Here is a 57,671-nt window from a genome sequence, read left to right as displayed (position 1 = left end):
GGGCAATAGCCGGGTGTCGTTACTGATCGAATTATTTGCTATTGTTCTATACTGTGTTTACATATACCTCGTATTAGATAAATTCTTCTTATCAATCACCTATGGCTGGATGAGTGAGTGGTTGTATTGGGTGTGTTTGTTCTTACCGTCGTTTTTGTATATGAGAAGCGGGAAATGGAAGAACAAAGTAATTTGATAATTCGATAATGTGATAATGAAATACAGGTTAATTAGCTAATGTGCTAATGTGCTGATGTGCTAATGAATACAGGTAATTGGATAAATAAGGTGTTGCCGGCATATAGTTAATTGCGATAATGAACTAATTAGCTAATTATCACATTTGTTATTTGTATTCTTCCAAAAGTTTCTTCCCCTTTGCTTTTATGTGTCCATCGTCGCCGATCTTATTGGGCATTTTAAGCATGGTTTCGAGCAGTTCCACCGCTTTTTTGTCGTTGTTCTTCCGGTGATAGGCTTTGGCCAGTTCGAGGTAATTCAATAAAAAGGAAGGATTGAGTGAACGGCTTTTCTCATATAATCTGATGGCATCATCCAGACTTGCTTTTGGCAGCGCCTCATAGGCTACTTTCACCAGCCATTTTTCCACCGTATTCAGGTCGCTCACCTCGTAATGCCATTTGGCCAGCACATGGTACCCTTTAAAGTTGGCAGGATCGAGCTGAATGCTTTTTTCAGAATAGGATTTTACATCCTTTACCGCTTTGATCTTTTCTTCGCCCGAAGAAATAAGCGCCATACGGCCCATGGCCAGCGACATTACCACATTGGCATCGGAGCTGTTGGGATTCACCTGCAATGCTTTTTGAGCATATACCCGGGCGTTACGGTAATATTCTTTCTGCTTTTCCTTGGTACCCTGGTGTTTTCCTAAAATGCTGTATAATTCGCTTGTTTTAATGAGCGCGGTCAAATTCGTAGGCTGGTGGCGGGTGATGGCGAGGTATTTCTGTAAGGCTTCCGGTTCTTTAAATGCATTTTCGAGCTGTTGCGCTTCCTTCAACAGCGTATTGATATCCTGTGCATTGTTTTCGAATGGCAGGATTAACAAAAAAAGCAACAGCCCTATTGTACTTCCTATTTTACCCATCAAACTTCTTATGCAATGTAACGCCTATTTTCCCCTGAAAATTTTCAACAGGGGCCTCTAATTTATAGATCGAAAAACTTATTTCCCTGGTGAATGGATACTGGTGCCTGATCTTGTTTATTACATCATAGGCCACCTTTTCTAAAAGACCGGCCGGCATCCGCATTCGTTGCTTTACTATGTCGAGAACTTCAACGTAATTGATCGTATTTTTTAAATCGTCAAATGTACTGTCGCCTTCTTCATAAGCCACCCGTACATTGATCTCGTAGGCACTTCCGGTAAGCTTCTCACCCTCGTAAACGCCGTGAAATGCATGCAGCTTAACCTGATTTAACTCAATAACAACCATAACTCTATTTTGTTTTGCTAAAATAATGCCATAAAAGACACTGAACGCTTAACGCTGAAAAAGCTAAATGCCGAACGCTGAACGCTTAAGGCCAGCCTCCGAAATGGTAAGCTCGCGTCAAACATTCAGCGTTCAGATTATACTTCCCGCAGCGCCTTAGCGCTGCTCTCCTGTATTTGCGTTTTGCCTTTAGCCTTATTGCATTTTGCCTTCAGCTTTCAGCCTTGAGCCTTTAGCCTTATTGCGTTTGCCTTCAGCCTTTAGCGTTCCGCGTTAAGCGTCCGGCGTTAAGCGTTCCGCGTTAAGCGTTGAGCCTAAACGATGCCTTTGGCCGAAAGATAGCGTTCGGCATCCAGAGCGGCCATACAGCCGCTACCGGCTGCTGTAACAGCCTGGCGGTAGATCTTATCCTGTACATCACCGGCGGCAAAAACACCTTCAATATTTGTTTTGCTGGTGCCGGGGATGGTTTTCAGGTAACCGGCTTCATCCATTTCGAGCCAGCCTTTGAAAATCTCGGAGTTTGGCTGGTGGCCGATGGCTACAAAAAATCCGTTGATGGGAATGGTTTGCAATTCACCGGTCTTTGTATTCTTGATGCGCACTGATTCTACTTTGTTCTCACCCAGGATCTCATCGGTAGTGGTATTCCAGTACACCTTGATATTGGGTGTGCGTTGAACCCTTTCCTGCATCACCTTGGAAGCACGCATTTCATTACGACGAATGAACATATGTACGGTCGTGCATAATTTAGACAGGTACAGGGCTTCTTCGGCAGCTGTATCACCGGCGCCTACGATAGCCACTTCCTTGCCGCGGAAAAAGAAACCATCACAAACGGCACAGGCGCTTACGCCAAAGCCATTCAGGCGTTGTTCGCTTTCCAACCCAAGCCATTTGGCCGATGCACCGGTTGCAATAATAACCGAATCTGCTTCCACCAGTTTCTCCTCATCTATCCACACTTTAAAAGGGGGCGCTGAAAAATCGACCTTAGTAGCGAGTCCATAACGAATATCGGCACCCATGCGGGCAGCCTGCTTTTCAAAATGAACCATCATTTCGGGTCCCTGTACACCATCGGGGTAACCAGGGTAATTTTCCACTTCTGTCGTAATAGTTAACTGACCTCCGGGCTGGATCCCCTGGTATAATACCGGTTTCATGTTAGCTCTCGCTGCATAAATAGCGGCGGTATATCCTGCGGGCCCGCTTCCAATAATCAGGCAATGTATTTTTTCGCTTTCCATAATGCTGTTATTCTCCTTATTCTAAAGAAAAGTTGACAAATTTACCTGAAAATGAGTTACGAAAATGATAAAGGCAGGATACCTGCATTGAGTGTGAATAACGGGGCCTCCCCTGCCGCCCCTCGAAGGGGCAAAGAAATACATACCGCTGAAAGTATTTTATTTCGGTATTACAATTGTTTTGTACTGCGCTGCATAACCGCCAAAATACCCCAGGCCGCCGCCTTCAATATTACTAAGCACCTTATTAGGTGCGGCAAACGGGTTGCCGATATTGGCGTAGCTGTATTCCATCGTGCGCCAGAAGTCGAAAGTGGCCTTATCGATATTACAGAACTTCACTACCACTGAATCGCCGTGATCGAAAAAAGCATATTCCTCGAGGTTGATGCCGTTGTTGCGGTCAACCCCTTTTTCTATCTGCAGGTTGTAAGTAACGCCATCAGTCAACTGGTCATCAAATACCGAGTTAAAACCGGGGTAAAACTGCAAGCCGTCGACCTGCGTGTAATAGCGGGTATAATTGCCGAGCCCGGGCGGATCTATAAAGCGTCCCATCACTATTACTTTAACCGGATCCGGTTCATTGGGCGCATCCTCCCACCATAAGGAGTCGATCTTTTTGGTAAGCGTGGGAATGGTAGTAGTGGCCGTGTATTCCCGCTCGTCGATCTTTATACTTAATGAATAGGTTTTGCCAAACTCCCCTACAAAAGCCGTGTTCCGATTGGTGGTGGAATCGTTTGAATAATAATAAATGGAATAGCCGTTAGCCACCACCTGCCGGTATTCTTTTAAAGTATGGGTTAACGTACCGTTGGAGACGGTAATGACTGCATTGCGGATAAAGGAATTGGCCAGCGTCTCGGCGCTGATCTGGTTAAAGTAGTTGAAGCTTTGGGACAAGATCACTACGGGCGCCTGACCGTTCTCAATAGAAGCTTCCACAACTACGACGGGCGCTGAGTCATCAGGCCTGAACGTAATTGTTTTTTCGCAGGAAGCCAATATCATCCCCATGACTATTGCTGCTAATCGGAAATGCTTAAACATTGTAGACCTTCCACAGCATTCAAATAACGAACCAGATATATGAAGGTTCGAATATTTATGCGTATTTGTAACAAAAAACCCCGGAAGGCGGTAAGCCAACCGGGGTTCGTTTCTTTATAGTACTGTACTAACCTAAATACGCTTTCAATGCATTGCTGTAGCGTGCTTTCTGCAAACGCTTGATGGCTCTTTCCTTGATCTGGCGAATACGTTCTTTGGTAAGATCGTATTTCTGACCGATCTGCTCGATCGTAACGCCATTCTCACCGTCGAGGCCAAAGTAAGCATTTACGATCTCTGCTTCGCGCGGGCTGAGTGATTTCAACACCCGGCGGATCTCGTTACGCAATGAATCTTTCATTACATCATCATCGGTATCGTCTCCACCTTCCAGCAGATCACCCATGGCCACGTCTTCTGCTTCGTGTACCGGAGCATCGAGCGAGGTATGACGGGTATTGCTTTGAAAAATATTATTGATCTCGGTTTCACTCATTTCGAGTAACTCGGCCAGCTCTTCAGTACTTGGCTCACGCTCATGTTCCTGTTCAAAAGCCATGTAGGCTTTATTAGCCTTGTTGTAGGTGCCAATTTTGTTTTGAGGCAGGCGGACTAATCTACCCTGCTCTGCCAACGCCTGTAAAATGGACTGGCGGATCCACCATACGGCGTATGAAATGAATTTAAAACCCTTGGTTTCATCGAAACGCTGGGCTGCTTTTATCAAACCGAGGTTACCCTCGTTGATCAGATCGCTAAGAGAAAGACCCTGGTGCTGGTACTGCTTAGCAACAGATACCACGAAACGCAAGTTGGCCTGCACTAACTTATCCAATGCCTTCTGATCACCCATCTTGATCCGCTGGGCCAGTACTGTCTCCTCTTCAGGAGTGATCATCGGAATTTTGGAAATTTCCTGAAGATACTTTTCTACCGCCTGCGAATCTCGATTCGTGATCTGGGTCGCAATTTTGAGCTGTCTCATATTACTTTATAAAAAATGACTTTAATCGTCGATTATAAATCGCCTTTCTATGTTGTAAGGGTACTATACTAACATTTGCAAGACTAACTATGTTCGGGGGAGGTTGCAAATCAGGTGCTAATAACCTGTTAATCCATCCGGTACTGTCTGCAAAAGTAACACTCAATCTCCAAACCTCATAGCTTTTGTGGATAAAATCGACGCTATAACAGACAATAATTGATTAATAATTAGTCACGAATACATAAATTCTACTATCGTTCAACCTTCCTCCGGCTTTTCAGCGCCCAAAAACGCCCGTACATAGGGCAAACACCTACTTATTAGTACCATTTATCATACCATCGTAACCTTTTTCAAAAATATTTTGAAAAAAATCAAGCAGAATGGCGGCAACTAAAAAATTAGTTATACATTTGATCACACAACTAAATAATTAGTTATAGTAAACCAATAAAAATGCTGCAATGAAATCCCTTACAAAAGCCGAAGAACAGGTAATGCAGATCCTCTGGGAATTGAAACAGGGTTTTTTAAAAGACATCATGGATAAAATGCCCGAGCCCAAACCGCATTCCAACACGGTGGCCACCATTCTTAAAATACTGATCGAGAAAGGCTTTGTAACATTCGAAGTACAGGGTCGCAACAACCAGTACAAGCCGGCGGTGAGCAAAGCCGAGTACGGTAAGAAAAGTATCAACCAGCTGGTAAAAGGATATTTTGAAGGTTCGCCCGCCAAATTGTTATCCCACTTCGTGAGCGAGAACAAACTGAGCGAGGAAGAGCTGGAAGCCTTATTGGAACAAATCAAAAACGCCAAAAACCAACAACAATGACCTTTTTGCTGTACCTGGGAAAAGTTATGCTGTGCTCCGGCATACTGCTGGGCTATTACTGGCTCTTTTTACGCAACAAACGGTTCCACCATTACAACCGGTTTTACCTGCAGGCGACCCTCCTGTTCTCGGTGACGCTGCCCCTCATCAGGATCCCGGTATGGAACAAACCGCAAAACGGGGTGAACCAGGTCATGTACCAGACCCTGGAAGTGCTAACGGTGAATTATGGCGAGGACGACGGGTTGCAATCCGCACCAGGTACGCTGGCAAAACTGTTTACTTTGGAAAATATGCTGTACCTGATATACAGCGCAGGCATTATGCTATTGCTTTGGACACTGGCAAGGTCCCTTATGTACATCAGAAAGATCTCAACCAGGTATCCGTTCGAACGCATTGGAGAACTGAAGTTCTACACCACCCGGGAACCCAATACACCCTTCTCCTTTTTCCGGTCAATTTTCTGGAATAACGACCTATCCTTCAATAGCCGCGAAGGGCAGCAGATCTTCCGTCACGAGCTGTTCCATGTACAGCAAAAGCATTCTGCTGATATCGTTCTCGCAGAGATCATCACCGCCTTTTTCTGGTTCAACCCATTCTTTCATTTGCTTAAAAAAGAATTGAAGGCTATTCACGAATTCCTGGCCGATCAATACGCCATCTCGGACAGCGACCGCTATGCCTATGCAGAATTACTGGTGCTGCAAACACTGAAAACCAAAAACGGCTCCATTACCAACCACTTTTTTCAAAACCATATAAAAAGACGTATAGCCATGATTACCAACAACCAGTCAACCCGTTACAGCTATCGCAGCCGCCTCATGGCGCTGCCCGTATTGGCCCTTGTATTCTGCACCGTTGCCTTATATGCGCAACGGTCGGCCAATGCCTTAAAGAACATTTACTATACCGGACCTAACAAAACGCCCATCACCGTAATTATAGACGCCGGTCACGGCGGCTCAGATGCCGGCGCTTACAGTAAAGACGGAAAGGTCGCCGAGAAAGACCTCACTTTACAGATAAGCCAGAAGATTCAGCAGCTCGCTCCTTCGTATAATGTGAACGTGGTAATGACCCGCACCGATAATAATCTGCCGACCGGTACAACAGACAAAAACGATGGGTTAAGAGCCCGTACGGCACTTGCTGAAAAGATCAAACCCGACATGTACATCTCAATCCATATATCACATAGTGACAAACCGAATGGCGATGCCGGCAGTGGTTTTGAGGTATGGGTATCGAACAAGGAAAATGAACGTACGAACCAATCGAAACAACTGGGCACTGCCCTGGCACAGGAGCTGAGTAAGATATACACTACCGATATGACCTTAAAGCAACGGACAAAGAACATCTGGGTGCTTGAACAAACCCCCTGTCCTGCTGTTCTGATAGAATGTGGTTTTATCGACAATGAAAAAGACCTGGCCTTTATCAGCAACACCAGCAATCAGGAAGCTGTTGCCAAAAAGATACTGGAAGGTATTGTGAACAGCAGGCAAAAAACCACCGCTGCCGTTAGTGAGCCGGCACCTTCACCATCGGCCTACCCTGTTCCCAAAGCTACGCCGGCTGCAACACGACAGCCAGCCGGTAATGCAACACAACCATTGCAAGTGAGCAGACACCTCACGGCAAACACTGGCAAAGATTCAAAACATATTGATGAAGATTCTATTCTTTTCAAAATTGCATGGCATTACCGCCGCAGTGCCCGGTACCCCAAAAAAGCTATGGACAACCATGTAGAAGGCGTTGTGTATTTTTCATTGGCAGTAAATAAGAACGGTGAGGTGAATAATATAAAATTTTATGATCAGGCGCCGCCTGAAATAAAGGCCATAACGAGTTTGACTTCTGTAGGACTGGAAGCAGACACACATCCCGCCATTAGTGAACCGCTTACCCGGAGGGAAATGCAAAAATTACTGGAAGATGAAGTGAAACGGGTTTTTGATAACAAACTGAAATTGTCAGCCGACGAGCTGCCACCGGCTCAATACTATTTCGAAGTCAACTTCCGGATCCAAAAAAAGAAACAGCCTGCCGTTTAAATAACGAATAAAGCATATAAGAGGAAGGGCCATTTTCATTCAGGGAATGGCCTTTTGTTTTGCATTCAGCGCTCATACGCAAGGCGAAGACTTGACAGTTTCAGCGAAATTTTTGCAAATTTTATACAGGATTTTCTATAGCTTTCCCATTTTAACCGTCACTGGAATTATACCCTTCAACGAACATGTTAAAGAAAGAACGACAAGCTTACATATTGCACCAGGTGAACCTGCACAATAAAGTAATGTCATCGAATCTCAGCAGGGATATGAATGTATCGGAAGACACGATCCGGCGCGACCTGCAGGAACTGGCCGAAGAGGGGAAGATCATTAAAGTACATGGCGGCGCGCTGTCACACTCTTTCAGCCAGGTGCATTATACCGGCTCGCATATTTATTCCCACGATCATAAAAAGACGATTGCGCGCAAAGCCGCGTCGTTGATACATGACGGCATGTTCGTGCTTACCACCGGGGGCACCACCATTATTGAAATGGCCAGGGCTTTACCGCCCCGGTTAAAAGCTACGTTCGTGTCTGGCAGCATACCGGCCATTCTTGAATATATGCAGCACCCGTCGGTTGATGTGATCGCTATTGGCGACAAGGTTTCCAAGAATTCGAAGATCACAACGGGCGGCGAGGCTATTACCCAGATCAAAAGGATACGGGCCGATCTGTGTTTTTTAGGCGTTAACGCCATCAGTCTGAAAGACGGCATTACCGATAGCGACTGGGATGTTGTTCAGTTGAAAAAAGCCATGATCGAATCTTCCCAAAAAGTGGTTTGCCTGAGCATTGCGGAAAAGATCAACAGCCTGCAGCCCATACACATCTGCGAGATCGGCAAAATTCATATGCTTATTACGGAGTTACCGCCGGAGGATCCGATATTAAAACCCTACCGGGATGCGGGTATACAAGTTATTTAGTTCAAAGTTCATTCACAGTTCACAGTTCAAAGTTCAAAGTTTAAAGTTTAAAGTTCATAGTTCACGAGTTATTCAGTTCCTGAGTTATTCAGTTCCTGAGTTATTGAGTTCCTGAGTTATTGAGTTGTTCAGTTATTGAGTTGTTCAGTTCATAAGTGTTTTTATTTTAGGGGTAGTCGCGAGGCTGAATACTGAACAACCATAAACTATAAACCATAAACCATAAACTCCAAACTAGTAAACCGTATCAATAAACTATTTCTTCTCCTGCCACCTTCAAGATCAGTTCTTTTTTATCACTTGCTTCTACGCGGCCTACGATCTGCGCTTCTATGCCGAGCTTTTTAGCGGCTTCCATGAATAACGGTGCAGAAGCGGCATCGGTAAACAGTTCCAGCCGATGGCCCATGTTGAACACCTGGTACATTTCGCGGTTGTTTGAGCCGGAGGCTTTTTGTATAAGCTGGAAGATGATGGGCGGCTCGAACAAATTATCTTTTACAACCCGGAAATTGCCGGGCAGGTATTTCATACATTTCGTTTGTCCGCCGCCGCTGCAATGAATAAGGCCGTGAATGGCCTCAAAATAATTATCAAAGAATACGTTCAGCAAAGGCGCATAGGTGCGGGTGGGCGATAACAGCAGTTTACCTACCTGGTGTTTGTCAGCGCCCACCGTATCTGTCATGCGATGGGGCCCGATATACACCACTTCATCGGCGAGGCTGTTCTCGTATGATTCTTTGAATGTTTCCGCGTAAAACTTGCTTAACACATCGTGACGGGCGCTGGTAAGCCCGTTGCTGCCAATGCCACTGTTGTATTCCGTTTCATACACGGTTTGTCCAAAACTGCTGAAGCCGACGATCACATCGCCGGCCTGGATCTTTTCGTTGGTCACCAGCCGGTTTTTGGGCCAGCGGGCCGTCATGGTGCCATTTACCGCAATGGTGCGCACCACATCGCCCACGTCGGCCGTTTCGCCGCCCAGGTAATGGATGTTCACGCCAAACTGTTTCAGCGAATCGAACAGCTCCTGGGTGCCATTGATCACGGTTTCCAGCACTTCGCCGGTCACCAGCTTTTTATTGCGGTCGATGGTTGAAGAAAATAACAGGTTATCAGTTATACCCACACATAGCAGGTCGTCGAGGTTCATCACTACTGCATCCTGTGCAATGCCTTTCCAAACCGACAGGTCACCGGTCTCTTTCCAGTATAAATAAGCCAGGATGCTTTTGGTTCCGGCGCCATCGGCATGCATTACATTCACCCAATCGGAGCTACCGGTCAGGTAATCAGGATATATTTTGCAGAAAGCATGGGGATACAATCCTTTATCCAGTTTTTCCGTAGCCTTGTGAACTTCCTCTTTCTGGGCAGAAACACCGCGTTGTGAATATAAACTCATTACTGATTTTGATTATCTTATGAATCGCCAAAGGTAAGACGGAAATTTCTGATTTCTGATTTCGGGATTTCGGGATTTGCTGATTTCACGAAATGCGAATCTCAAAATCTCGAAATCTTAAAATCTCGAAATCTCGAAATCTCAAAATCTCGAAATCCCGAAATCTCTAAATCAGGCCTCCGGCTTCCGACTTCCGATTTCAGATTGTATTTTCGCACCGCATTTATGAAAGTTTACTTTTCAACCGATACTATTCCCGCCTTTAACAGGGCTGTAGTCACCATAGGTACGTTCGATGGAGTGCATACCGGCCACAAGAGCATCCTGGAGCAATTGAAACGGGAGGCAGCGCGCATCGGCGGCGAAACGGTCATTATCACCTTCCATCCGCATCCGCGCAAAGTGATCGTTAGCGGCCAGCCGGGTATTCAGCTGATCAATACGATCGACGAAAAGATTGAACTGCTGCATAAAAACGGCATCGATCACCTGGTAGTAGTGCCCTTTACCGATGCTTTTTCGCAACAGAGCCCCGAAGCCTACATTGAACAGTTCCTGGTTGAAAAGTTCCATCCGCACACGGTTATCATCGGCTACGACCATCGTTTTGGCAAGGATCGACAGGGCGACTACAAATTACTGGAAAAATACAGCGACCGGCTTGGTTTCAAGCTAATGGAAATTCCGGCCCATGTGATCAATGACAATACCGTTAGCTCAACCCGTATCCGCGAAGCCATTTTACAGGGTAATACCGAACGAGCCAACACCTTGCTGGGATACGATTTCTTTTTTGAAGGCACAGTGGTCGACGGCAATAAGCTCGGCCGAACGCTGGGCTACCCCACTGCCAACCTGCGTGTTGAAAATGAAGAAAAGCTCATCCCCGGAAATGGGATTTACGCGGTGAAAGCCGAAATCAGAAATCCGGGGCCGGAAGCCGGAAGTCAGGCTTCAGACCTCAGACCTCAGACCTCAGACCTGCTTTCCGGCATGATGAGCATAGGCATAAGACCTACCATTGGCGGCACCGACCGGGTGATTGAAGTAAATATCTTTGATTTCAATGAAGATATTTATGGCAAAACATTACGTGTATATGTAAAACAATACCTGCGCCCCGAAGTTAAGTTCAACGGGCTTGAAGCTTTAGTTGAACAACTTGAGAAGGATAAAGAAGATACATTACGTGTACTTGGGCAGTAATTTGATAATGTGATGATGTGATGATGTGATAATGAAATACAGGCATTATCACATTTGCTAATTATCAGATCATCACATTAGTTTACCATCTTCACCACCATTTCCTTTAACAGCGAAGCATCGGATGATCCTGTATCATTTACACCAACACTGCGGAGGTTGTAATGATGTAACAGCAACAGCGCTTTTTCAACACCGTTATATCCATAATTACGCGCTACGAGTAAATAATCTTTGACGAACCAGGCATTCACACCGATGTTGGCGGCTATGGTCTTTTCATCCTTGGCCGTTTGTCCGAAAATCATATAGGTCTTACTGAACAGGTTGTATAGTGTAGGTAATACCAATTGTATGGGCGCTGCTTTCGGGTTAGCCTCAAAATATTGTATAATGCGCATGGCTTTGGGCAGGTCTTTGGCAGCCATGGCCGATTGTAATTCGAATGGGTTGTATTCTTTACTTACGCCAACATATTTTTCAATATCGTCTTCGGTGATGTTGGTCCTGGTACCCAGGTTCACCAGCATTTTATCTACCTCATTATCTATGCGGCTGAGGTCATTACCAATATGATCAACCAGTAACAACACTGCTTTTTGCGAGATAGTGTACCCCTTGCCTTTAACCAGTTCGTTCGTCCATTCGGGTAGCTGGCTATCGTACATTTTCTTGGTAGTAAACAACTCGGCCTTCGATTTAAGCAGCTTGGCGAGTTGTGTGCGGCCATCTACTTTCTTTTCTTTGTATGAAACTACAAAAACAGTTGATGATAAGGGTTGGGAAATATACGATTCCAGTTTGTCGATATCACGCATATGTTGCGCTTCCTTCAGTAAAACTACCTGCCGCTCGGCAAACATGGGATATCTTTTACAGGCGTTGATCACCTGGGTCCAGTCTGCATCCCTTCCATAGAACACCGTCAAATTAAAACCAGCCTCAGCCTCCGTTAAAATATTATGCTCGGCGTAATGCACAATTTTATCGATAAAATAGTCTTCTTCCCCTTCTAACCAGTAAACCGGTTTAAAGAGCTTTTTTTTCCAATCGGATATAATTTTTTCTGCAGACATGACTGTAATCGTGGTTTAAACTTTGCAATATTACCACAAAAAAAGCGGTGACATATAATGAATTATACACAACTGTAACACAATACAATACTACGTTTCATCGTTTTTCCCCGACCTGTGGAATGGGTAAATGTCAAATTCTGGCATGGTTTTGGTCAAACCCTTATGCGAAACCCAATCACTAAGTATAACTAACCCGTTAATACTCGAATACTGAACCCGATTTTATAACCTTTCAAAATAAACATACACTTATTATGAGTACAACCAATTATCCATCCGCTAGTCCACAAGGCACACCCCCAAAACGCGATTCAAAGAACCTGATCATCGGTTTGCTGGCCGTAGGTATTCTTGGAACTTGGGGATACTTTTTATGGGACAAAAACAAATCTGATCAAAAGATCACACAACTGCAAACACAATACGTGGCAGTAGATTCATCTAAGAATGAATTACAAAAAAGCTTCGATGCTGCTTTAACCCGCCTGGATTCATTAACCGGTTACAACAATGAACTGGAAGGTAAAGTGAATGACAAAACCAGCGAAATTCAAAAGCTGAAAGGTCAGATCGGAAGCATCCTGAAAAAACAACGTCTGTCTGAAAGCGAAAAGAAGAAAGCCCAGTCTTTAATCGGTGAGCTGAATGACAAGATCGCTAACCTTGAAGCTGAAGTTGCCCGTTTAACTCAGGAAAATCAAACCCTGACTACCGAAAAAACGCAGTTAACAGCTGACAAAGAAAAACTCACAACTGACCTGCAAACTACTACTCAACAAAAAGATGAGTTAGCTGCAAAAGTTGATGTAGCTTCTACACTGAACGCAACTAACATCTCTGTTACACCGGTTAACGAGAAAAAAGGTGGCAAAGAATCAGAAACAACCTCTGCAAAGAAAGTTGACAAACTGGTAATTGCCATGGACGTTAGTAACCGTATCGCCCAAACAGGTTCTACTGATGTTTATGTTTGCATCACTGGTCCTGATGGCCAGCCAGTAGCTGTTGAAGCTTTAGGTTCTGGTAAATTCACTACTCGTGAAGAAGGTGAAAAATTATTCACTGCTAAAGTTCCTGTGGATTTCGAACAAGGCAAAAACAAACACGTTGAATTTGCCTGGAAACAAAACAGCCCTTTCAAACAAGGTAACTACAAGATCGAAGTATACCACAATGGTTTCAAGATCGGCGAAGCTACCCGTTCACTGAAGAAAGGCGGCATCTTCGGATAATCTTTCACTATACTATATTCGAAAAGGGACTGACCGAAAAGGTTGGTCCCTTTTTCTTTTTAGATTGCCTGATGTTGTGAGTGGGTCAATGGTGAATGGTCAATGGTCAATGGTCAATGGTGAGTGCCTTCCGCCTTATAAGAGCGCCCGGATAGAAGCCCGTCCGATATGAACAATACGGGAAGTACCAGGTTTACGCCCCTCATACTGCATGCTGAACTCAAGATTGTTCGAAAGACGTTTGGTAAGATCGAGCGTCCATAAAAAGTTCTTGCCCGGCATTAATCCTTCCAGAATGATATAGCCAGATGAAGAGTTTACATTAGGCACACTATCGAGCGAAGAGAAGCTTATACCGGTGTAAGTGAATTTCGCCATTATGGATGTGTTCTGCAATATGTTATACTTCACATCGGTGTTCAGCGAATTCGCTATTGATCTTTCCTGGCTGCCCTGGGTATTTTCTTTATCGCTGTACTTATAACCTACCCCCATCCTGAAATTGGTTCCCTTCGTAAAAGTGAGCCGGGGTTCTGCCGAATACTGGTTGATCCTGTAATTGCGGTTATCGAATTTCGGATTGGAAGAAATGAGCTGGTTGATGCCTGTGCGGCCCGCCATCTCGATGGCAAACATCCTGGTGATATTCAAGCGGCCGCGCACCGTCCAGTCATCGAGTTTATGACTTTCGTACCCGTACGTAAGCAATGATTTCGATTCATTACGGGCATTGGTCACATCGAACCCCCATTTTGTACTGAAGCGGTTAAAGGAAAATGTATTTACCAGATTGGAAGTAAGGGTGATCAGGGAAGTATCATTCAACGGCGACCTGAACGGATTGAACTGAACGATCTTATCGGCCACTTCTTTTTTGCTGATCTGTAACGAGGATTGCAGGTTCACCCTCGAAATGAACTTACGCAGGTTCTTAGCCTTCGCTACATCGATCACGGCGCGGGGATTAAGATTAATGCTATAGTTGAACGTATTGTAATTGGCCTTCACGTATACATTGGTAGGCGTAAAGATGCGAATGAACTTGGCCTGGTCCTGGAACAGGGCCACTTCAAATTCATTCAACTGCTGAATGCGGTCATTGTTGTAATCGATCCAGGTAAACTCCCCCTGCCCTGCCGGCACTTCGAGGTAAGAATAATCTCTTTTTTGCTCCTGCCCCGCTCCTACTTCATACAGCAGGTTGCCGCTCAGTAAGCCTTTTAAAATATTCACCTGGTATTCAGCCCGGCCCAACAGACTTTCTTCCGGTAGCTGCCGGTTCAGGGTGCTGTCGAGGATCTGCAGCTTGCGGTAGGTACTGGTAAACCGTACCTGGTGGCGGGGATCTTTCGCCAGTTCACCACTTACTGTTACGTTCTGACTTTTGTCGGCCTTTACCAAAGCTGTTCCCTGGGGATAAGAATTGGTTCGGGTGAACCAGTTAATACCCCAGCGGTTGGGTATGTTCTGGTCTGACTTCAAAAAGGCCGAGGTCTGGCTGAAGGAAAAACTTTGTATAGCCATGCTATCGGTGAACTTATTGCGAATGGCATTATGTTCCACCGCATAGGCACCGCCAATCGTGTAATTTTTCAGCTTCTTGAACTGCCGGGAGATGTTTATGGTCGGCCGCCAGAAATACCCTTTATCATTGGTAGCATCTATATTCGACAGCGTCAACTGGTTATTCAGCTGCCATTGCCGGATACTTTGAATATGGGTAACGCTATGGCGGAAACCGGTAAAACTGGTTCCGCGGTTGTATTCTGTGAACTGATACCGCAGCGAGTTATTTTTTGCGTCCGATACCTGCAAACCGGCTGTTACAATATTTTCATGTTCGGGTACATTCAACAGCAAGGGGAGCCCCCAATCGCGGGTAAATTCAATATTCCGTAACCGTTCCAGCGGCTTAAAGCGGGCATCTACATATTCATACCCAAGATCAGTCGTCAGCTTCAGGCCCTTTTTAGATCTGTTAAAAGGAAGGACATTTTTAAAATCTACTTTGGCCGCATAGCCGCGATCATCGGCTTTGTCAAGATCCGAAAACGTATTTACATTATAATTACTCATGGCCACCTCGGTGTTCAATACAGTATTCTTCCCAATATTATACTCCACCCCCAGGTTGGCTACCTGTTGTTTTTTTGGCGTTACCAGGAAGACAGCCGGTTCAAAAGAACCCTGCGGTACGCCGCCAACAGGTTCAATCCAGCGATATACTTTACCATTGGCCCCGTTGAGATCAGGAACGTAATTGCCGTTATTAACGCCCACGTCGATAAACGACAGGGAATACAGCGCTTCGTCGGGATTGGTTGAATACACAAAGATGGAATCACGGGCTCCGCCATTATATACTGTATCGATCTTTTTGTACAGGATGGCGCCGGTTGAAAAGGTATCGAGGGTTGAATAGGGATAATAAGCCCTGCTTATACTATCACCGAGGTTGCGCAAAAATGTTTTTTGATCGGCATCGAGGCTTTGATTGATGGGCGAGCTTTTAGCATCAGCATTACTGAAATATCCCAGCCGCAGTTTTACTTTCCGGTTGAAATCGGTTTCGTTGGTAATGTAAATATTCGAGTTCAGGTAATTGCGGTCGGCATATTCAAACTCCACCACAATGCGTTTGTCTTTGGTGACCATCTGCCGGGGCGTAAAGGAAATTTCCGCCGTATTGTAATTGATCACATAATCGCGGTCTTCGCCCCGCTGCATCAACACCCCATCGATATATACCCTTTCGGTATTGGCCAGCACCACAAAGTAAAATTCATTATTGGCGCCCTGTAAGCGATAAGGTCCCTGGTTGCCTTCCTGCGGCGTCAATATATTACGGGTGAATTTACCCTTGGCAATGGAACCGCTGAGCAGGGTTTTGTTGGATATGCTGTCGGTAATGGCTGTGGTTGTTTCGAAGGCAATACCCTGCAGGCGTTTATAAAAGTTGAGGAAATAGCTTTGCTGCTGCTGGCGGATATCAATATCGCCCAGGCTTAGCTGCCAGGTCTTTTTTTTGAACTGTAAAAAGATGCGGTCAAATTCGTTTAATTGCTGGGTAGTACCATCTGGCTGAATGGGTATATTGTTATCGGTAATGGCGGCCACGATCTCGATGCTATCTGCCAGGTAACCGCTTAACTGTAGGTTCAGGTTGCTGCTAAATACGGCATCCTGGCTGTTGCCAAAGGAAATGCCCCGGCCAAAGCTGCCGTTATAATTAATGTTACCGAAATTGAAAAAGTTATCGCCTGCCCCAACGCCTACATAATTGGGGGCAAAAGGCGCACCCATGAAATTATTCATGATGCTGTCGTACTGCATGCGATTAACCACGGCGTTCAGACGCGTTCTGAATACGCGGTAACGAACAAGAATACTATCCAGGGCGGGTAGCTGCTTCCAGGTGAGGCGGGCGTTTACAAAGTCAATGTCGTACAAGCTGTCGGGAATACCCGCTACAGAAACGGTACCGGGAACAATACTGAAGGTATCGAGCTGTACGACCTGTTGTTGGGCAGGAACCATTTTTTTGCGCAGGTTAGAGCCAGACGCCATGGGGCGCGGAGTTTGGGCAGCGGCCAGCAGCCAGCCTACGGAAAAACAAAAGCACAGTATCAGGTACTTCCCGATCAACAACCTTTAGTTTGATTTTTATGCGTCTTTTCAAAAGAGGATACTTACGGCATCTTCTGAAAAGAAGTTGGTTTGGGTAGCCCCGCTGATCTTCACTTTACAGTAAGCGATATCAGTCATACAGGTAAATAGCGCTTAAAGTTAGCATTTATTGCATGAAATGACAGTTTATGCACCTGTAACAGGCTTAAACCGACGATTTTACGGAGGAATGACGCAATACGTAATTTGACCGCGATCGCTGCAGGGTGAGCCCCATCACTTTTTCGCAGGACAGCTCCTGGCGTTTGGCCATGTCGCGGATAGCCTGTTCCGAAACGTGGAGCAGCTTATTCTGTTTCGAGATGGTACGGTAATCGGAAAACAACAGGTACGAGATAAAACCGACAAAAGCCCCTATTCTACCCTTTCTGATACAATGCAGGAAAAGGGAAAATGCATCTTTGATGGAAGAAGTGTTCTCATCAAGCACATCGGCTATGATCATGGTGCCCTGCGGCTGCAGAAAGCGGCTAAGCAAACGGATGATCTCTTCAAGGTCCTTTTCGTGTGGCAGGTACTGTACGATGCTGAGGACGAGGATATAATCGAACTTCCGGCGCTGCAACTGTTCTTCCAGGATCTTTTTATTGGTGGCCACATCGGTTGTAATAAGGAAGAATAAAGCGCCGGGATGGTTGCTGCGGCACTGTTGTATAAAAAATTCGTTGATATCGGCGCCGGTTATCTGAATATGTTTACCGGCCAGGGCATCGGCCACAAAGCCGGGTCCACATCCATAGTCGAAGATCTGGTCGGTTGGTTGTAGCTGGTATTTTTTTTCCAATTGGGTTACAAAATAGCCGGTAGCCATTTTCATAACCGCGTAAAACGATTGCCGTTGATCTTTCCAGAAATTATCCCAGCCTTTTGTGCTCATGGTTGAACGTTGATAGGTGTCTGATCCTGCTGTGAAGCCAAGGGTGATAAAGATAAATATTTATTGCTACTGCCAAATAAAAACCCCGCCCTGGTAAAACCTAGGACGGGGCTAACATATCACCTATTATCGAGTTATGCCAATTGTAATTTGTTGGCCTGCTTTTTTTCAAGGTATTCGTCAAAGCTCATCAGCTTATCGATGGCGCCGTTCGGTGTTAGCTCGATGATGCGGTTGGCTACCGTTTGCATGAAGGTATGGTCATGCGAAGAAAGCAGGACGATGCCGGTAAAGTTGGTCATGCTTTCGTTGAACGACTGAATGGACTCCAGGTCGAGGTGGTTGGTAGGCTCATCGAGGATCACCACATTGGGGTCCTGCAACATCATACGGCTCACCATACAACGTACTTTTTCACCTCCGCTCAATACACCTGTTTTCTTCATGATCTCATCGCCGGTAAACAGCATTTTACCAAGGAAACCACGCAGGAAAGGCTCATCTACATCAGTAACATGCGGCGGCACGTATTGACGCAGCCAGTCCATCAGGTTCAGGTTGCCCTGTTCTGCAAAATATTTTGAGTTATCGTTGGGCAGGTAGGCTTTTGTTACGGTGCCACCCCATTCATATTTACCGCTGTCGGCAGCCATTTCGCCATTGATGATCTCGAAGAAAGCGGTGATGGCCAGATGGTCATCGGCTACGATGGCAATTTTATCGCCTTTATTTACGGTAAAGCTGACGTTGGCGAAAAGGGTTTTCCCTTCAACCGACTTCGATAATTTTTCAACGTTCAGGATCTGGTTACCCACTTCGCGCTGTTGCTTGAAGATGATACCCGGATATTTTCTGTTGGAAGGCGTAATGTCCTCAATAACGAGTTTTTCCAGGGCTTTCTTCCGTGAAGTAGCCTGTTTCGATTTGGAGGCATTGGCGCTGAAGCGGGCGATAAATTCCATAAGGTCTTTCCGCTTCTCTTCCATTTTCTTGTTCTTATCGCTCAGCTGGCGGGCAGCCAGCTGGCTACTTTCGTACCAGAAGGTATAGTTACCGGTGTAGATCTTGATCTTTTGACGGTCAACGTCGGCCACATGGGTACATACGGAATCCAGGAAGTGACGGTCGTGCGACACAACGATCACGATGTTCTCGTAGTCGGCCAGGAAGTTTTCCAGCCAGGAAATGGTCACCACGTCGAGGTTGTTGGTAGGCTCGTCGAGGATCAGGATATCGGGATTGCCGAACAATGCCTGTGCCAGCAGCACCCGCACTTTCATAGCCCCGCTGATATCTTTCATCAACAAAGAGTGAACATCTTCCTTAACGCCCAGCTCGCTCAGCAAGGTAGCGGCATCACTTTCAGCGGTATAACCGCCCATTTCGCCAAACTCGCCTTCCAGTTCACCGGCGCGAATACCGTCTTCTTCGGTAAAATCGGCTTTGGCATAAATGGCATCGCGTTCGTGCATCACTTTCCACAGCTTACTATGCCCCATCAATACCGTATTCAGTACAGTACACTCATCAAATTCAAAATGGTTCTGCTTTAACACAGCCATACGTTCGCCGGGCGTTATGTCAACACTTCCCTTGTTAGGTTCAATTTCTCCCGATAAAATCTTCAAAAAAGTAGATTTCCCGGCTCCATTGGCGCCAATAACGCCATAGCAATTGCCTTTACTGAAGGAAAGGTTTACTTCATCGAATAATACCCGTTTTCCGAACGATAGGGTCACATTATTCACTGTTATCATACTTGCGCAAAAATTTTGAAGCGGCAAAGGTACGAATCAAAGGGCAATGGGCAAATTAGCAAATGGGCAAATGGGAAAATGGGCAAATTAAATACACCTCGGCGGCGGCAACCATGGCGGATCTTCCAGCGTCAGGGCATCATTGTGCGAATGTATTCATAACGTCCTCTACGTCAACCAGTAAGATCGTTTTATCGAGTTTCTCGCCCGAGCGGGTGTAGGCTTCTTTACTGCCCCATTGCTTTACCACCAGCCGGGCGGCCTGCTGCCTGCTGCCGGTTTGTTCATAAACCAGCTGTTTAACCAGGGGCTCAGGCGTCCAGTCGAAGTGGCTGGAGGCCACGCCAAATTCGTCCATCGACCTGTACACACGGTATTTGTCAGCTATATAGGTTTCCGATGGCCTGATAAAATGAATGGTCTGAATATCCTTGTGGTAATGCTGCCGGATATACTTCTTAAGGGCCGCCGTTTCATCGACCTGGGGCCGCACAAATGCCTCGCTGAAATTATAGCGGGCGCAGAAAATGAAGAACAACAGGGCGGCTACTCCTATTGCCTGCAGTAGCCGTTTGTTCTTTATGAAATACAATACCATTTCAAGGCAAACGATGAACACACACATATTCAGCGCCATGAGCGTTCTGTTGGAGGCAAAACTTTCCTTGATCAGCAGGGCCGGTAAATAGGAAAGCACCCAAACACCTCCTATTACAACCAGGTATTTAACGGCCTGTAACCGTTTGTCGCGGCCGAACCGTACGAAAGCCAGCACCGCCAGTATTACCAGCATCAGGGCATAATACACCTTTGAAACGGAACTATCCTCATGGGTCAACAGCGTAAAGCGGAAGCTTCTTTCCAAAGGCCGTGCCAGGAAGAACGACATTTTTTCGATGGGGTGTATATACAGGGAATTCCGCGGGTCGGGTACAATATTTTCGAAAAAATGAAAGCTCAGTTTATAGACTATAAAGTACACGGCATTCACTAAAAAGTAAACCAGCATGCCTGTCATCAGCGCCCGGTCTTTTCGATGGTTCATGGGATTTATAAAGTGCAGCAACACCGGCAGCAGGAAACAGGCCCATGATCCCTGGTACAGAAAAAGAGCAGGGATGCCTAAAAGCAGAGGCAAAAAAACTGCCCTGAAGGCCATTCGTAATTTACCGTCGCCGGAACGGATACTTTGCATAACAAGCGAGCCTGCGAGTAAACTCGCAGTGGCTGAAATAAAGAACTGCAAACAGGTGGCCCATTGTACCGCTACTATAAAGGGCAGGCTGGTGATAAGGTATAAACAGGTAAAGAACGGCAGGTATTCATAGCGGGCTACATTGGCCACTTCGCGTTTAATGACAACATACCATATAGGCAAACACAGCAACCAGCCAAACAGGGAGATCAGCCGCATGTAGATGACCTCGTGTATGGTATCGATCATATTGAATAACCACCGTTGCAGCACTTCCGTTAAATACCGCCCTTCATCTATGAACATATAAAATCCGGGGACGGCTCTATACCCCCAAAGCTGAAAAGCTTCATCCATGAAAATATAATCACTGTAAAAAAGAGGCAGGAAAATAAACAAAGCGCAAAGCCATAAAAATCCCAATAGGTAGAAGTCTTTTCGTTGCATATATGGCAGCCCTATGGCAATAAAAGCCCATTGATTAAATGCAGCATTTAACCAAAGCGCTTTCTGGTTTACAAAATTGATTCCTTATTAAAACCAGAAAACGGCGATAACCCCTATGTCAGGATACATTTCTTTCTGGGCAGGCAGGAAAACCAATGATTCGTTATTCACCTACCAAAGCAGTTGGCGCCGGGCTGGGGTCGCGTATATCAAACAGCTTTGCTTTATCCCTGATCTTCAGGTACCAGATAGCGCCCGATAATAATCCGGCGGTGTTGCCGATCGACAGTTCCATACAGGTAGCCCATTGAATGGTAACGGCAAAGGGCAAACTGGTTACCAGATACAGGCAGGTAAAGAAAGGCAGGTATTCATAACCTGGTCCATCGCTACGATTCGTTTCATGGTAACATACCAAACCGGTATACAGGCAAGCCATAACAGCAGGGCCCAGATCCTGATATAGGTAATTCCTTTAACGGAATCGATAGCCGCATAAGCCTGTGACAGGATCAGCTCGGGGATCCACCGGCCCTGGGAGCCATACATTTCGAAACCGCTGCCGGGCCTGTAGTTCCACAGCTGAATGACCTCGTCGGTATATATATATTCTGCAAAACAAACGGGATAAAAGATAAGAATGACTACCAGGAATAAAAGGGCCAGGAAGTAAACATCTTTCCGTTGAATGCCGGTCATAAGGTTAAAGTATTACAGGATGGTTTACATTAGGTACCATGTTCAGAGGAGGCTTAACAGCTCATTCGTATTGAGGGCTTCGGTCACCATTTGCAGGTTACCTTCGGCATCAAAAGGCCATAACTCGCGGGGCCTGTCGAAATACAGCTCAACACCATTGCCGTCGGGATCGTTTAAATAAATGGCTTCCGATACTCCGTGATCGGCGGTACCGGTTAAAGGATAATTGGCATCGATCAGGCGTTTCAATACTACTGCCAGGTCGCGCCGTGTGGGATATAATATAGCCGTATGGAACAAGCCGCAGGCGCGTTGCGGCGCCGGAGGCGCATTCTTACTGTACCAGGTATTCAACCCGATGTGGTGATGATAACCACCGGCTGAAATAAATACGGCCTGCGTGCCATAACGTTGCATGATCTCAAAACCCAGCAACCCCTGGTAAAACGCAAGCGCTTTGTCCAGGTCGGACACTTTCAGGTGTACATGGCCGATACGTGTTCCGGATGGTACAGTGTAGTCCATAATTGGCGGTTAATTTAAGGAATATAGTTATATAAGTTGACGAGTTCACTAGTTAACGAGTAACTGATCAAATAAATAACAAGGTAGTTAAATAAGCTGAAGAGTTGACAAGTTGACTAGTTAACGAGTAACCGATCAACTAAATAACAAGGTATGACAAAAAAATAAGGTTGATAAGTTGAAGCGTCAATAGTCCTATTAACCTTTCAACTTGTCAACCTTATGTATATTCAACTAAAAAACTACTTGTCGACGGTCATGCCGGCAGCAAGATATTCCTTGTTGAGGCGCGAAATATTCGTTACAGAGATCTCTTTCGGACAAACGGCTTCACAGGCTTCTGTAAAGGTGCAGGAACCAAATCCTTCCTTATCCATTTGCTGAACCATGTTCAGCACACGGCTCTTGCGCTCCGGTTCGCCCTGTGGCAGTAATGCCAGGTGCGATACCTTGGCCGACAGGAACAACATGGCCGAGCTGTTCTTACAGGCCGCCACGCAGGCGCCGCAGCCTATACAGGCAGCAGCAGCGAAAGCGGCGTCGGCCTTATCTTTTTCGATGGGCATGGCGTTGGCGTCAACGGCATTCCCGGTATTTGCTGAGATATATCCACCAGCCTGTATTATGCGATCGAATGCTGTACGGTCAACTACCAGGTCTTTTAAGACGGGGAAAGAATTGGCGCGCCAGGGCTCCACTACGATGGTATCGCCATCTTTGTAAGCACGCATGTGCAACTGGCAGGTTGTATTGGCATGCCAGGGACCATGAGGACGGCCATTAATATACATGGAGCACATACCGCAAATACCTTCGCGGCAATCGTGGTCAAATGCAATTGGGTCTTTTCCTTCTTTGATCAGTCGCTCATTCAACACATCAAACATTTCCAAAAATGACATTTCAGAGGAGATATCACTTACCTGATAAGTCTCAAACCGGCCCTTATCGTTGCTGTTCTTTTGTCTCCAGACTTTCAGCGTAAGATTCATTGTATAATGCTCCATTATAATCGTGTTAATTTGAAAATTTGTGAATTTATTTATAGCTGCGCTGAGTTGGTTTTGCTACTTCAAAGATCAACTCTTCCTTGTGTAACTGCCATTCGCTTTCGCCTTTGAACTCCCAGGCAGCTACATAACTGTATAAGGCATCTTTACGATCTGCTTCCCCTTCTTCGGTTTGCGATTCTTCGCGGAAGTGACCGCCGCAGCTTTCATTACGGTTCAGGGCATCTTTACACATCAGTTCGCCCAGCTCAATGAAATCAGCTACCCGGTTGGCTTTGTCAAGCTCAGGGTTCATTTCATTGATGCCGCCGGGAATGCGCAGATCGCTCCAGAACTCTTTTTTCAGTTGTTGTATTTCTTTGATGGCTTCCTGCAAACCCTGCTCGTTACGGGCCATTCCGCATTTATCCCACATGATCTTGCCCAGGCGTTTATGGAAGCTTTCCACTGATTGCGTTCCTTTAATGCTCATCAGCTTTTCAATACGGTCGCGTACATCTTTCTCGGCCTGTACGAAGGCAGGATGATCGGTAGAGATCGCCGAGGTGCGGATTTCATCGGCCAGGTAGTTACCAATGGTGTAAGGAATTACAAAGTATCCATCGGCCAAACCCTGCATGAGGGCTGAAGCTCCGAGGCGGTTAGCGCCGTGGTCGCTGAAGTTGGCCTCACCCAGTGCATACAAACCGGGCACCGTGGTCATCAGTTCATAGTCGACCCACAAACCACCCATGGTATAGTGCACGGCGGGGTAAATACGCATGGGCACTTCATAAGGGTTCTCACCGGTAATCTTTTCGTACATATCGAACAGGTTACCGTATTTCTCTTTTACTACATCTACGCCATGCTGGCGGATCACTTCTTTGGAAGGGTTGGTAATGCCCAGCTTGCCGCATTCTATTTTGCCATAACGTTCGATGGCGGCAGCATAGTCGAGGTACACCGCCTGTTTGGATGAACCTACGCCATAACCGGCATCGCAACGCTCTTTGGCAGCGCGGCTGGCCACGTCGCGTGGTACCAGGTTACCGAATGCGGGGTATCTTCTTTCGAGGTAATAATCTCTTTCTTCTTCAGGAATTTCGCTGGGTTTGCGGTTATCGCCCTTCTTTTTGGGTACCCAGATGCGGCCGTCGTTACGCAGCGACTCCGACATCAGGGTCAGTTTCGACTGGTGATCACCGCTCACGGGAATACAGGTGGGGTGGATCTGCGTAAAGCACGGGTTTCCGAAATAAGCGCCTTTGCGGTGTGCTTTCCAGGCAGCAGTTACATTGCTACCCATGGCATTGGTACTTAAATAGAAGACGTTGCCATAACCGCCGGAACATAACAATACGGCATGGCCGAAATGTCTTTCCAGTTCACCGGTAATGAGGTTACGCACGATGACACCGCGGCATTTTTCTTCGCCGGTCTTTTCATCTTTGATCTTTACGATCTCGAGCATCTCATGGCGGGTATACATGGCTACGTTACCGAGGGCAACCTGGCGTTCGAGGGCCTGGTATGCACCAATCAGTAACTGCTGGCCTGTTTGGCCGGCCGCATAGAATGTACGTTGTACCTGTGTTCCACCGAATGAACGGTTGCTGAGCAGGCCACCATATTCACGGGCGAAAGGCACGCCCTGCGCCACACACTGGTCAATGATATTGGCGCTCACTTCGGCCAGGCGGTGTACATTGGCCTCACGGGCGCGATAGTCACCACCTTTGATCGTATCGTAGAACAAACGGAAAACGGAGTCACCGTCGTTTTGATAGTTCTTTGCAGCGTTAATACCACCCTGTGCAGCGATGGAGTGTGCACGGCGGGGTGAGTCCTGAAAACAAAATGCTTTTACTTTATATCCCAGTTCGCCTAATGAAGCGGCAGCAGAAGCGCCGGCCAGCCCGGTTCCAATGATGATCACTTCCAGCTTGCGTTTATTGGCGGGGTTTACCAGTTTGCAATGTCCCTTATACTCTGTCCACTTATGCTCTAACTGCCCGGCGGGAATTTTTGAATTAAGCATATCTCGAAAGTTTCTTATTTTTTTAATGTCGTGAATGTGGAAAATGCCAGTTCCGCCCGTGTGTGCAGGCGGTGTTGTTGATGTTATTTGGTCACCCAGTCAAAATAAAAGCTAATAGGCATCAATGCAAAGATGGTGGGAACGATGATTGAAAAACCCACGCCCACACTTTTTATCAGCGCCATCCATTTTTTATTGTGCACACCCACGCTTCTGAAAGAGCTCTGGAAACCATGCAGCAGGTGCCATGCCAGGGAAAAACAACCCAGCAGGTATAAAACCACCACAATAGGGTTATGAAACACATCTACCATCTTGCTGAACACGTCGTGCATCTCACGGCCATTATAAGATACTTGATTCAATGTTGTTTCGTATGTTATACGGGAAGGAACCCAGAAGTGAGAGATATGAACGATGAGGAAGAGTAAGATCAACGTACCCAGTAAGCCCATTGATTTTTTGTACCAGGCGCTTCCTTTGCTGCCCATGCTTACGGCGTAGCCCTGTTTGCGGCGGGCCCTGTTTTGTGCTTCGAGCATATAACCCTGTACGATGTGAGCGAGAATTCCAATGAAGAGACCGATCTCCATTAAACGGATCACATAGGATGCACCCATAAAATGAGCGGCTTTGTTGAACATTTCACCGTTGTCGGTATCATCATAAATGTCTGCAAAAACACAGGCGTTGATCCCAACGTGTACGATCAGAAAGGAGATCAGGAACAATCCGGTAAATGCCATTACTAACTTTTTACCTACCGAAGACGTGAAGAACTCAGACCATTTCATGCGAAAATGAATTAAATGCGATTTTAAGGCCACACTGTAAGCCTGCCAGCAAACAGTGATCGCGCCCGGCAAAAATTTCATTGCCCTTTATCTATAATGAAATTTGCCATGGACGATTCATCTTAAAAAATGTTAAGGGCACAGGTAATTATTTATTCCACCAAGGACGATAAATAGGCACCTGTATTGAATAAGATAGGTTAAAGAACAAAGAGCTTTTTAAAATTCTTCGCTGAATACAGCCATCAAATTTGCCGCAAATTTAACGCAGCAAGGTTAAAAATCAACATCCTGTTAAAATTTTCCTGTAAAAGGCGGCAAAGTTTAACAGCCCTTAAATAACGGAAGAAATGATTTTTTATCGTATATACTACTTATGTGCTTTGTACGTTCTGGTGATGTAAAAGCTTGAGTTTCGGGACTCATTTTGTTAAAATCCCTATCTTAGCCCCTTTAAATCTAGTTAATGAAACAGGAAGAGGATTTTGAAGCCAACTTAGCAGGTGAAGATGGTCAGGGTGAAGAGGCCAAAAGAAGCTGGTTCAAACGCATTAAGAAAGGCATCCTTACCAGTACTGCTGAAAAAAAAGAAACACCGGAAGGTTTATGGAGCAAATGCCCTGAATGCGGTTATATATGTACTATGACCGAACTTCGGGAGAACTTATTTGTTTGCCCCAAATGCAATCACCACCACCGCATCGGCAGCGCCGAATATTTTGAAATCATTTTCGACGACAATAAGTACGACGTACTGTTCGAGAACATACGATCGAAAGATTTCCTGCACTTTACCGACCTGAAGTCGTATGGAAAAAGGCTTGAGGAGATCTGGTCGAAAACCGATATCACCGATTCCATTCGGATTGGCAAAGGCACTGTCAAAGGCCTGCACCTGATGATGGGTTGTATGGACTTTGAATTCATCGGCGGGTCACTCGGCAGTGTAATGGGCGAACGCATCGCCCGCGCCATTGATGTTTGCCTCGAGGAAAACATACCCCTGATGATCATTTGTAAATCAGGAGGCGCGCGCATGATGGAGAGCGCATTCTCCCTGATGCAGCTGGCCAAGGTATCGGGCAAACTGTCGCAGTTAACAGATGCAAAAATTCCTTATATCTCTTTACAGACCGATCCTTCATTTGGTGGTATTTCGGCATCGTTTGGGATGCTCGGTGATCTGAATATTGCCGAACCAGGCGCCCTCATCGGCTTTGCCGGTCCGCGGGTAATTAAGGAAACCATCAAAAAAGACCTGCCGGAAGGTTTTCAGCGAAGCGAATTCTTACTGGAGCATGGCTTCCTGGATTTCATTGTTCCGCGCAAGGAATTGAAAGAGAAATTAGCTACTGTGCTGTCTTTGTTTAAAAACTAATAAACGAATATTTCTGATTTCGGGATCTTGAGAGCTGCCTGCTGTGCCTTCGCGAAGCTACGGCGAAGCAAGACCGGCAGGCAGTTTTTCGGGATTTTCTTACATTTGAACTTTCCGACAGATCTCAAAATCTCAAAATCACTAAATCCCGCAATTTCTTCATGTCGGAGATCAGGAACCGCTCGGCTTACCACGATTATTTCATCGAAGATAAATACGATGCGGGCATGGTATTGCTTGGAACGGAAGTGAAATCACTGCGCGACGGACGCGCCAGCTTTAACGACAGCTACTGCTATTTTCATAAAGGCGAGTTGTGGATCAAAAGCCTGCATATTGCCGAATACTCGCACGGCACGGTAAACAACCATGACCCGGTGCGGGAAAGAAAATTGCTGCTTACAAAAAGAGAATTGCGAAAACTGGAGTCGAAGATCAGGGAAAAAGGCTTTTCTATCGTTCCACTGCGCATCTTCTTCAGCAGCAAAGGACTTGTAAAAATGGAGATCGGCCTCGGAAAGGGTAAAAAGCAATACGACAAACGCGAAACGATCAAACAACGGGATACGGAACGGGAAATGAAACGATACCTGAAATAATGTGATAATGAGATAATGTGATAATGTGATAATGTGATAATGTGATAATGTGATAATGTGATAATGTGATAATGTGATAATGTGATAATGTGATAATGTGATAATGAATACAGGCAGGGAAAGCTTCGCTTGAATTTCGGATTAAAAAGGACTTCCCCGAATTAGGGCATTATCAAATTATCGAATTATCACATCATCAAATTACTTGACCGTGTAAAAGTAAGCCCTACGCCTTGATTTTTACCCTTTTACCATTCGCCTTACCTATTAAAGAAATTTATTTTCCACAGAGTCTGCCAATTACTCTGAGATATGGAAACTGCGATATATTTTTGTGCCTGCCGTACCTCCATCCCTTGAAAAACACCCACCCGGAAACAAGCCATAGGCCGTTAAGAAAATCGTTAAGTACTCCCTACTGGTTAACTTAACGGATCGTATGTATTAGGAAATTTGCTATTTATTGCTTGGCTTGATTTTTCTACTTAAATTAACATATGCTACGTTTTATTTTAGTTCTCTCATTATTAGTTATCGGAAGGTTTGCATTTTCCCAATCCATATCGGGTTCCTGGTTTGGTAAGGCAGACGTAGTGGTGCAGGGCGTGTACAATAACTATCTCACCGAACTGGTCTTAAAACAAAAAGGCAATCAAGTAGAAGGTGTTTTTGGCTACTATTTCAAAGATACATACCAAAGCTTTTTTGTTCGCGGCACATACAACAAGGAAACCCGGGCTGTAAAGATCAAGAATTTGCCCATGATCTTCTATGGCAGCAAATCTACCGTAAACGGAGCGGAATGTTTGATGGATTTTGAAGGCACGTTGCGGGTAAGTAAGGTCAAAAGCTCCATGAACGGGTCGTTTGTTACTATTGACAGATACAAGTACACCTGCCCTGAAATGCGGGTGAGCTTTAACCTCGATGTAGCCACCAAAAACCTTGACAGTCTGCTGGGCAGCACCATTGTTGGCAAACGCTTCTGGATGCCGCAGCGCGAAGATGTGGTTGTAAAGGCCAGTACCCCCACGGTGAACGGCAGTCCTACCGCAACGACCATTGCGCCGGCTAAGATCACCGACAGCGCCCTTGAATACAACGAGCGCAACCTGTTAGCGCAGTTCACCCGCAGACAGATCGTTTATATAAAAGACCTCGAAATAGCCAGTGATTCCATTCGCGTAAGCCTGTATGACAATGGTGAAATTGATGGCGATACCGTTACCGTTTTCCTGAATGGCAAGCCGGTTATAACTCACCAGGAGCTCACCGCCCGGGCCACGAATATTTACCTTACGCTCGACAATAGCAAGGATGTAAATGAAGTGAGCCTGTTTGCCGAGAACCTGGGCCGCATTCCACCCAATACTGCATTAATGGTGGTTACCGATGGTATTTCCCGGTTCGAAGTGTTCCTTTCAAGTACTTACACGCAGAATGCCACGGTACGCATCAAAAAACGAATATCGCGACACTAGGAATACACAATTAGCTAATGTGATAATCAGCTGATGCGAGAATTGAATACAAAAGCCCCGATGGTAACCGTCGGGGCTTTTGCTTTTAAAAGTGTGCCACACCCGGGAGGTGCGGCACACTTAGATCTTATCAGAACAATTCCGGTTGCTCCGGATCTTCTTTCTGCTCTTTCATGACCCATTCAAATTCGGTGCTCTTGCTGAAATCGGCCAGTTTGGTACCTACCGCCTTCCAGCCCATTACCTCTACCATATCGGCGATCTTGATCTTCTGGGTGCGAACCTGCGCCCCCCTGCCCGTTTTTATTTGAACGATAGGCTCGGGATGTGTGGTCACGGCTTCCAGGTAATTGCCATCACCTTCCTTAATAAGCATAAACTTGTTGCGCAAGGTAGTGGTCTCGATCTTGAACCGTTTTACGTTGAACTGTTGTTTGTCATTATCCAGGTAAATGGCGGTCAGGACCTTTTCAGGATCGAATTTTTCGATCTCGATCACTTTCTCGATATCGAATTTCTGGGTCAGTTCCTGGTCGGTGATCTCGTAGTTACCGTCGCTGTACACCACCAGGATCTTATCTTCCGGCTGGAAGCTGCCCAGGTACTCCCCTTTCGATTCTGTATTCAAACGGCCGAACTGATCGTCGAACCACAACTTTTTACCGCCGAGCGTTGACTTACCGGCTTCTTTGAATTTAACCGATTTAACCCTGAACTTGGTTACCTGGTTACCCAGGCTTTGGCGGCTCTTGATCTCCAGTTCTTCGAAATAGAAATCAAACTCTTTCTTCCGGGCTGTACTGTTAGGATCCAATGTCACTCTTACTACTTCCGCTTCGCCATTGGGGTTGGCACTGAAGTAATGTACTTTAGACTTTTCAGATCCTTTATTGGTAAGGTCGTATTCTTTATCGCGGGTAATACCGGTTACATTAAAGCGTTTGGCGTAAGTGATGCCGGTCTTGGAATCTACATACATCATATTGTATGTAGTACGCTCATCGTTCTTCTGAAAAACAGCAACGTGAATGATATCCTTGCCGATAAAGGCTTTTTCAGACACCTTCACGATCTTCATCTTACCCGACTTCGTAAAAGCAATGATATCATCGAGTGAAGAACAATCCACCACAAACTCATCCTTCTTTAAACCGCTTCCTACGAAACCATCGGCCCTGTTCACATACAGTTTGGTATTGGCGATGGCTACCTGCTTGGCCTGAATGGCTTCAAACAGTTTGATCTCTGTTTTGCGCTCGCGGCCTTTGCCATACTTTTGCAATAAGCCTTCGTAATAAGCTACGGCAAAATCAACCAGGTTGTTCAGGTCGTGTTTTACCTGCTTAATGTCTTTATCAAGTCCTTTGATCTGCTCGTTCAGTTCCTCTATATCGAGCTTGTAAATGCGGCGTACCGGCTTTTCCGTAAGCTTTACGATATCTTCGCGGGTAATATCACGGCGAAGCTGTTTGCGATACGGTTTGAAGGCTTCGGTAATACCATCCAATACCTTTTCCCAGGTTGAATAGCGCTTTTCCAGCTCCTTATAGATCTTCTCTTCGAAGAATATTTTTTCCAGTGAGGTGTAATGCCATTTTTCCTGCAGTTCGGCCAGTTTGATCTCCAGCTCGCGTTTCAGCAGGTCCTTGGTCTTTTCGGTTGAAATGCGCAGCAGTTCATGTACACTGATGAAGGTTGGCTTTTGGTCAACGATCACACAGGCGTTCGGCGAAATGCTTACTTCACAATCGGTGAACGCATACAGCGCATCGATGGTAATATCGGGTGAGATACCGGGCGCCAGATCGATCAGCACCTCCACCTCGGCGGCGGTGTTATCGGTTACCTTTTTGATCTTGATCTTGCCCTGCTCATTGGCCTTAACGATGGAATCCATCAACTGGGTGGTGGTAACCCCGTATGGAACGTCGCGAATGGCCAGCGTTTTCTTATCAACTTCTTCAATATGGGCCCGCACCCGCACTTTACCGCCGCGTTTACCTTCATTGTAGTTGGTAACGTCGATCATACCTGCTGTTTGAAAATCGGGATACAACTCGAATTTCTTTCCCCGCAGGTATTTGATGGCGGCTTCTATCAGTTCACAAAAGTTGTGTGGCAATATTTTGGTAGCCAAACCCACTGCGATGCCTTCGGCGCCATGCGCCAGCAGTAAGGGAAATTTCATGGGCAGTGTTACCGGTTCGTTCTTACGACCGTCGTAGCTTACCGCCCAGTCGGTGGTTTTGGCATTAAAGGCAACTTCCAACGCAAAGCGGCTGAGGCGGGCTTCGATGTAACGCGGGGCAGCTGCTTCGTCGCCCGTACGCACGTCGCCCCAGTTACCCTGGGTTTCAATCAGCAGGTCTTTTTGCCCCATGTTCACCAGTGCATCGCCGATACTGGCGTCGCCATGCGGGTGGTATTGCATACTCTGCCCAATGATGTTGGCCACTTTGTTGAAACGGCCATCATCCATTTCTTTCATAGCGTAGAGGATCCGGCGTTGCACGGGTTTCAATCCGTCTTCAACAGCCGGCACGGCTCTTTCAAGGATCACATACGAAGCATAATCCAGGAACCAGTTCTTATACTGGCCGGTTACCCCGGAATCGTTGTGTTGCTGTAAAAAACTATTGTCTTTGCTTTTTGCCATAATATGTTCGCTGATACAGTTGTTTCAAATTCTTGCTAAACGATATAATCCCCTTCTTCCCTATCATTGCGGCGCTTCTTCCGTTACCGCTGCCGGCTGGGCCGACTTGGCTTTCACCTCAAAATCCTTCATGCCTTTCAACTCGCCCTGTACGTCATAATTTCCACTTGCCAGCAATTGTTTCAGGCGCCATAGAATATAGGCGTCGCCGGTAGTATGTTTACTCTTGTTCAGGAAATTATGAATGATCTTACTCGCTTTCTGCCAATCGTTGGTAATGAACTTCTTCAGGTCCTCGTCGTAAAAATCGTAATCCTTTTGGGCCAGTTTCTTTCCGCCTTCCAGCAAACGAACGCCTTTGTCTTCGTTTTGTAAACGCGTCCACTCATCGGGATCTACTTCAAACTCACTCAGCGTTATGGGACGGGCCAGTTTTTTGGCCTTCAGGAATTCTTTGGGCGGGATCTGGCTCAGCCATTCGGGATAAAAGATCAATCCCTTTTCATTGATAAAGGGCAGGTTGTTCAAATAAAGGATGAACAATCTTCCCTGAAAATCCTTTAGCTGGCTCATCAGCCAGTAGTAACCGCTTACATCGTGTTTGTTCTGGGCTGCCCAGATGTACACTTTCTCATCGGGCGTGCGGGCCAGTTCCACAATGAGATCAACAACGGTTTTCATATCATCTACCTCACCTGCATCTGCTTTACCGTCGTAATCGCCACCGGCCAGCACTTCACGCCACCATTGTTTACGGGCTTCAATGCCTTCTTCGGTGTATATATCTTTTATGGGACCAACCGCATAATCGTCCTTTATCTGGATCACCTCGCCCTGTAATGTTTCATCGAGCTCGATCGCTTTCTTCAGGACTTCTACGTCTGGTTCATTAAAAACTATATGGATCATTTACATATAACTTTATTCTTTCTATAAAAAAATGGCCTGGTTAACTGTTTTTGCGTTGCAAGTTCCATGATGCAGGGTCACCGGTTGCCAGTTACCGGTTGCCGGGCCTTGAATGTCGATTATTGTACCAATAATCGGGCTCTCTTTAACGGGGTAACCGGGACCTGGTAACCGGTAACTTTATTTCTTCTCCTCGGTTTCTTCCACCAGGTCAAGCTCAACCCGCAGGTTATCGATGATAAACTCCTGGCGCTCCTGGGTGTTCTTACCCATATAGTATTCCAGCAATTGCTGAACGTGTTCTCCCTGCTCGATGATCACCGGCTGCTTACGCATTTCCGGACCAATAAAACGGGCAAATTCTTCCGGCGAAATTTCACCCAATCCTTTAAAACGGGTGATCTCTGGTTTACCGCCCAGCTTTTTTATAGCCGCCTGTTTTTCCGCTTCATCATAGCAATAGAAGGTCTGCTTTTTATCGCGTACGCGGAAGAGCGGTGTTTCCAGAATGTATACGTGACCGTTCTTTACCAGGTCGGGGAAGAACTGCAGGAAGAAGGTCATCATCAATAACCGGATGTGCATACCATCCACATCGGCATCCGTGGCGATGATGATGTTGTTATAGCGCAATCCTTCATAGCCTTCTTCAATATTCAAAGCGTGCTGCAGCAGGTTGAACTCTTCATTTTCATACACCACTTTCTTGGTGAGTGAAAAACAGTTCAACGGTTTACCGCGCAGGCTGAATACCGCCTGGGTTTCCACATTACGTGATTTGGTAATGGATCCACTGGCCGAATCACCCTCGGTAATAAAGATGGTGCTTTCTTTGGCCTTTTCCATGATCATTTCCTTGTCACGGCCTGTAGGCTCATCGTTCAGGTGGTAGCGGCAATCGCGCAATTTGCGATTGTGCAGGTTGGCTTTTTTAGCGCGTTCGTTGGCCAGCTTCTTGATACCGGCCAGCTCTTTACGTTCCCGTTCGCTTTGCTCGATGCGCTTTTTCATGGCATCAGCTACTGCAGGATTACGGTGCAGGTAATTATCCAGCTCTTTCGACATGAAATCGCCCACGAAGTTGCGCATGGAAGGACCGCCTTCATACACTACCTGTGAACCGAGTTTGGTCTTTGTTTGCGATTCAAAAACCGGCTCCTGTACACGCACCGATACTGCGGCGCAAATGCTGGCCCTGATATCGGCCGCATCATAATCTTTTTTATAGAAGTCACGCAGGGTCTTTACCACCGCCTCGCGGAAGGCCGCCAGGTGGGTTCCGCCCTGGGTTGTATACTGACCGTTTACAAATGAGTAATATTCTTCGCCATACTGGTTCTCGTGGGTAAGAGCCACCTCAATATCATCACCCTTGAGGTGAATGATGGGATAGCGCAGTTCATCTTCGTTCGTTTTGCGCTGTAACAGATCGAGCAGACCGTTCTTACTAACGTACTTCTTGCCGTTGAAGTTAATTACCAAACCGGCATTCAGGTAACAATAGTTCCACAGCTGGCTGTCGAGATACTCATGAATATAATGGAAGTTCTTGAATACAGTTTCATCAGGGATGAAAGTGACAAGAGTGCCGTTGCTCTCTGATGTTTTATTCTCCTTGTGATCTTTTGTAAGCACACCGCGTTCAAATTCGGCTGTTTTTTCCCTGCCTTCGCGGTAAGCGGTCACTTTAAAATAGGTACTGAGGGCGTTCACGGCTTTGGTACCCACCCCATTCAAACCTACGCTCTTCTGAAACGCCTTGCTGTCGTATTTGGCGCCGGTATTGATCTTGCTCACCACTTCCACCACTTTACCGAGGGGAATACCCCGGCCGTAGTCACGTACGGTAACCGATTTTTCATTAATGGTAATATCAATCTGTTTACCATAACCCATGGTATATTCGTCGATACAGTTATCGATCACTTCCTTGATCAACACGTAAATACCGTCATCGGGACTGGAACCATCGCCCAGCTTACCGATATACATACCCGGACGCAGGCGAATGTGTTCGCGCCAATCGAGCGATCGAATCGAGTCTTCGGTATAATCAAACAAGTCGTTTTTTTCTGTTTTTGCCATGTTTATACGGATTCTTCTATGTTCTGAGTTTTGAGTATTGCTGAGTCCTATAACTCAAATGTGAGTTTTCTATTATATCATCAGCTACAGTACTGCCAGCACCTTTGGTTGTGTCACTCATTGCTGCGTTCTGTTCGCTATTCGGCCCGTTCTGCGCCACATCTCAACTGGTCACCAGTTTATATATTACTCATTTCCATCCTATTATGATACACATCCGGCACATCCGGCACAGCCGCTCCCTGTGTGCAAATCGTACACCAAAAAAGCCTAAACCGGGCAAATATAGCCAAATGAGGAATACCGTTTTTTTACAGACTTATTAACTAATGTGGAAAAAGGCTTGTTTGTGACTAAAATTCCCTGAAAACCATGAATATGCGTGTTTCCATGCGGAAAACCCCTGATTCAACCGCATGCCGTCATTTTCAATGGGTTGAATAGTTGTTTTTTAAAATTTACCACCTAAGTTGCAGCCTGAACCACTGCAAATAGTCAAGACATGAGTAGTCCACTGGCCCAACTGACCGATGTTTCGGTGACCTTTAACGGCGTTGAGATCCTGAAAAATATTAACCTGACAATAGCGCCCGGTGAACAATGGGCGATCGTGGGCAGATCGGGCAGCGGTAAAACCACCCTGGCACATGCCCTTACCGGCACCGTTTTTCACAGCGGCAGCGTTTCGTTCCATTTGCCCAACCATACCCATGCAAACCGTATTTTACTCATAGAACAACAGCATTTTTTCAGGAACCGGTCAAATACCAGCGATTTCTATTACCAGCAACGGTATAATTCAGCTGATTCGGAAGACACGATGACGGTGCAGGAAGCGCTGGCTCCCTTTTTAAACGGATCACCTATCAACTGGATCGAACAGCTGCACCTGACCCATGTACTCGACGAACCACTAATTCAATTGTCGAACGGCGAAAATAAACGGCTGCAGCTGGCGAAAGCCCTGTTCCTTGACCCGGCCGTGCTTATTATGGATAATCCTTTTGTGGGTCTGGATGTGGAAGGCCGGCAAACCCTTCATCAGATAATAGATTCCATTGCAGCCAGCGGCATCGCGATCATCCTGGTAACGCCGCCGCAAGAGCTGCCTGATTCCATTACGCATGTTGCAGTGCTCGAAAACGGCCGGCTGGTAAAAGCCGGTAAGCGATCGGCAGTAACGGTGGCCGCAAAAACAGCGGCGCCTGCCTTGCCTGCCGAAATCATCCATACACTGAAAGCCAGTACGGAGGCCAATCATTTCACAACAGCGGTTAAAATGGTGAACGTCAGCATCCGGTATGGCGAAAAAACAATTCTGCAAGATGTTAACTGGGAAGTCAAAAAAGGAGAATGCTGGAGTATTTCCGGACCCAATGGCGCCGGCAAAAGCACCCTGCTGAGCCTGGTAACCGCCGATAACCCACAGGCCTATGCCAATGAGCTCTACCTGTTCGACCAGCGGCGCGGCAGCGGCGAAAGCATCTGGGACATTAAACGGCGCATCGGTTTTGTTTCTCCCGAGCTGCACCTGTATTTCGACCGCGGCACTTCCTGCTTCGACGTCATTGCCTCGGGTCTGTTTGATACCATCGGCCTGTTCAGGCAAATTGCTGCGGCTCAACAGGAGCAGGTGGAGAACTGGATCAATTTACTGCAATTGCAGGCTGTAAAGCGGCGGCCCCTGTTTCAGCTGTCGCTGGGGCAACAGCGCATGGTATTGCTGGCCCGGGCGCTGGTGAAGAATCCGCCATTGCTGATCCTGGATGAACCCTGCCAGGGCCTCGATGAGGAACAGATCAGTTATTTTAAAACGCTGATCAACCAATTGTGCAACAGCTTCAACACTACCCTGCTTTATGTTAGTCATTACAGCAAGGACCTGCCGGGGTGTGTTTCACATACGGCTTATCTGGAAAATGGAAAGCTTACCGTTGGCAACTGGCCATCGTGAACAGGCGAACGGCAAATGTGAAATGCCGCAAACTGCGTCAACTACCGCTTAATCACCTTTTGCGTTATGACCTTATCGCCCAGGACTACCTGTACAATATATACGCCGCTGGCATACCTGCTCAGATCAAACGTGTAACCACTGCTACCGGTGCTGTTCAGCCGTTGTGAAGCCAGTTTTTCGCCGGCACTGCTAAAGATATTAATGCCTTTAATGAATGCCGGGTAAGGATAGAACTGCACAGTGATCATGCCCGTTGTAGGATTGGGTGTTATCATAAATCCTTTCGTTTTCAGAACAGGATTTATCGTTAAGCTGTACACATTGATATCGTCGAGGTAAATATTATTCTCGTGCTGATTGGTACTGGCAAATGCCAGGAGGATCGGTCCATCGTTGATGTAAGGCGTCAGGTTCACCGAATCTTTTCGCCACTCAGCGGCATTAGGTACAAAAGATGTAGGCGTAGCTGCAGCACGGGTGATCAGATCACTGCCGCCTTTTTTATACAAACTGGTAAATGTAGCGCCACAGTCCTTGCTTAAGAGCACTTCCAGGGTATCGAAGGCATTGACAGAGTCCTTGGGATCGGTTACAACTGCAGCCGCTACCTGGAACGTCATGAATGCCGAATCGCCGCTGGTAATATTCATCACCGGCAGCCGGAGGTAGTCTTTTTGTGCATTGAAGGGATACTCGAAATTACGGATCACCGCACTTGCAGTGCCGGTTTTGGCGGCAGCAGTCGTTCTTGACCAGGTAACATTTTGATCGGGATTCACAAGATCCCAATGGCCTGGCGGAAATACGCTGCCTTCAAAGCTTTCAGTCAATGGCGGCGCTACCGGCAGGGTATACAAAAAATTAATGGTAATGGTATTGTTGGCCGCGTTTTCATCGGTACTGCCATTGGGTGAAGAAATGTTCACGGTGAGCAGATGGGCGCCCTGCGCAGCTACTGTAAACGCATTCAGCGTAACCGCAGTCTCTCTTAATGACCCCAGCGAGCCCGTCCAGTTGGTGGTGGTGGTAGCCACTCCCCCATCGAGTGTGGCAACGATCGTAGCGCTGGTAAGCGTTTGCGCCCCATTGTTCCGCAAAGTAATGACCGGGGCAAATGTTGGATTGCAAATACGCTGTAAGGGCGTTGTAATGCTTTTGGCTGATGCGTCGAGGTTAAATGCGATAACCGGATCAGCGCCGTTGGACGTCAGCAGCGATGCCCTGTAGGTGCTGGCCGTCGTTTCCATCCGGATCTTCTGTTCTTCCGTAAACATCACCATACACGCATCATCTGTATAATCCATGAAATTCTGGTACATAACGCCGGGTGAACCCTTTGCACAGGTATCATACTTTTCACCAGACCAACAGCCGGAGGTATACTTGCCCTGTTTGGGGGTATCCATGATACCATCGTCGACATCACAAAAATTTTCATCGCCCCAGATATGCTGCAGGCCGAAGTAATGGCCGGTCTCATGCACCAGGGTACGGCCTATATCGTATGGGTTATTGCCACCAGGCAAAGCGGTATATCTTATCACGACGCCCTCTTCGTTGGCTATGGAGTTGCCGGGAAGAGTGGCATAACCCAGGTAACCACCCGACAGGTCAGTTATCCATACATTAAAGAACCGGGTATTATCCCAGGCATCGGCGCCACCGAGCGAATTGTATTTAACGCGGGCGTCGTTTATGTCGAAGTCCTGTTGAAAAGTTGTGACACGGTTGATTCCGTTTGAGGGTTCATTGGCGGGAGTCCGCTGCGCCAGTTTAAACTGAATATTTGTTTTAGCAAACAGCGGTTTAAAGGCTGCCGGAATACGGGTAGAATCTGGATTGAGCCCCCCAAAGTCGCGGTTCAACTGATCGAGCTGCTGCTGGATCTGTTCATCAGTAACCCAGGCCTGATTGATCAACACGATGTGAAATACAACCGGGATGTACATAGTGGCGGCTTCAATGCGAAGCGCCTGCTGCCGGGCTTTTCTTTCCCCTGCAGCCTGCTGAATGTTACGGGATTGTATTTCATAACGGGATTTGAGGGCAGGATTCTTTTTAAAATTGTTCTCCATCACCGGCACTGTTCCGCATCTTTCCTGGGCCTGGAGGGTCGCAAGGCCCAATGTACATGTAAAGCCAACTATAAGGTTTTGTAAATGTTTTCTCATCATATAGGTTGATCGTCGTATTACGTACGTAATATCCTTAAAAAATGTTGGTTTTCTGCGCTAAAAATAGACAGATGCCCGGGTTTTGCCGGTAAATTACCCAAATGTTGCTACAGATCATTAAAACGGCCAGACAGATAAAAGAATATTCATATTGAAGCCATTAGCCGGAACCGCCAAATCGCCCACAACCTACCGCTTATTACATACATTCCCCGCCCGAAGGTTTCGCGGCTAACGGTTGCCCTCGTTTCCCCCGCGCACTGATGACCGTCTTTACCTTTTTATTTTTTATTGACAGTAATCTTTATCGTTAACCTCTCCTCTTAAGAGATACAATAGGTACATACTAACTATGCTACGCAAACGAAGATACCAGGTGTGTTGAAATTATTCCACAGGCAAAATAATTATGCCAGTGCCTCTCTAAAAAATGTTAAAATATTTTCATATTCAACTTTAATTTTCTGGCATAGTACTTGTCTTCCCTTTGACGATCCTCTGATGATCTAAATTACAATTCCACCCTTGTTACCGCGGCTGATCTTTGTAGCATAAGTGTAAGCAATCATTATTTGTTAAACCTATAATTTGTTGAGTTATGAAAAATGCCAAGAAGAGCATCGTAGCGTTAGCATTTGCTGCCGCCGGATTAGGATTATTTGCTTTTAATGCTGTTAGAACAGGTTCCATTAAGGGAACAGTGAATCCGGCAGATGCTGCTGTTAGAGCATGGGCACTGTCTTCTACTGACACATTAAGAGCTGATATCAATAAGGGCGCTTTTGAAATTACCGATGCAAAACCAGGCACCTACCGGGTGATCATTGAAGCCAAACCACCTTATAAAAATGCTGCTAAAGACGGCGTTACTATAACTGATGGCCAGGCAACTGATATCGGCGAAATTAAACTGGAGCAATAAAGAGTTTCCGATTTAGTTTAGATATTAGCATTCCGAAAAAAAGGCTCTCCTGTTAATTGGGAGAGCCTTTTTTTATTTAGTGTTTAAAAAAGCTATCAGGAATATTGGTCGCCGGTGCACTTCCCTTACTATATCTAAGTTGCAGGGTGAAGCCACCACCGCCTTCGATGAAGTGCAGGGCGAATGGATGCAATCCTTTCATCAATGCAATTTGTCCGCTTTTTTCCAGGGGCGCGTGCTGACCATCATTGTTCACCACTTCTTTGTCGCCAATGGTTAATGTACCCCCATCATCACATAACAGGTAAAAACTGTAAATGCCGGTTTCGGGGATATCGATGTAGCCATTGTATTGCAAGCCAAAGGAAGGTGCATTGACTGTCGCCGGCACTACAATATTCTGCGTAACAAACTGGCTGTCGGGTTCAAGCGACTTCATACCACCGGTGTTCAGGAAATATTTTTTAAAGTATTTGCATTGCAATCCGGGCCGGCTCAACAAAGTGGCCACCGGCTGCTGGTAATTTTCTTTTTTATACTCAAGGGCATAAATATCGCCCCGCAAACCACCAGGCGTAAAAGCAGCCACTTTAATAGTGCCCGGTTGTTTAATTACCAAAGGTTTACTCAATACGGTTGAACGCTGAACAGGCAGGCTGCCGTCTGTAGTATACCGCAGTACCAGGTTGGGTATCGGCTTTTTGATATCCAGTATCGCCTGGTCAACAAAAACATTCTGGCCGGCAAAACCGCTGAGGTCGGGCAGGCGGTAATGAACGCCCAATGCTTCCAACCGGTTATAATGTGCCGGCAGGCGTTGCTGAAAAGAGGCAAAATCGAGCTGCCGGCTCCATACCCGTTCAGCTAAAGCAAGCATCCGGGGAAAGTACAGGTAATCGGCGCGGTTTTCTGAAGGCACGCGTTCCGTCCATAAGTTCGCCTGCGCCCCTATAATATATTTCGCTTCGGCAGCAGTGAGTTTTTCGGGCACCACCTTCCAATTATAAATATTGGCTAGAGAATGAGCATCGGGCGGATAATCGAAATACAACGGATTACCCGGGCTCATAATAACCCGGTTACCATTACGGGCAGCCGAAACCGGTGCATCCGGCACCCAGCTACGCCAGTACATCACATAGGCAGTTGCACTAATACCGCCTTCCAGTATCTCGTCCCAGCCGATCAGTTTTCTGCCCTTCGACTGAAAGAACCGTTCCATTCTTTTTACAAAATAACTTTGCAGTTCTGCTGTGTTCTTCAATCCTTCTTTCTCCATCAGCTCTTTGCAAAGCGCACTTTCCGCCCAGCTTTTCCGGTCTACCTCATCGGCGCCCAGGTGAATGTATTCAGAAGGGAAAATGTCCATGATCTCGGTAAATACATGCTGCGCAAATTCGAACGTGCTCTCCTTACAGGGACAAATGGGAGTAGAGAACAGTTCGCCCCACTGGCTTCCGCCTGTACAGGAAAGGTCGGGAAAAGCATGAATGGCAGCCATCATATGTCCCGGCATATCTACCTCGGGTATGATGTCGATGTAGCGGTCAGCTGCATAACGGACGAGGTCTTTCAACTGCTGTTGGGTATAAAACCCGCCATACATGGTTTTACCATTGCGCTGTACGATATGTTTTGGATCAATGGCCATATCAGGATTGTCTTTCTGCTCGCGCATGCAGGCAGAATCATTTTTATCGAAGGTGCGCCAGGCGCCCTTTGCTGTAAGCGCCGGATATTTTTTGATCTCTACCCGCCAGCCCTGGTCATCGGTGAGGTGAAGATGCAGTTTGTTAAGTTTATACAGGGCCATTCGGTCGATGAGCTTTTCCAGGTAAGAAATGCTGAAGAAATGACGGGCTACATCGAGGTGAATGCCACGCCACGCATAACCGGGCGCGTCGCTGATCGTAAGCGCGGGAAGCGTCCACGTTTGGGCACGTGCCGTCTTTTTCTCCACTGTCGGCGGCAACAATTGTCTGATGGTTTGTACCGCGCGGAACATACCGGCCGGTTCGCCGGCTGCCAGTTGCACCTCTTTTTCTGTAATAGTAATGCGATAGCCTTCGGGTGTTGTTATAGCAGCGTCTTTTTGTAATACGATCTGTTTACCGCTGGATGCTGTCGTTGTCTTCAATGGCTTGCCCCAGGCCTGCTTTACCAAACGCTGCAGTGCTGCTACCGACGGCTCAAAGCCGGGTGCTGCGTTGATAGCAGTAGCAGGCGTTATTACAAACGCTCCTTGTGCTGCGGTAAGGGATGTTGGATACGGGATCAGGGGTATGGGAGCGCTGGATTGCGCCTGTGTTTGTAGGGCTAACAGCATCCATACGCCGGTCATTAGCAACGAAGCAAGTGGTTTCTTACAATGAGTTGAATTCATCCGCTTTGGTTTTTATATTCCGCTGAATCAGTGCTGAAAAATAAAGTTTATGATCAGTATTTAAGCCGCGAAAATAACTAATGGGCAGATACAAACCAGGGCTGCTTCTTGCAAAGCAACCCTGGTTTCATAATGAAAAGTCAAGGGAACGTTTACCTCTTCAGTTCCAATACAGTGCCTCTTACTATCTTATCGCCTATCTTAAGTTTATAAATAAGTGCCTGGTTATTCAAACGCGTACTGAATTGTACAGTTTTAACAGTACCGGCATCTACACGCCCATCAAAAGCGATCCCCACGCGTTGCCCCTGGGTATTGAACACTTCCAGCACAGCCCGGCCGCTCATTGGCGAAACGAAGCGAAAGTTGACCGTATTACTGAAAGGATTGGGGAATGCCTGGATCTGCAGCTCTTTAGTTGCTGTTTTTAATGAAGTTGTCTTCGGATTAATGGCAGGCGCATTTTTGATCTGGCTTTTTACCTGGCCTGAGGTACCTGGACTTACAACACCCTGCGTTGCCGGCGCCGGACTGGTATTGGTGATCATCCTTGCGTTGTTATTCGAAATGGTGTTGGTAGTTATACATGAATCTACGGTGATGATCTGTGTGCAGGTATCCCGGTTACCACAAGCATCCACTGCGATCCATGTCCTGGTGATCACATCGGTGTAGTACACCTTAATGCCACAACCATTATCCGGCACGTTTGGTGTTCCGGTACTTGTTACCGGATCGGTAGATGCACCACATGCCAGCGATGTATCGCGCGGACAGGTTTGTACCAGGTCTGCATTCACATCTACATTTACGGTCTTGAAGCAGCTGTCTTCTATCAAGCCTGAAGTGGATCTGATCACGATCTTCAGCCTGTAACTGGTTTCACAATTTGCACCGGCCGTTACCGAGACTGTTGTATCATTTAACGGCCCGTTGAAGGTAGCATTGTTGCTATTGCCTGAGAAGCTCCAGGTTACAGTGAAATTATCCGGAACCGGATTGGCAACACCATTGTTATCCGGGTCATACTTGTATATATTGGTCGTCCTCGGACAAACTGGGTCTGGTCCGCTTATACCGCATGGTGCTGGCGGATTTGTTACAGTAACTTCTACCGTGTCTTTTGCCACGCAATTCGGTGCTGCGATCTGAGTGGCGGTAACGATGAACCGGTAAGTACCCTGTGCGGTTGCCGTGAACACCGGATTGGAGATATTGGCAGCACTCAGCGAACCGCCTGTAGTTGGGCTCTGCGTCCATGAGAAAGTATACAAAGTATTCGGGGCCGGCGCAGCAGTTGCAGTAAGCTGTGAGGTGTTACTGGTCGCCAGGTTGATGGTCGTTGGATTGGCCGCCGCCGTTACCTGTACATTCTGGATGGTACCTGCAGGACTGAGTGTACAGGAATCCTTGATCCCGTTCGCCGTTACTACCAGCTTCAGGCTGAACGAACCACCCGCTGTAAAATCTCCGCCTGTACCTGGAACTATTTTCACAGAAGAGCCTGAATTGCTGCCTTCGATAGTTGCATTCGCTGTGTTATTAAGTAATGACCAAAGGAAGCTGACATTGGTACCGCTTGCTGTATAGAAGAAGCGGAGCGAATCGGTTTCAGGACAAGCCAATTGCGCCGGGCTGATAGCGCATGGTGGCGGTGCAATTACCGCATTGGCAGATAATGACCGGTCCTGGTTACCTACACCGGAAATATTAACATTTCCCGGGAAGGTATTCATTGAGATCTGCCGCATGTGGTAGGGCGAACCACTGATACCGGCTGCCGAACGAGGCGTGGTGGGGTTTAAGAATCCCCAATCGATCTGGCTGGCAATATGCCCACCCCAGGCCAGTAATACAGAGTCATCCTGCGCAGTGAAGCGGATCCTGACCCTGGTCATTGATTCCGTTGCGTTATTTTCAAGGTTGCCCTGAAAAACGTACGAGATATTAGTGATGACGCCATTATAGATCGTGAACAGTTTCTCTGCTGCAGTCAACGCATTGAAACTGTTTTGTGGCATACCATCCACCGGTGTATTGGCATTTGGCTGATTGGGCGCCGGAATTGGAAAAGTATTGGTGCTCTTAACATTGAAAATATACTCTTTGCTGCCGTCTTCAAAGATCAGTGGATTGATCACTTCGGCGTCATGGCCGAACTGTTGGTGTGGTAACAAACGCTGGAAGTGGGTCAGGTAATCGATTGCCATTCTTCCGCTGTGTTTGGTATCATATTCAATTACATATTCATACTGTTGATTAATGATAGCGCCCGTTATCAAACTTCTGTAAGAGATGGAATGGCCTTCTACATAGTGTGCATTGGAAGCACCGGCATTACCGTTTACGTAAGTTGGATTATCAAAGTCATCGTAGAAATTTTTTGAAGGATCGTTTTTAGGGCCATTTCTTATTTGATCGAGATTGCCCGATTGACTAAATATTTTTACTGGTGCAAGAAACAGGATGGCCAGCATAATGGGTGTCAGGCCCCGATGGCAATATGTAATACCTTGGTTAAGTAGGGTTACTATTCTCATAAAAATTAATTGAGGATAAAAAAAATTGCTTTAGAATAGCGGCATGGGTTGCCCTGTTGCTGTTTTGGAACAGCAAAGCGTGGGTAACAACAATCTGGTCTATGCGAATAATTTTGAACATGGCGCCCTGGCGCCGTGGATCTTCAACGTATGCAATAGTGGGCTACAGTGACGCTCATTGACCGGTTTAAAAAAATAAGGCGTTGTTACGAATAGAACATTGGTCACAGTATACAGACGTCCCTCCAAATGATTTTTATATTTACCCGCGTTATTTCTATAATTTGTCATGATCTCAAGCTTTACATCAAGCCGAACCCGTTTAGCGTATCGTGAGCAATTGCACACGAATAGCTATCAGCTTGCTGACAATAAATGACGACATGAAAGTGCGGGCAGGATCAATACTGCTTAACAGTTGAAGTTGGAGATTGGAGTAATTAGTGCGTTGCACTCTATATACAAGAAACCCTTTTGAATGTGATACGGATAGACGAAGATTGGTTTGCTGGATACAATATGAAGTAAACAAAAAGGATTAACGAGGGGGCGAATTAGGCAGGTTGGCAATTAACCTGCAGTATAACCAGTGATGTAATTCGTTATCGAAGGTAGATTAGAAAATGTTCAGAACAACGTATTGTTAAAAAAAATAATACCTTTTTGTTCTTTTTTTGACAGATGTCAAAAAAATAGAAGGTTGCTATAGAAGCCAGAAATTAGCAACTTGTTTTAGCCGAATGTGACCGCTTGGCATGCAAAAGTTTTTGCAGTTCGCATATGCAAGGTAGATACTAGCAAAGTGACTGGCAAAATGTTCCTGGTATAAAGCAGTTTGCTAATTGGTCAGCAGTGTTAAGCGAGAATGAAAAAGGATGGGAAGCTACGCCAAATAAAAAACCTCCGGGGATTACCTGGAGGCTTCTTAGCGTGTCCCCGCAGCAACTCGAAGGCTGGGCCCTCCCGACTAAAAGTCGGGATGCTCTACAAACTGAGCTACGCCAAATAAGAAGCCTCCAGGCATTACCTGGAGGCTTCTTAGCGTGTCCCCGCAGCAACTCGAAGGCTGGACCCTCCCGACTAAAAGTCGGGATGCTCTACAAACTGAGCTACGCCAAATAAGAAGCCTCCAGGCATTACCTGGAGGCTTCTTAGCGTGTCCCCGCAGCAACTCGAAGGCTGGGCCCTCCCGACTAAAAGTCGGGATGCTCTACAAACTGAGCTACGCCAAATAAAAAACCTCCAGGCATTACCTGGAGGCTTTTTAGCGTGTCCCCGCAGAGACTCGAACTCTGGACCCATTGATTAAGAGTCAATTGCTCTACCAACTGAGCTACGGAGACATTCAACCTGACTGGTTGGAAAAGATTGCAAAAATAAGGGGTTAATTCATTCCGGCCAACACCCACTGGCCGAAAATGAACAAAATCTTGTTTTAAGGCGCTGATTAGCAAGGCAAATGGGCTGGCGTTTACTATCTCACCCTGATAACGCCCTCGGTAATCACCGGGAATTTGGAGAAAGAGGCAGAGTCATAACCAGGCATGATGAACTTTTCATCAGCCACCAGCATCTGCATGCGTTGCATGGATTTTATATACCCATTGGCATCGAAATTGCCGAAAGTGGGCGCCGGCGTTACAAAACTTGAATTGTAATAGATCCAGACATTATCCGATGCCAGGGCCATATTACCCAGATCGGTTTTCACCAGTGCACATTGCGGCAGCACCGGTTGTCTTGAACCGGGAAACATTTTTAGACCCGGAATTATTTCCTTATTATAACCTTCTACCAGCGTAACGCGGCCATTTGTATGTACTTCTATCAGCTTACGCACTTCCTTGCGGTTGAACTCGCTGTTCACACCGCCTTTCTGCCAGGCAGTAGTGGTGAAAAAATTGTAGTCGTCTTTCTGCACCCATACCTGGGCATTGGGAAACTCATCGATATTGTTCACATGGTCGAGGTGCTGATAGCTTAAAATGATATCGGTGATATCTTCATTACGGATCGAAAGCTTTTGCAGGGTAGAATCGGGCCGGAAATCATCGATCATATCAAAATCCCGGGCAGATACAAAACTGTACAGATAACCGGCGTCCATTAAAATGCTTTTGCCATTTCCTTTGATGAGCCACACCATAAAGTCTATGCTCACACTGTCATTTTCCTTTCTTACAGCGAGTGAGTCATGCACCAGAGAGCCGTATTTGATAGCATACACTTCGTATGGGGTAGTGGTTTGCGAAATGGCCAGGCAGGAGATGAACAGGCCTAAGAGCATAACGGAAATCTTTTTCATAGTACTGATTAATTGCTTTTAAAGGGTAGGCATTAAAGCCCTGGTTGTTACGGAAAGCAAATTTAATAATTACACCAATAACTAAAAAAAGAGTCCCGGCATGCCGGGACTAATGTTGTAACTTATATCAATGTTGTAAAGCCGGCACTTATTTATTGTTCTCTAAACGCTTATTTTTTCTCCACATGCTGTTTTTTGACTTTCGCCCTCGATTGAATCCTGATAACAGATAATGAATTTGCAGGCGCCTGATATGAAAACGACTTGCCGATACTAATATTTGATGTTTGCGGTATTATATTTTGCGCATCGCCACAACGGTTCTCTGCCATTGGATCACCACTCAATGTAGTGACTACTGCTGTTGACTGCAGGCCACCCAGACTACCCAGGTTGATCTTTGCCGGAACAGGCACTGAATCCCTGTTCACTATCCTGAGGATGATATCGCCGGTTTTGCTGTCTTTCACACAGGAGGCTGCAAAAGTTTTAGCGGTATCCGGAACATGGGCAGTAACGATATTGGAATAGTATATATCGCCATCATTATTGGCAAATAGCTTTTGCACATAATAATTGATAGTAGGACAAATTTGTGTTCCGGTGAAATAAATGAGGTTGGGATTCCATTGGGTATGTCCCCGGCGTCCGAGCAGGGGCGCATAAGAAGCAAATGATACCACATCCCCATTACGTTCGAGCGAAGTCATATAAAGAGCTTCTGCCAATGCAGAACGAAGCGTGTTCTTCCGCCCGGCATCGTGCGCCGCATATTCGCCAACGTATACTTTTGAGGCAGAGCGGGCATACGTATCATACCGTTTCAGGTTATTGATAAACCATTCGGGTTTTTCATAATAGTGTTCGTCAACCATGTCTACTTTTATCTCATTGGCGAACTGCCAGCCCAGGTCATAGTCTTCGCCCGAGTGAAAGGGACCGGTAGTACCAATGATCGTGATCTCCGGATGTTGAGCGCGCACCACATCATAGATCATTTTAAACCGTTCTTTGAAAACCGGGGTGATCTTATCTTCATTCCCGATGCCGATATATTCCAATTTAAATGGCTCTGGGTGGCCGGCTGCTGCGCGTTTGGCCCCCCACGTTGTTGTAGGCGCTCCATTAGCGTACTCTATCAGGTCGAGTATATCCTGGATATACGCTTTCATTTCATCCGGCGTAAATCCTTTTTGACCCGTGCCGCCAATGCGCCAGGTGCCACCCGAGTTCTGGCAACTTACGCCGGCTGCTACTACCGGTAATGGTTTAGCGCCAATGTCTTCACAAAACTGGAAATACTCAAAATAACCTAGCCCTACCGACTGGTGATAGTTCCAGATATTTCGCTGGGTTATACGTTGTTCAACGGGCCCGATCGTATTTTTCCATTGGTAAATATTGCCTAATCCATCCCCGTGCACCAGGCAGCCCCCGGGAAACCGCATGAATTTTGGTTGAAGGTCGGCAATGGTTTGCGCCAGATCGGCTCTCAGGCCATTCGGCCTGTTCCTGAATGTCTTTTTCGGAAAAAGGGAGATCATATCCAACGCCAGCTTTCCTTTTGTCTTTGCCACGATCACGAGCATGGCGCTGTCGTTTGTTTCAGTAGCTGTTAAAGCAGCTGTATACTTTTTCCAGTCTTTTCCCTGGGTGTTGAATGTAGCTTCATTTGACAATTTTCCCTTCCTGCTTTTGAGATAAACGGTAACAGGAAATGAATTATCGGTCAGCTGTTTAATAAAAACGGAGAAATCGTACTGCTCGCCGCCTTTTACTGCAATGCCATCGAAACCGGTATTGGTGAGGCCAACGCCTTCCCTGCCCTCGTCCTCTACATTGAGCACAGCATAATGCGGGTTATTGGCATGTAGCGGGGAATTGGTCTCGATCGTAATAGTTCCATAGCCAAAGCCCTCTGTGGTAAACCGCCAGGCTGTTAACGGATGCCATTCACGGTTATCACTGGCCGTGTATTCAAAGGAACGGTTCTGGATCAACTCAGCGTACAGACCGCCATCTGCGGCGTAATTGATGTCCTCAAAGAAAATTCCAAACAGATGCGGGCTAATAGCTTTACTGCCGGCGGGCAGCTTTGGTTTCAGTTTGTGGGCTGTTTGGGCTTGAGCACCCATTCCCATACAAACAAAAACATATACAAAAAAGCAGGCAAGTTTTTTCATACACAGCAATTGTTGGCTATAATCGTATAATTGACACTAAATGTACGAAGTTTCCGGTTACCAGGTAACCAGTTACAGGTTAGGGCTCAAAGATCAACATTCACTACTGCCATTAGACCCGCCGGTATCGCTGCCAGCGGAATAGAAATTTCCGATTGACCATTCACCATAAAAAAACTGGCAGGTTAAAGCTCCTTGCGTCGCTTCAGCCTGCCAGGCAATAAATTGATCACTCGTTAACCTAATAACCAAACAGCTCTTCCAAACTCAATGTCTTTACTTCACCGATCGTCTTAAGATCTTCCAGTTTTATCTTTTTGTCGGAAGCCACAACACAATAGGTATATGGTTTACCGCTGATCTGCTCTTTATGCATTTTCTGAACATCCTGGATGGTAAGTGAAGACAGGGAAGCATATTCTTCTTTCCGGAAATCGCCTTTCCAGCCTTTTTGCTGGGCCAACAGGTAGGAAGCAATAATGCCCTCCTTCGTGATCCGTTGGGTTTCCAGGTCTTTTTTAAATCCTGTTCTGGCCAGTTCAAAACGTTGTTCAGAAACCGGCAGCTCCGTCAATAATTCATTCATGCCCTTTATAGCTTCATTCATTTTATCAGCCTGGCACCCTACGTACGCTACCATATAGAATGGATATTCTTTACGGGCAGGGGTATTATAAAAAGCGTAGGTTGAATAGGCCAGCGCTTTCGATTCCCTGATCGTTTGAAAGACCACCGAGCCCATGCCTCCACCAAAATAATTATTGAACACATTCACCACCGCCTCTTTGTTGGCATCATAGGCTATGTCATTTCTCACCCAGGCAATTTCACTTTGCACCATGTCGTAATTAGTGAACAACAACTGATTGGTTGATTGAACCGCCGGAGCAAAATGCACTCTTTCAGGATAAGCAGTAAACGATGCAGGCAGCGGGTGCAACATCGCAATAGCCGTCTTGAAATCAGCATCTGTTTGCGGACCATAATACATAATGCGGTGTTTGTACTGCATCAGGCTGTGTAATACATTCACCAGGTCGGAGGCTTTTAACTGATCGATCTCGGCGTCTGTAAGCCCGGTGTTGAACGGATTTTTCGCACCATACCGTGCATAGGAAACCAGTCCCTGCATAATGCTTTGCTTGTCGGCCTTGGCATTGGCGCGAGCCTTTTTCAGGCGCGATTTCAATGCCGTTAACGCAGTTTCATCGGGTTTGCAGGAGGTCAGAATATCTTCGAATAAACTTACCGCTTTATGAAAATTCTCCTGCAGGCCGTTAATCGTTACGGTGGTCATTTCACTGGTAGTAGTGATGTTGAAGTTACAGGCAATATTGTAAAACGATTTGCTGATCTGCTCTGCAGAATATTTATCTGTGCTTAAGAACTGCAGGTACTGGGCTGCCAGGGGCAGCAGTTTATTGTTCCAGGAGCCCATGTCGAACTGATAATTCAGGGTGAACAGCTCATTGCTTTTATTCTGCACGTACAATACGTCGGCAATTCCGCTTTTGGTAAGGGTGATGTCTTTATCGTAATCGAGCCACAGGGGTTGAATATCCGATACGGCGATGGCTTCCATTTTCTTTAAAAAATCAGAAGACTTGCCGGCATTGGTCTCGATAGGGGTGATCGTTGGCTTTTCCACTTTTACGTTGTTCTTGTCCTCCCCTTTTCTTTTATAGATGAGCACATAGTTCTTATCGTTCAGGTATTTGTTTACCGTAGCCACTAATTCCGCTTTGGTAACTTTCGCCATATCATCCAGGTAGCTTACATCTTTATCCCATAATGTGCAACGGTTCTTGATAAAAGCGTCCATCAATTGCTGTGCGCAGTGGGTACTGTTATCGAGCCGTTGTAACAGGGCTAATTTGGTATTGGCCACAATTGCTTTGATCATGCTTTCATCAAACTCCCCTTTCTTTAATAAAGCCAGCTGTGCCATCAACAGGTCTTTCACCTCTTCCAGTTGCTGGCCTTGTTTAGGCGTGCCAAACATTATGAATATGCCATAATCTTTATATTGTTGTAGACCGGCCTGGGTCATTTGCGCTTTTTGCTGTTTGTTCAGATTCAGATCGAACAAACCGGCTTTTCCATTTGACAAAATGGAAGATGCCAGATCCAGTACCATTGCATCATGAGCACTGGCAGCAGGTGTACGAAAGCAAATGCGCATGTTCTCCGCAGACGGCCCAAAGATCTCTTTTACGACCGGGGCAGTAATGGGTTTCTCGGGCGCACATTTATATTCCTGCACGGGTTTGCTTTGCATGTAAGAAAATGCCTGGTCTACTTTTTTGATCATTGCATCCGGATCAAAATCACCCGACAGGATAATGCCCATGTTATTGGGCACGTAATATTTGTTGTAATAATTCCTGATAGCGATCAAAGAAGGGTTCTTCAAATGTTCCACTGTGCCAATGGTCGTTTGCTGTCCATAGTTATGTGTTGGGAACAAACCGGCCATCATGGCTTCCTGCACTTTGGCAGCGTCATTATCGAGCGAGCGGTTCTTTTCTTCATACACCGCTTCCAGCTCGGTATGGAAGAGGCGTAAAACCGGGTGGCGGAAGCGTTCTGCCTGTATTGTAAGGAATTTATCAACAGCATTGGAAGGAATGTCTTCTTCATACACAGTTTCTTCTACCCAGGTATGCGCATTGGTCTTTTGAGCGCCGATATTAGTCATCATTTTGTCGTACTCATTGGCAATGGCAAAGCGGGAGGCGATACCCGAAACGCTGTCGATCTGTCTATAGATCGCCTTACGGCCAGCGGCATCTTTGGTAGCGCCATACTTTTCATATAAGGCATCGATCTGATCCAGATAAGGTTTTTCTTTCGTCCAGTCCAGCGTACCATATTTATTCGTGCCTTTGAACAGCATGTGCTCCAGGTAATGGGCCAACCCGGTATGATCTTTAGGATCGTTGTTGCTGCCCGCCCGTACCGCCATGCGATACACAATCCGCGGCTCTTTGTGATTAACGGTCAAAATCACACTCATTCCATTTTTCAGGGTATAGAACCTGGTCTGAATGGGATCGTTGGTGACATATTTATACGTGTAACCACCAGCAGACGCCTGTTTCCACTGGTACTTGTTCTGGGCAATACTTTCGCAGGCTGCCGAAAGGAGCAGTAATAGTGCAAAAACCTTGTTGAATTGCATAATAATACGTTGATTTATTTCCTGGATTAAACTGAAACCGGGCATGATCATGTAGTAAAACAGGCCTCAATTGTCAGCAGAATGAACAATAATATTAAATACATCTTATAAAGACGCATCAGAGCGCCTAAAGTATCCCTTGCGGGGAAAACTTTTTTAAACGAATCTGTATAACTGGTAAATATCACAGACGAACGGTGCAGCCCAATAAACGATACGCTGAAAGGTGGATAACAGGTAACAAAAAAGACCCCGGCGCTACTGCCGGAGCCCTTCATTTGTGATTGTTCCTGATTATACCAGCAAAGTCAAATTGCGATGATAAGTGGAATGACCGATATAGCCATAACCATTGGTGGTGCGTGCCCAGGCCTGTACAATAAAACTATAGGCGCATTGAACGGGTGGGCGCCAGTTCGCAGGTGTGGTAGCGGTGACATTAAACGTAATGCCATCAGTGCCGGGTCCTACCTGGGAGGATTACAGTGTGGATGCTACAAAGGTTCATACATTCATTGAACCACATAGCGGTATCAATACCTGAAAACAAAACGTAATACTACGGCAAATAAGTGGAAGAACAACATTACTGCTACTTTTTGATCGTGGTCATTTTTTTATGATCAACAGCAGTATAAGCAGGATAGCTTCTACAACCGCATCACTTAAATAAATGGGCAGGATAACATCCTGGTACACATAATACACATCTACTGTTCCAAAACTAATAGCCGACAATATGGCCAGTAAGCGGGCCGGGTAATTCCGGATGCTATAGATCAAATAAATGCCAATGGTAGCGGCCAGGGCGCCGACCATCTTTACCAGCCAGATATCCGTTTTATCGCCGGTAACGGCTATAAATGAGGGAATATGAAGAATGGGCCATATGCCGGTGATGATATAATAGATGCCCTGAAACAGAAGGATTCGTTTTAACCATACAGAAGGCTTCATGATTTTTCATTTTACTAACTACAAAATAGATCCTCCGGCGGAAAACCCTTGTGCAATTCGCTCATCACCGTAACCTGGTCTTTAATATTGCCGGTTTCATCAATGTGATGTACGATAATTCGATCAAGTGCCAAAGCGCGGCCGATGAGCCTCGCCCGGTGGCATTCCTCCGGTTTACTTTCACTGCACATAATTGCCAGATCAAGATCTTTACTATAAGCTGTTTTTAACCGGTCAATTCCTTTTTTAAAAAAGTCTTTTGTCTTCACCTTCTCATAGTCAATTTTTCCATGGCTGTAACAACTCGCATCTTTTGGCCGGCCGCCCAACTCATCGCCCATAAATACATACGTTACCGCGTGTTCTTCTAAAAAGCGTTTCAGGGCATTTTGGTTGTATTGCGGGTTGAACCGTGAAAATGGGAACGAACGAACATCCACGAGGTAATTAATGCCATATTTTTTCAGCAAGGCAAGAAAATCTGCCGAACCCCGTCTGCCATGGCCAATCGTATATAATGGCTTTTTTTCCATCTTTCTTAAGAACTATAAAAAATGTGCCCGTTCTGCAGGATCCGGGGCCGTTCCCGTGCGTCTTTCTGCTTTCATTCATCCGCTCGTAAAAGCGATTGCCGCCGCCTTTCGCATAAACAGGAAGTTATTTATTAAAATGTAAAAAAATAACCGGGATGAACACCAGGAATGGATGAAGCAACTATCTTAGCGCCTACAGAATCACTTAAGCTTTCATTCACCTAATTTTCAGTTATGAAGATCTATAGCCTGCTGGTATTGTTTTTTGCTGTAATCCTGAAGTCGGAAGTCGGATCGTTGAAGGAACCGCCCTCTCAACACGGACCGCTGACGGCTAACCCGATTATCCCTGGCGCCGATCAAACTGAAAAATATATCCACCTGCTTACTAATAAAAGAGTAGGCATTCTGGCCAACCCTACCAGCATTATCGGCAACAAACACCTGGTGGATAGCCTGATGAACCGGGGGATCAAATTTGTAAAAGCGTTTGGCCCTGAACATGGCTTCAGAGGCAAGGCCAGTGCAGGCGTAAAAGTAACCGATGAAACCGACCCTGCTACCGGCATTCCCATTATTTCTTTATATGGAAAAAAAAGAAAACCTACTGCTGAAGACCTGGCCGATGTAGATATTATGATCTACGATATTCAGGATGTAGGCTGCCGTTTCTATACCTATATCAATATCCTGCGCGATATGATGGAAGCCTGCGCTGAACATAATAAAGAACTGCTGATCCTCGACCGCCCCAATCCGAATGGCTACCTCGTGGATGGTCCTATCCTCGATATGAATTACAAATCGGGCATCGGACAATTTCCCATTCCCATTGCACACGGTATGACCATTGGTGAATTTGCAAAAATGATCAATGGCGAAGGCTGGCTGCCCAATAAAATGACATGTAAGATCACCGTCATTCCGGTTCAGCATTACAATCATGATATGGAATATGTGCTGCCCGTAAAACCTTCGCCCAATTTAAATACACAGCAAAGCATCATGCTGTATCCCTCTACCTGCCTGTTTGAAGGCGTAGCCCTGAACCATGGCCGTGGCACCCAGTTCCCATTCACCGTACTGGGCGGCCCCGCATTAAAGGGCAAATACAGCTTCTCCTTTACGCCCGTAAGCATCCCCGGCATGGCCGAATCGCCGCTGTTCATGAACGAGGTTTGTTACGGGCTCGACCTGCGCAATTACGATGTATCGAAACTTCGTAAAAGCAAAAGGATCAATATCGAATGGATGATTGAATTGTATAAAGCACACCCCGACAAACAGCGCTTTTTCGACCGCACCATCAGCAAACAGATCGGCAATATCGACTTCCTGGCCGGAACGCCGGAATTCAAAAAACAGATCATGCAGGGCAAAACGGTAAAACAGATCCAGGATTCCTGGGAACCAGGCCTTTCCCAATATAAAAAGATGCGCAAAAAATACCTGTTGTACCCATAAAATGATTGCTGATTTGGAGATTGCTGATTTTTTGATTTGCTTATGTTCTACTTCCCGATAAATTTCAAAATCTCTGAATCTTGAAATCTCAAAATCTCGAAATCTTAAATCTCGAAATCAGAAATCAGAAATCAGAAATTGCATTAGATCTTCTGGTAGTGCAAACAAACAACCCCTGAGCTAAACGCTTTATTGGTAACCAGCTTCAACCGGGTCAATTGCTGAATATCTTTAAACAAAGGAATGCCTTTGCCAACGAGAACCGGATTTACAAACAACCAGAATTCGTCTATCAGTCCGTAATACATGAGGGAATGCGTAGCACGGGGACTGCCAAAAATGATGATCTCTTTTTCGCCCTGCTGTTTCAGCGCTTTCACGCGATGCTCCACTTCGTCACTAATGATCATGGTATTAGCCAGTTGCTGGCCTTTCATCGATTTCGACAGGATCACTTTGTCTACTTGCTTATACCAGGCGGAATGTTCAAGATCATGTTTGGAAGCATTGGGTTTATCGGCTGCTGTTGGCCAGTAAGATTCCATCAATTCATATGTAACCCGGCCGTATAAAGCCATATCACTCGCACTGGTGCGGTCACCGGCATAATCGAAAATTTCATCGTCTACCTTTATCCAATCCATTTCTCCGTTGGGTCCAGCCACAAAACCATCCAGGGAAACATGCATAAATGATACGAGTCGGCGCATACTATTAAATTGAAGTTTAAGATAAATAATTGATGACACAAACCTACTATGGCGGCTTGAATTTCATAAGGGTGAAATGCGACAATCTCAAGGGGTGATCCCGTCAATCAGGTATCGGCATCTTTTGCTATTTTGCGGAAAGATGGCTTTTTACCGCCAAAAAGATTTATTATTGAAGTCCCTTAAGCAATATCATGTCCGTCACTAATCCATTACTGGAGCTCAGCAGATCTGTGGTGAATGTACCTTTCGAGATACATACCATGGAATGGATCGCTCAAAACAGGTTTCACCAGAACGCCGTTCCGCATCGCCATAACTATTTTGTGATCATCTGGGTGAAAAAAGGTTTAGGTAAACACCTGATCGACCTGGAAGAATACGAACTGGAAGATAATACGGTGTATTGCATTACGCCCGGACAGGTACATCAGCTAAATACCACAGGACCCGCGGAAGGTTATGTGATCTCATTTATGGCCGAGTTCCTGGGTGGCGCCGAAGAAAATTACGATCTGTTGTTCAATACCGGCCTCTTTTACACTTTTTCCAATTCGCCGGTTATTAAGGTAAACGAAGAAATGAGCATTGAAATGCAGGATGCCGTGGTTAAAATGCAGAAAGAGTTCAATAACTTCTTTATCCTGCGGGCCGAGATCCTGCGCGGTTTCCTGAAGATTTTCCTCATTTACCTTACCCGCCAGTACGACAGGCCAAG

42 protein-coding genes and 1 tRNA gene (2 of these 43 cut by a window edge) are annotated in these 57,671 nt (G+C 46.1%); 13 read left to right on the top strand and 30 right to left on the bottom strand.

From position 1 onward, the window contains the following. Window positions 1–196, top strand: the 3' end of a protein-coding gene (locus tag JUB15_RS02340) for an MATE family efflux transporter (protein WP_207510707.1). 1,163 nt of this gene lie to the left of the window's left edge; 196 of the gene's 1,359 nt are visible here — the last part of the coding sequence; its start codon lies off the left edge, out of view; it ends in the stop codon at window positions 194–196. 150 nt (window positions 197–346) lie between these two features. Here JUB15_RS02340 and JUB15_RS02335 read toward each other — a convergent pair whose 3' ends face one another. The 5 genes from JUB15_RS02335 to JUB15_RS02315 form a co-directional block, all read right to left on the bottom strand. Beyond that, window positions 347–1,081 (bottom strand): tetratricopeptide repeat protein, encoded by a 735-nt coding sequence (locus JUB15_RS02335; protein ID WP_207510706.1) that lies wholly within the window; start codon window positions 1,079–1,081, stop codon window positions 347–349. 22 nt (window positions 1,082–1,103) lie between these two features. Next, window positions 1,104–1,463 carry a dihydroneopterin aldolase gene (locus JUB15_RS02330; protein ID WP_207510705.1) on the bottom strand — a complete coding sequence of 120 codons (360 nt, stop codon included), beginning with the start codon at window positions 1,461–1,463 and terminating at the stop codon, window positions 1,104–1,106. A gap of 314 nt (window positions 1,464–1,777) precedes the next feature. Then, entirely contained in the window at window positions 1,778–2,716 is a 939-nt protein-coding gene (gene trxB / locus JUB15_RS02325; RefSeq protein WP_207510704.1) for a thioredoxin-disulfide reductase, read from the bottom strand. 159 nt (window positions 2,717–2,875) lie between these two features. Then, complete coding sequence (locus JUB15_RS02320; protein WP_242696165.1) at window positions 2,876–3,736, bottom strand: DUF4249 family protein; 861 nt, start codon at window positions 3,734–3,736, stop codon at window positions 2,876–2,878. A 160-nt stretch (window positions 3,737–3,896) separates the two neighbouring features. Continuing rightward, window positions 3,897–4,754: a sigma-70 family RNA polymerase sigma factor gene (locus tag JUB15_RS02315; protein ID WP_014217201.1), complete on the bottom strand. Its 858-nt coding sequence runs from the start codon at window positions 4,752–4,754 to the stop codon at window positions 3,897–3,899. 467 nt (window positions 4,755–5,221) lie between these two features. Between JUB15_RS02315 and JUB15_RS02310 the strand changes: the two genes are divergently transcribed. The 3 genes from JUB15_RS02310 (at window position 5,222) to JUB15_RS02300 (ending at window position 8,597) form a co-directional block, all read left to right on the top strand. Then, on the top strand, window positions 5,222–5,593 hold the full coding sequence (locus JUB15_RS02310; protein ID WP_207510702.1) for a BlaI/MecI/CopY family transcriptional regulator: 372 nt from the start codon (window positions 5,222–5,224) through the stop codon (window positions 5,591–5,593). Beyond that, window positions 5,590–7,662, top strand: coding sequence for an N-acetylmuramoyl-L-alanine amidase (locus JUB15_RS02305; protein ID WP_207510701.1), 2,073 nt, complete (start codon window positions 5,590–5,592; stop codon window positions 7,660–7,662). The genes JUB15_RS02310 and JUB15_RS02305 overlap by 4 nt, the downstream gene beginning before the upstream one ends. A 185-nt stretch (window positions 7,663–7,847) precedes the next feature. After that, window positions 7,848–8,597 (top strand): DeoR/GlpR family DNA-binding transcription regulator, encoded by a 750-nt coding sequence (locus JUB15_RS02300; RefSeq protein WP_207510700.1) that lies wholly within the window; start codon window positions 7,848–7,850, stop codon window positions 8,595–8,597. 247 nt (window positions 8,598–8,844) lie between these two features. Here JUB15_RS02300 and JUB15_RS02295 read toward each other — a convergent pair whose 3' ends face one another. Continuing rightward, window positions 8,845–10,008: an AIR synthase related protein gene (locus JUB15_RS02295; RefSeq protein ID WP_207510699.1), complete on the bottom strand. Its 1,164-nt coding sequence runs from the start codon at window positions 10,006–10,008 to the stop codon at window positions 8,845–8,847. 225 nt (window positions 10,009–10,233) lie between these two features. Between JUB15_RS02295 and JUB15_RS02290 the strand changes: the two genes are divergently transcribed. Further along, window positions 10,234–11,214: a bifunctional riboflavin kinase/FAD synthetase gene (locus JUB15_RS02290; protein ID WP_207510698.1), complete on the top strand. Its 981-nt coding sequence runs from the start codon at window positions 10,234–10,236 to the stop codon at window positions 11,212–11,214. A 77-nt stretch (window positions 11,215–11,291) separates the two neighbouring features. Here the strand turns inward: JUB15_RS02290 and holA are convergent, their stop codons facing one another. After that, window positions 11,292–12,290 (bottom strand): DNA polymerase III subunit delta, encoded by a 999-nt coding sequence (gene holA / locus JUB15_RS02285; RefSeq protein WP_207510697.1) that lies wholly within the window; start codon window positions 12,288–12,290, stop codon window positions 11,292–11,294. Between the two features lie 257 nt (window positions 12,291–12,547). Between holA and JUB15_RS02280 the strand changes: the two genes are divergently transcribed. Further along, window positions 12,548–13,525, top strand: coding sequence for a DUF8428 domain-containing protein (locus tag JUB15_RS02280; protein ID WP_207510696.1), 978 nt, complete (start codon window positions 12,548–12,550; stop codon window positions 13,523–13,525). A 135-nt stretch (window positions 13,526–13,660) separates the two neighbouring features. On the opposite strand, the gene JUB15_RS02275 is transcribed toward JUB15_RS02280, so the two are convergent. The 10 genes from JUB15_RS02275 to JUB15_RS02230 all read right to left on the bottom strand — a co-directional run bounded on the left by JUB15_RS02275 (window position 13,661) and on the right by JUB15_RS02230 (window position 26,536). Further along, complete coding sequence (locus JUB15_RS02275; RefSeq protein WP_242696164.1) at window positions 13,661–17,092, bottom strand: DUF8818 domain-containing protein; 3,432 nt, start codon at window positions 17,090–17,092, stop codon at window positions 13,661–13,663. A gap of 265 nt (window positions 17,093–17,357) precedes the next feature. Further along, window positions 17,358–18,089 carry a class I SAM-dependent methyltransferase gene (locus JUB15_RS02270; RefSeq protein ID WP_207510694.1) on the bottom strand — a complete coding sequence of 244 codons (732 nt, stop codon included), beginning with the start codon at window positions 18,087–18,089 and terminating at the stop codon, window positions 17,358–17,360. A 134-nt stretch (window positions 18,090–18,223) separates the two neighbouring features. Then, complete coding sequence (locus JUB15_RS02265; protein WP_207510693.1) at window positions 18,224–19,846, bottom strand: ABC-F family ATP-binding cassette domain-containing protein; 1,623 nt, start codon at window positions 19,844–19,846, stop codon at window positions 18,224–18,226. Window positions 19,847–19,985: 139 nt separating this feature from the next. Next, window positions 19,986–21,398 carry a hypothetical protein gene (locus JUB15_RS02260; protein WP_207510692.1) on the bottom strand — a complete coding sequence of 471 codons (1,413 nt, stop codon included), beginning with the start codon at window positions 21,396–21,398 and terminating at the stop codon, window positions 19,986–19,988. A gap of 253 nt (window positions 21,399–21,651) precedes the next feature. After that, complete coding sequence (locus JUB15_RS02255) at window positions 21,652–21,819, bottom strand: hypothetical protein (protein WP_207510691.1); 168 nt, start codon at window positions 21,817–21,819, stop codon at window positions 21,652–21,654. A gap of 5 nt (window positions 21,820–21,824) precedes the next feature. After that, window positions 21,825–22,187 (bottom strand): hypothetical protein, encoded by a 363-nt coding sequence (locus tag JUB15_RS02250; RefSeq protein ID WP_207510690.1) that lies wholly within the window; start codon window positions 22,185–22,187, stop codon window positions 21,825–21,827. 42 nt (window positions 22,188–22,229) lie between these two features. Further along, window positions 22,230–22,712 carry a VOC family protein gene (locus JUB15_RS02245; protein ID WP_207510689.1) on the bottom strand — a complete coding sequence of 161 codons (483 nt, stop codon included), beginning with the start codon at window positions 22,710–22,712 and terminating at the stop codon, window positions 22,230–22,232. Window positions 22,713–22,954: 242 nt separating this feature from the next. Next, window positions 22,955–23,719 carry a succinate dehydrogenase/fumarate reductase iron-sulfur subunit gene (locus tag JUB15_RS02240; protein WP_242696163.1) on the bottom strand — a complete coding sequence of 255 codons (765 nt, stop codon included), beginning with the start codon at window positions 23,717–23,719 and terminating at the stop codon, window positions 22,955–22,957. 31 nt (window positions 23,720–23,750) lie between these two features. Beyond that, window positions 23,751–25,742 carry a fumarate reductase/succinate dehydrogenase flavoprotein subunit gene (locus JUB15_RS02235; RefSeq protein WP_207510688.1) on the bottom strand — a complete coding sequence of 664 codons (1,992 nt, stop codon included), beginning with the start codon at window positions 25,740–25,742 and terminating at the stop codon, window positions 23,751–23,753. A gap of 83 nt (window positions 25,743–25,825) precedes the next feature. Next, complete coding sequence (locus JUB15_RS02230; protein ID WP_207510687.1) at window positions 25,826–26,536, bottom strand: succinate dehydrogenase cytochrome b subunit; 711 nt, start codon at window positions 26,534–26,536, stop codon at window positions 25,826–25,828. A 466-nt stretch (window positions 26,537–27,002) separates the two neighbouring features. Between JUB15_RS02230 and accD the strand changes: the two genes are divergently transcribed. From accD to JUB15_RS02215, 3 genes are all read left to right on the top strand, one after another. Continuing rightward, entirely contained in the window at window positions 27,003–27,914 is a 912-nt protein-coding gene (gene accD, locus JUB15_RS02225; RefSeq protein ID WP_207510686.1) for an acetyl-CoA carboxylase, carboxyltransferase subunit beta, read from the top strand. Window positions 27,915–28,075: 161 nt separating this feature from the next. Further along, entirely contained in the window at window positions 28,076–28,513 is a 438-nt protein-coding gene (gene smpB / locus JUB15_RS02220; protein ID WP_207510685.1) for an SsrA-binding protein SmpB, read from the top strand. A gap of 497 nt (window positions 28,514–29,010) precedes the next feature. Continuing rightward, a complete protein-coding gene (locus JUB15_RS02215) occupies window positions 29,011–29,994 on the top strand; it encodes a hypothetical protein (protein ID WP_207510684.1) in 984 nt (327 codons plus the stop codon). Between the two features lie 130 nt (window positions 29,995–30,124). Here JUB15_RS02215 and JUB15_RS02210 read toward each other — a convergent pair whose 3' ends face one another. The 3 genes from JUB15_RS02210 to JUB15_RS02200 form a co-directional block, all read right to left on the bottom strand. Beyond that, window positions 30,125–32,650, bottom strand: a complete 2,526-nt coding sequence (locus tag JUB15_RS02210) for a DNA gyrase/topoisomerase IV subunit A (protein WP_207510683.1) — start codon at window positions 32,648–32,650, stop codon at window positions 30,125–30,127. A gap of 63 nt (window positions 32,651–32,713) precedes the next feature. Continuing rightward, window positions 32,714–33,559 carry a DUF1835 domain-containing protein gene (locus JUB15_RS02205; protein ID WP_207510682.1) on the bottom strand — a complete coding sequence of 282 codons (846 nt, stop codon included), beginning with the start codon at window positions 33,557–33,559 and terminating at the stop codon, window positions 32,714–32,716. Between the two features lie 180 nt (window positions 33,560–33,739). Then, window positions 33,740–35,644, bottom strand: coding sequence for a DNA topoisomerase IV subunit B (locus JUB15_RS02200; protein WP_207510681.1), 1,905 nt, complete (start codon window positions 35,642–35,644; stop codon window positions 33,740–33,742). A gap of 502 nt (window positions 35,645–36,146) precedes the next feature. On the opposite strand from JUB15_RS02200, the gene JUB15_RS02195 reads away from it, so the two are divergent. Continuing rightward, the gene (locus JUB15_RS02195) at window positions 36,147–37,598 is read left to right on the top strand and encodes an ATP-binding cassette domain-containing protein (RefSeq protein ID WP_207510680.1); all 1,452 of its coding nucleotides are present in this window, start codon (window positions 36,147–36,149) and stop codon (window positions 37,596–37,598) included. Window positions 37,599–37,639: 41 nt separating this feature from the next. Here JUB15_RS02195 and JUB15_RS02190 read toward each other — a convergent pair whose 3' ends face one another. Further along, complete coding sequence (locus JUB15_RS02190; RefSeq protein WP_207510679.1) at window positions 37,640–39,775, bottom strand: M43 family zinc metalloprotease; 2,136 nt, start codon at window positions 39,773–39,775, stop codon at window positions 37,640–37,642. Window positions 39,776–40,373: 598 nt separating this feature from the next. On the opposite strand from JUB15_RS02190, the gene JUB15_RS02185 reads away from it, so the two are divergent. Further along, a complete protein-coding gene (locus tag JUB15_RS02185; protein ID WP_207510678.1) occupies window positions 40,374–40,697 on the top strand; it encodes a peptidase associated/transthyretin-like domain-containing protein in 324 nt (107 codons plus the stop codon). A gap of 76 nt (window positions 40,698–40,773) precedes the next feature. Here JUB15_RS02185 and JUB15_RS02180 read toward each other — a convergent pair whose 3' ends face one another. The 8 genes from JUB15_RS02180 to JUB15_RS02145 form a co-directional block, all read right to left on the bottom strand. Further along, complete coding sequence (locus JUB15_RS02180) at window positions 40,774–43,080, bottom strand: family 20 glycosylhydrolase (RefSeq protein ID WP_207510677.1); 2,307 nt, start codon at window positions 43,078–43,080, stop codon at window positions 40,774–40,776. Window positions 43,081–43,232: 152 nt separating this feature from the next. After that, window positions 43,233–45,620 (bottom strand): PKD domain-containing protein, encoded by a 2,388-nt coding sequence (locus JUB15_RS02175; RefSeq protein ID WP_207510676.1) that lies wholly within the window; start codon window positions 45,618–45,620, stop codon window positions 43,233–43,235. A 1,270-nt stretch (window positions 45,621–46,890) separates the two neighbouring features. Next, window positions 46,891–46,963 (bottom strand) — tRNA-Lys (locus JUB15_RS02170). 131 nt (window positions 46,964–47,094) lie between these two features. Then, complete coding sequence (locus tag JUB15_RS02165) at window positions 47,095–47,925, bottom strand: MBL fold metallo-hydrolase (RefSeq protein ID WP_207510675.1); 831 nt, start codon at window positions 47,923–47,925, stop codon at window positions 47,095–47,097. Window positions 47,926–48,095: 170 nt separating this feature from the next. Then, complete coding sequence (locus tag JUB15_RS02160) at window positions 48,096–50,108, bottom strand: alpha-L-arabinofuranosidase family protein (protein ID WP_207510674.1); 2,013 nt, start codon at window positions 50,106–50,108, stop codon at window positions 48,096–48,098. A gap of 241 nt (window positions 50,109–50,349) precedes the next feature. Continuing rightward, window positions 50,350–53,289 carry a M16 family metallopeptidase gene (locus JUB15_RS02155; protein ID WP_207510673.1) on the bottom strand — a complete coding sequence of 980 codons (2,940 nt, stop codon included), beginning with the start codon at window positions 53,287–53,289 and terminating at the stop codon, window positions 50,350–50,352. 609 nt (window positions 53,290–53,898) lie between these two features. After that, window positions 53,899–54,246 carry a hypothetical protein gene (locus JUB15_RS02150; RefSeq protein ID WP_207510672.1) on the bottom strand — a complete coding sequence of 116 codons (348 nt, stop codon included), beginning with the start codon at window positions 54,244–54,246 and terminating at the stop codon, window positions 53,899–53,901. Window positions 54,247–54,260: 14 nt separating this feature from the next. Continuing rightward, entirely contained in the window at window positions 54,261–54,779 is a 519-nt protein-coding gene (locus JUB15_RS02145; RefSeq protein ID WP_207510671.1) for a DUF488 domain-containing protein, read from the bottom strand. 234 nt (window positions 54,780–55,013) lie between these two features. Between JUB15_RS02145 and JUB15_RS02140 the strand changes: the two genes are divergently transcribed. Beyond that, window positions 55,014–56,243, top strand: a complete 1,230-nt coding sequence (locus JUB15_RS02140; RefSeq protein WP_207510670.1) for an exo-beta-N-acetylmuramidase NamZ family protein — start codon at window positions 55,014–55,016, stop codon at window positions 56,241–56,243. Between the two features lie 143 nt (window positions 56,244–56,386). On the opposite strand, the gene JUB15_RS02135 is transcribed toward JUB15_RS02140, so the two are convergent. After that, window positions 56,387–56,953, bottom strand: coding sequence for a dihydrofolate reductase family protein (locus JUB15_RS02135; RefSeq protein WP_207510669.1), 567 nt, complete (start codon window positions 56,951–56,953; stop codon window positions 56,387–56,389). 194 nt (window positions 56,954–57,147) lie between these two features. On the opposite strand from JUB15_RS02135, the gene JUB15_RS02130 reads away from it, so the two are divergent. Then, window positions 57,148–57,671, top strand: partial view of an AraC family transcriptional regulator gene (locus JUB15_RS02130; protein WP_207510668.1) — the 5' portion only. It continues 349 nt past the right edge of the window; only the first 524 of its 873 coding nucleotides appear in the window; its start codon is at window positions 57,148–57,150; its stop codon lies off the right edge, out of view.

The sequence above is a fragment of the Longitalea luteola genome (genome assembly GCF_017356035.1).
Taxonomy (GTDB): domain Bacteria; phylum Bacteroidota; class Bacteroidia; order Chitinophagales; family Chitinophagaceae; genus Niastella; species Niastella luteola.
This window is presented reverse-complemented; position numbering and strand designations above follow the sequence as displayed.

Bases quoted from the DNA above. Each gene is read 5' to 3' on its own strand.
- trxB (WP_207510704.1), bottom strand. From the start codon at position 2,716: ATGGAAAGCGAAAAAATACATTGCCTGATTATTGGAAGCGGGCCCGCA.
- JUB15_RS02195 (WP_207510680.1), top strand. From the start codon at position 36,147: ATGAGTAGTCCACTGGCCCAACTGACCGATGTTTCGGTGACCTTTAAC.
- JUB15_RS02200 (WP_207510681.1), bottom strand. From the start codon at position 35,644: ATGGCAAAAACAGAAAAAAACGACTTGTTTGATTATACCGAAGACTCG.
- JUB15_RS02280 (WP_207510696.1), top strand. From the start codon at position 12,548: ATGAGTACAACCAATTATCCATCCGCTAGTCCACAAGGCACACCCCCA.
- JUB15_RS02235 (WP_207510688.1), bottom strand. From the start codon at position 25,742: ATGCTTAATTCAAAAATTCCCGCCGGGCAGTTAGAGCATAAGTGGACA.
- JUB15_RS02240 (WP_242696163.1), bottom strand. From the start codon at position 23,719: ATGGAGCATTATACAATGAATCTTACGCTGAAAGTCTGGAGACAAAAG.
- JUB15_RS02165 (WP_207510675.1), bottom strand. From the start codon at position 47,925: ATGAAAAAGATTTCCGTTATGCTCTTAGGCCTGTTCATCTCCTGCCTG.
- accD (WP_207510686.1), top strand. From the start codon at position 27,003: ATGAAACAGGAAGAGGATTTTGAAGCCAACTTAGCAGGTGAAGATGGT.
- JUB15_RS02270 (WP_207510694.1), bottom strand. From the start codon at position 18,089: ATGAGCACAAAAGGCTGGGATAATTTCTGGAAAGATCAACGGCAATCG.
- JUB15_RS02260 (WP_207510692.1), bottom strand. From the start codon at position 21,398: ATGGATGAAGCTTTTCAGCTTTGGGGGTATAGAGCCGTCCCCGGATTT.
- holA (WP_207510697.1), bottom strand. From the start codon at position 12,290: ATGTCTGCAGAAAAAATTATATCCGATTGGAAAAAAAAGCTCTTTAAA.
- JUB15_RS02135 (WP_207510669.1), bottom strand. From the start codon at position 56,953: ATGCGCCGACTCGTATCATTTATGCATGTTTCCCTGGATGGTTTTGTG.
- JUB15_RS02315 (WP_014217201.1), bottom strand. From the start codon at position 4,754: ATGAGACAGCTCAAAATTGCGACCCAGATCACGAATCGAGATTCGCAG.
- JUB15_RS02185 (WP_207510678.1), top strand. From the start codon at position 40,374: ATGAAAAATGCCAAGAAGAGCATCGTAGCGTTAGCATTTGCTGCCGCC.
- JUB15_RS02295 (WP_207510699.1), bottom strand. From the start codon at position 10,008: ATGAGTTTATATTCACAACGCGGTGTTTCTGCCCAGAAAGAGGAAGTT.
- JUB15_RS02305 (WP_207510701.1), top strand. From the start codon at position 5,590: ATGACCTTTTTGCTGTACCTGGGAAAAGTTATGCTGTGCTCCGGCATA.
- JUB15_RS02320 (WP_242696165.1), bottom strand. From the start codon at position 3,736: ATGGGGATGATATTGGCTTCCTGCGAAAAAACAATTACGTTCAGGCCT.
- JUB15_RS02160 (WP_207510674.1), bottom strand. From the start codon at position 50,108: ATGAAAAAACTTGCCTGCTTTTTTGTATATGTTTTTGTTTGTATGGGA.
- JUB15_RS02330 (WP_207510705.1), bottom strand. From the start codon at position 1,463: ATGGTTGTTATTGAGTTAAATCAGGTTAAGCTGCATGCATTTCACGGC.
- JUB15_RS02250 (WP_207510690.1), bottom strand. From the start codon at position 22,187: ATGACCGGCATTCAACGGAAAGATGTTTACTTCCTGGCCCTTTTATTC.
- JUB15_RS02310 (WP_207510702.1), top strand. From the start codon at position 5,222: ATGAAATCCCTTACAAAAGCCGAAGAACAGGTAATGCAGATCCTCTGG.
- JUB15_RS02205 (WP_207510682.1), bottom strand. From the start codon at position 33,559: ATGATCCATATAGTTTTTAATGAACCAGACGTAGAAGTCCTGAAGAAA.
- JUB15_RS02175 (WP_207510676.1), bottom strand. From the start codon at position 45,620: ATGAGAATAGTAACCCTACTTAACCAAGGTATTACATATTGCCATCGG.
- JUB15_RS02275 (WP_242696164.1), bottom strand. From the start codon at position 17,092: ATGGCGTCTGGCTCTAACCTGCGCAAAAAAATGGTTCCTGCCCAACAA.
- JUB15_RS02145 (WP_207510671.1), bottom strand. From the start codon at position 54,779: ATGGAAAAAAAGCCATTATATACGATTGGCCATGGCAGACGGGGTTCG.
- JUB15_RS02150 (WP_207510672.1), bottom strand. From the start codon at position 54,246: ATGAAGCCTTCTGTATGGTTAAAACGAATCCTTCTGTTTCAGGGCATC.
- JUB15_RS02230 (WP_207510687.1), bottom strand. From the start codon at position 26,536: ATGAAATGGTCTGAGTTCTTCACGTCTTCGGTAGGTAAAAAGTTAGTA.
- JUB15_RS02215 (WP_207510684.1), top strand. From the start codon at position 29,011: ATGCTACGTTTTATTTTAGTTCTCTCATTATTAGTTATCGGAAGGTTT.
- JUB15_RS02180 (WP_207510677.1), bottom strand. From the start codon at position 43,080: ATGAATTCAACTCATTGTAAGAAACCACTTGCTTCGTTGCTAATGACC.
- JUB15_RS02265 (WP_207510693.1), bottom strand. From the start codon at position 19,846: ATGATAACAGTGAATAATGTGACCCTATCGTTCGGAAAACGGGTATTA.
- JUB15_RS02300 (WP_207510700.1), top strand. From the start codon at position 7,848: ATGTTAAAGAAAGAACGACAAGCTTACATATTGCACCAGGTGAACCTG.
- JUB15_RS02245 (WP_207510689.1), bottom strand. From the start codon at position 22,712: ATGGACTACACTGTACCATCCGGAACACGTATCGGCCATGTACACCTG.
- JUB15_RS02140 (WP_207510670.1), top strand. From the start codon at position 55,014: ATGAAGATCTATAGCCTGCTGGTATTGTTTTTTGCTGTAATCCTGAAG.
- JUB15_RS02155 (WP_207510673.1), bottom strand. From the start codon at position 53,289: ATGCAATTCAACAAGGTTTTTGCACTATTACTGCTCCTTTCGGCAGCC.
- JUB15_RS02190 (WP_207510679.1), bottom strand. From the start codon at position 39,775: ATGATGAGAAAACATTTACAAAACCTTATAGTTGGCTTTACATGTACA.
- smpB (WP_207510685.1), top strand. From the start codon at position 28,076: ATGTCGGAGATCAGGAACCGCTCGGCTTACCACGATTATTTCATCGAA.
- JUB15_RS02290 (WP_207510698.1), top strand. From the start codon at position 10,234: ATGAAAGTTTACTTTTCAACCGATACTATTCCCGCCTTTAACAGGGCT.
- JUB15_RS02210 (WP_207510683.1), bottom strand. From the start codon at position 32,650: ATGGCAAAAAGCAAAGACAATAGTTTTTTACAGCAACACAACGATTCC.